At 63.5% G+C, this 54,846-nt stretch carries 56 protein-coding genes and 1 other RNA gene (1 of these 57 cut by a window edge); 31 read left to right on the top strand and 26 right to left on the bottom strand.

From position 1 onward, the window contains the following. Positions 1-7: 7 nt before the first annotated feature. Both PAF18_RS08860 and recN read left to right on the top strand, forming a co-directional pair. Positions 8-853 (top strand): outer membrane protein assembly factor BamD, encoded by an 846-nt coding sequence (locus tag PAF18_RS08860; RefSeq protein ID WP_271115393.1) that lies wholly within the window; start codon positions 8-10, stop codon positions 851-853. A 34-nt stretch (positions 854-887) separates the two neighbouring features. Next, complete coding sequence (gene recN / locus PAF18_RS08855) at positions 888-2,528, top strand: DNA repair protein RecN (RefSeq protein ID WP_271115392.1); 1,641 nt, start codon at positions 888-890, stop codon at positions 2,526-2,528. 7 nt (positions 2,529-2,535) lie between these two features. On the opposite strand, the gene PAF18_RS08850 is transcribed toward recN, so the two are convergent. From PAF18_RS08850 to PAF18_RS08825, 6 genes are all read right to left on the bottom strand, one after another. Next, positions 2,536-2,778: a hypothetical protein gene (locus PAF18_RS08850; protein ID WP_271115391.1), complete on the bottom strand. Its 243-nt coding sequence runs from the start codon at positions 2,776-2,778 to the stop codon at positions 2,536-2,538. A gap of 139 nt (positions 2,779-2,917) precedes the next feature. Beyond that, positions 2,918-3,793 carry a 3-hydroxyisobutyrate dehydrogenase gene (gene mmsB / locus PAF18_RS08845; protein WP_271115390.1) on the bottom strand — a complete coding sequence of 292 codons (876 nt, stop codon included), beginning with the start codon at positions 3,791-3,793 and terminating at the stop codon, positions 2,918-2,920. Positions 3,794-3,829: 36 nt separating this feature from the next. After that, on the bottom strand, positions 3,830-4,828 hold the full coding sequence (locus PAF18_RS08840) for an enoyl-CoA hydratase/isomerase family protein (protein WP_271115389.1): 999 nt from the start codon (positions 4,826-4,828) through the stop codon (positions 3,830-3,832). Continuing rightward, entirely contained in the window at positions 4,828-5,973 is a 1,146-nt protein-coding gene (locus tag PAF18_RS08835) for an acyl-CoA dehydrogenase family protein (protein WP_271115388.1), read from the bottom strand. The genes PAF18_RS08840 and PAF18_RS08835 overlap by 1 nt, the downstream gene beginning before the upstream one ends. Before the next feature lie 75 nt (positions 5,974-6,048). Then, the gene (locus PAF18_RS08830; RefSeq protein ID WP_271115387.1) at positions 6,049-7,179 is read right to left on the bottom strand and encodes a carboxylate-amine ligase; all 1,131 of its coding nucleotides are present in this window, start codon (positions 7,177-7,179) and stop codon (positions 6,049-6,051) included. A gap of 137 nt (positions 7,180-7,316) precedes the next feature. After that, complete coding sequence (locus PAF18_RS08825; RefSeq protein ID WP_271115386.1) at positions 7,317-8,816, bottom strand: CoA-acylating methylmalonate-semialdehyde dehydrogenase; 1,500 nt, start codon at positions 8,814-8,816, stop codon at positions 7,317-7,319. A gap of 98 nt (positions 8,817-8,914) precedes the next feature. Between PAF18_RS08825 and PAF18_RS08820 the strand changes: the two genes are divergently transcribed. From PAF18_RS08820 to coaD, 3 genes are read left to right on the top strand one after another with little or no spacing between them, the layout of a single operon-like run. Continuing rightward, positions 8,915-9,832: a LysR family transcriptional regulator gene (locus PAF18_RS08820; RefSeq protein WP_271115385.1), complete on the top strand. Its 918-nt coding sequence runs from the start codon at positions 8,915-8,917 to the stop codon at positions 9,830-9,832. 51 nt (positions 9,833-9,883) lie between these two features. Continuing rightward, a complete protein-coding gene (locus tag PAF18_RS08815; RefSeq protein ID WP_271115384.1) occupies positions 9,884-10,327 on the top strand; it encodes a CBS domain-containing protein in 444 nt (147 codons plus the stop codon). Between the two features lie 45 nt (positions 10,328-10,372). Beyond that, positions 10,373-10,873, top strand: a complete 501-nt coding sequence (gene coaD, locus PAF18_RS08810; protein WP_271115383.1) for a pantetheine-phosphate adenylyltransferase — start codon at positions 10,373-10,375, stop codon at positions 10,871-10,873. 82 nt (positions 10,874-10,955) lie between these two features. On the opposite strand, the gene PAF18_RS08805 is transcribed toward coaD, so the two are convergent. Beyond that, positions 10,956-11,483 (bottom strand): bactofilin family protein, encoded by a 528-nt coding sequence (locus PAF18_RS08805; protein WP_271115382.1) that lies wholly within the window; start codon positions 11,481-11,483, stop codon positions 10,956-10,958. Continuing rightward, positions 11,473-12,723, bottom strand: coding sequence for a DUF5930 domain-containing protein (locus PAF18_RS08800; RefSeq protein WP_271115381.1), 1,251 nt, complete (start codon positions 12,721-12,723; stop codon positions 11,473-11,475). The genes PAF18_RS08805 and PAF18_RS08800 overlap by 11 nt, the downstream gene beginning before the upstream one ends. A 282-nt stretch (positions 12,724-13,005) precedes the next feature. On the opposite strand from PAF18_RS08800, the gene PAF18_RS08795 reads away from it, so the two are divergent. Both PAF18_RS08795 and gap read left to right on the top strand, forming a co-directional pair. Beyond that, positions 13,006-13,149 (top strand): hypothetical protein, encoded by a 144-nt coding sequence (locus PAF18_RS08795; RefSeq protein WP_271115380.1) that lies wholly within the window; start codon positions 13,006-13,008, stop codon positions 13,147-13,149. 74 nt (positions 13,150-13,223) lie between these two features. Beyond that, a complete protein-coding gene (gene gap / locus PAF18_RS08790) occupies positions 13,224-14,225 on the top strand; it encodes a type I glyceraldehyde-3-phosphate dehydrogenase (protein WP_271115379.1) in 1,002 nt (333 codons plus the stop codon). Between the two features lie 132 nt (positions 14,226-14,357). Here gap and PAF18_RS08785 read toward each other — a convergent pair whose 3' ends face one another. After that, entirely contained in the window at positions 14,358-14,675 is a 318-nt protein-coding gene (locus PAF18_RS08785; protein ID WP_271115378.1) for an antibiotic ABC transporter, read from the bottom strand. A 122-nt stretch (positions 14,676-14,797) separates the two neighbouring features. Between PAF18_RS08785 and pyrC the strand changes: the two genes are divergently transcribed. The 3 genes from pyrC to PAF18_RS08770 all read left to right on the top strand — a co-directional run bounded on the left by pyrC (position 14,798) and on the right by PAF18_RS08770 (position 18,193). Then, positions 14,798-15,847: a dihydroorotase gene (gene pyrC, locus PAF18_RS08780; protein WP_271115377.1), complete on the top strand. Its 1,050-nt coding sequence runs from the start codon at positions 14,798-14,800 to the stop codon at positions 15,845-15,847. Next, the gene (locus PAF18_RS08775) at positions 15,844-16,515 is read left to right on the top strand and encodes an orotate phosphoribosyltransferase (RefSeq protein ID WP_271115376.1); all 672 of its coding nucleotides are present in this window, start codon (positions 15,844-15,846) and stop codon (positions 16,513-16,515) included. The genes pyrC and PAF18_RS08775 overlap by 4 nt, the downstream gene beginning before the upstream one ends. A 190-nt stretch (positions 16,516-16,705) precedes the next feature. After that, the gene (locus PAF18_RS08770) at positions 16,706-18,193 is read left to right on the top strand and encodes a replicative DNA helicase (RefSeq protein ID WP_271115375.1); all 1,488 of its coding nucleotides are present in this window, start codon (positions 16,706-16,708) and stop codon (positions 18,191-18,193) included. A 94-nt stretch (positions 18,194-18,287) separates the two neighbouring features. Here the strand turns inward: PAF18_RS08770 and PAF18_RS08765 are convergent, their stop codons facing one another. From PAF18_RS08765 to PAF18_RS08750, 4 genes are read right to left on the bottom strand one after another with little or no spacing between them, the layout of a single operon-like run. After that, positions 18,288-19,334 carry a flagellar motor switch protein FliG gene (locus PAF18_RS08765; protein WP_271115374.1) on the bottom strand — a complete coding sequence of 349 codons (1,047 nt, stop codon included), beginning with the start codon at positions 19,332-19,334 and terminating at the stop codon, positions 18,288-18,290. A 57-nt stretch (positions 19,335-19,391) separates the two neighbouring features. Beyond that, positions 19,392-20,702, bottom strand: a complete 1,311-nt coding sequence (gene purB / locus PAF18_RS08760) for an adenylosuccinate lyase (RefSeq protein ID WP_271115373.1) — start codon at positions 20,700-20,702, stop codon at positions 19,392-19,394. A 27-nt stretch (positions 20,703-20,729) separates the two neighbouring features. After that, a complete protein-coding gene (locus tag PAF18_RS08755) occupies positions 20,730-20,948 on the bottom strand; it encodes a ribbon-helix-helix domain-containing protein (protein WP_271118089.1) in 219 nt (72 codons plus the stop codon). Between the two features lie 10 nt (positions 20,949-20,958). Beyond that, positions 20,959-21,135 carry a DUF4169 family protein gene (locus PAF18_RS08750; protein WP_271115372.1) on the bottom strand — a complete coding sequence of 59 codons (177 nt, stop codon included), beginning with the start codon at positions 21,133-21,135 and terminating at the stop codon, positions 20,959-20,961. 264 nt (positions 21,136-21,399) lie between these two features. Here PAF18_RS08750 and PAF18_RS08745 point away from each other — a divergent pair, with 264 nt between their 5' ends. Further along, the gene (locus PAF18_RS08745) at positions 21,400-21,945 is read left to right on the top strand and encodes a hypothetical protein (RefSeq protein ID WP_271115371.1); all 546 of its coding nucleotides are present in this window, start codon (positions 21,400-21,402) and stop codon (positions 21,943-21,945) included. Positions 21,946-22,254: 309 nt separating this feature from the next. Here the strand turns inward: PAF18_RS08745 and fumC are convergent, their stop codons facing one another. The 3 genes from fumC to ssrA all read right to left on the bottom strand — a co-directional run bounded on the left by fumC (position 22,255) and on the right by ssrA (position 24,794). Next, positions 22,255-23,649: a class II fumarate hydratase gene (gene fumC / locus PAF18_RS08740; protein WP_271115370.1), complete on the bottom strand. Its 1,395-nt coding sequence runs from the start codon at positions 23,647-23,649 to the stop codon at positions 22,255-22,257. Positions 23,650-23,730: 81 nt separating this feature from the next. Next, entirely contained in the window at positions 23,731-24,195 is a 465-nt protein-coding gene (locus PAF18_RS08735) for an SspB family protein (protein WP_271115369.1), read from the bottom strand. Positions 24,196-24,437: 242 nt separating this feature from the next. Next, positions 24,438-24,794: a transfer-messenger RNA gene (gene ssrA, locus PAF18_RS08730) on the bottom strand. Between the two features lie 102 nt (positions 24,795-24,896). Between ssrA and PAF18_RS08725 the strand changes: the two genes are divergently transcribed. Beyond that, entirely contained in the window at positions 24,897-25,517 is a 621-nt protein-coding gene (locus PAF18_RS08725) for a nucleoside deaminase (protein ID WP_271115368.1), read from the top strand. Positions 25,518-25,573: 56 nt separating this feature from the next. Here PAF18_RS08725 and PAF18_RS08720 read toward each other — a convergent pair whose 3' ends face one another. From PAF18_RS08720 to ppk2, 5 genes are all read right to left on the bottom strand, one after another. Further along, complete coding sequence (locus PAF18_RS08720; protein ID WP_434802210.1) at positions 25,574-26,101, bottom strand: cell wall hydrolase; 528 nt, start codon at positions 26,099-26,101, stop codon at positions 25,574-25,576. Positions 26,102-26,261: 160 nt separating this feature from the next. Next, the gene (locus PAF18_RS08715; RefSeq protein WP_271115367.1) at positions 26,262-27,302 is read right to left on the bottom strand and encodes an ABC transporter substrate-binding protein; all 1,041 of its coding nucleotides are present in this window, start codon (positions 27,300-27,302) and stop codon (positions 26,262-26,264) included. A gap of 123 nt (positions 27,303-27,425) precedes the next feature. After that, the gene (locus tag PAF18_RS08710; RefSeq protein WP_271118087.1) at positions 27,426-28,169 is read right to left on the bottom strand and encodes an SDR family NAD(P)-dependent oxidoreductase; all 744 of its coding nucleotides are present in this window, start codon (positions 28,167-28,169) and stop codon (positions 27,426-27,428) included. Positions 28,170-28,276: 107 nt separating this feature from the next. After that, entirely contained in the window at positions 28,277-29,218 is a 942-nt protein-coding gene (locus PAF18_RS08705) for a TPM domain-containing protein (protein ID WP_271115366.1), read from the bottom strand. Continuing rightward, positions 29,215-30,108 (bottom strand): polyphosphate kinase 2, encoded by an 894-nt coding sequence (gene ppk2 / locus PAF18_RS08700; protein WP_271115365.1) that lies wholly within the window; start codon positions 30,106-30,108, stop codon positions 29,215-29,217. Before ppk2 ends, PAF18_RS08705 begins: the two co-directional genes overlap by 4 nt. Positions 30,109-30,325: 217 nt before the next feature. Here ppk2 and lepB point away from each other — a divergent pair, with 217 nt between their 5' ends. Continuing rightward, a complete protein-coding gene (gene lepB, locus PAF18_RS08695) occupies positions 30,326-30,964 on the top strand; it encodes a signal peptidase I (RefSeq protein WP_271115364.1) in 639 nt (212 codons plus the stop codon). Between the two features lie 28 nt (positions 30,965-30,992). On the opposite strand, the gene PAF18_RS08690 is transcribed toward lepB, so the two are convergent. The 3 genes from PAF18_RS08690 to PAF18_RS08680 all read right to left on the bottom strand — a co-directional run bounded on the left by PAF18_RS08690 (position 30,993) and on the right by PAF18_RS08680 (position 34,052). Further along, a complete protein-coding gene (locus PAF18_RS08690; RefSeq protein WP_271115363.1) occupies positions 30,993-31,928 on the bottom strand; it encodes a homoserine O-succinyltransferase in 936 nt (311 codons plus the stop codon). A gap of 1 nt (position 31,929) precedes the next feature. Continuing rightward, a complete protein-coding gene (locus tag PAF18_RS08685; protein WP_271115362.1) occupies positions 31,930-32,808 on the bottom strand; it encodes an ATPase in 879 nt (292 codons plus the stop codon). A gap of 107 nt (positions 32,809-32,915) precedes the next feature. Continuing rightward, entirely contained in the window at positions 32,916-34,052 is a 1,137-nt protein-coding gene (locus PAF18_RS08680) for an OmpP1/FadL family transporter (protein ID WP_271115361.1), read from the bottom strand. Positions 34,053-34,399: 347 nt separating this feature from the next. Here PAF18_RS08680 and guaB point away from each other — a divergent pair, with 347 nt between their 5' ends. From guaB to paaZ, 10 genes are all read left to right on the top strand, one after another. After that, the gene (gene guaB, locus PAF18_RS08675; protein ID WP_271115360.1) at positions 34,400-35,848 is read left to right on the top strand and encodes an IMP dehydrogenase; all 1,449 of its coding nucleotides are present in this window, start codon (positions 34,400-34,402) and stop codon (positions 35,846-35,848) included. Positions 35,849-36,139: 291 nt separating this feature from the next. Continuing rightward, a complete protein-coding gene (gene pcaF / locus PAF18_RS08670; protein WP_271115359.1) occupies positions 36,140-37,345 on the top strand; it encodes a 3-oxoadipyl-CoA thiolase in 1,206 nt (401 codons plus the stop codon). Between the two features lie 12 nt (positions 37,346-37,357). Further along, positions 37,358-38,344 carry a 1,2-phenylacetyl-CoA epoxidase subunit PaaA gene (gene paaA, locus PAF18_RS08665; RefSeq protein ID WP_271115358.1) on the top strand — a complete coding sequence of 329 codons (987 nt, stop codon included), beginning with the start codon at positions 37,358-37,360 and terminating at the stop codon, positions 38,342-38,344. A gap of 4 nt (positions 38,345-38,348) precedes the next feature. Further along, entirely contained in the window at positions 38,349-38,696 is a 348-nt protein-coding gene (locus tag PAF18_RS08660; protein WP_271115357.1) for a VOC family protein, read from the top strand. Between the two features lie 40 nt (positions 38,697-38,736). Next, positions 38,737-39,021, top strand: coding sequence for a 1,2-phenylacetyl-CoA epoxidase subunit PaaB (paaB, locus tag PAF18_RS08655; protein ID WP_271115356.1), 285 nt, complete (start codon positions 38,737-38,739; stop codon positions 39,019-39,021). Beyond that, a complete protein-coding gene (gene paaC / locus PAF18_RS08650) occupies positions 39,021-39,866 on the top strand; it encodes a 1,2-phenylacetyl-CoA epoxidase subunit PaaC (RefSeq protein WP_271115355.1) in 846 nt (281 codons plus the stop codon). Before paaB ends, paaC begins: the two co-directional genes overlap by 1 nt. A gap of 1 nt (position 39,867) precedes the next feature. Continuing rightward, complete coding sequence (gene paaD / locus PAF18_RS08645) at positions 39,868-40,374, top strand: 1,2-phenylacetyl-CoA epoxidase subunit PaaD (RefSeq protein WP_271115354.1); 507 nt, start codon at positions 39,868-39,870, stop codon at positions 40,372-40,374. A gap of 10 nt (positions 40,375-40,384) precedes the next feature. Next, on the top strand, positions 40,385-41,461 hold the full coding sequence (paaE, locus tag PAF18_RS08640) for a 1,2-phenylacetyl-CoA epoxidase subunit PaaE (protein ID WP_271115353.1): 1,077 nt from the start codon (positions 40,385-40,387) through the stop codon (positions 41,459-41,461). Positions 41,462-41,470: 9 nt separating this feature from the next. Then, positions 41,471-42,223, top strand: a complete 753-nt coding sequence (locus PAF18_RS08635) for a Phenylacetic acid catabolic protein (protein WP_271115352.1) — start codon at positions 41,471-41,473, stop codon at positions 42,221-42,223. Between the two features lie 11 nt (positions 42,224-42,234). Then, entirely contained in the window at positions 42,235-44,292 is a 2,058-nt protein-coding gene (paaZ, locus tag PAF18_RS08630; protein WP_271115351.1) for a phenylacetic acid degradation bifunctional protein PaaZ, read from the top strand. Positions 44,293-44,362: 70 nt separating this feature from the next. Here the strand turns inward: paaZ and PAF18_RS08625 are convergent, their stop codons facing one another. Beyond that, complete coding sequence (locus tag PAF18_RS08625) at positions 44,363-45,115, bottom strand: Bax inhibitor-1/YccA family protein (protein ID WP_271115350.1); 753 nt, start codon at positions 45,113-45,115, stop codon at positions 44,363-44,365. 531 nt (positions 45,116-45,646) lie between these two features. Between PAF18_RS08625 and PAF18_RS08620 the strand changes: the two genes are divergently transcribed. The 4 genes from PAF18_RS08620 (at position 45,647) to PAF18_RS08605 (ending at position 49,308) form a co-directional block, all read left to right on the top strand. Further along, on the top strand, positions 45,647-46,006 hold the full coding sequence (locus PAF18_RS08620) for a helix-turn-helix domain-containing protein (protein WP_271115349.1): 360 nt from the start codon (positions 45,647-45,649) through the stop codon (positions 46,004-46,006). A gap of 63 nt (positions 46,007-46,069) precedes the next feature. Then, positions 46,070-46,852, top strand: a complete 783-nt coding sequence (locus PAF18_RS08615; protein ID WP_271115348.1) for an inositol monophosphatase family protein — start codon at positions 46,070-46,072, stop codon at positions 46,850-46,852. A 95-nt stretch (positions 46,853-46,947) separates the two neighbouring features. Then, the gene (gene mgtE, locus PAF18_RS08610; protein ID WP_434802209.1) at positions 46,948-48,384 is read left to right on the top strand and encodes a magnesium transporter; all 1,437 of its coding nucleotides are present in this window, start codon (positions 46,948-46,950) and stop codon (positions 48,382-48,384) included. 447 nt (positions 48,385-48,831) lie between these two features. Beyond that, a complete protein-coding gene (locus PAF18_RS08605; RefSeq protein ID WP_271115347.1) occupies positions 48,832-49,308 on the top strand; it encodes a PepSY domain-containing protein in 477 nt (158 codons plus the stop codon). Between the two features lie 55 nt (positions 49,309-49,363). Here the strand turns inward: PAF18_RS08605 and PAF18_RS08600 are convergent, their stop codons facing one another. Then, positions 49,364-51,643: an NADP-dependent malic enzyme gene (locus tag PAF18_RS08600; RefSeq protein ID WP_271118085.1), complete on the bottom strand. Its 2,280-nt coding sequence runs from the start codon at positions 51,641-51,643 to the stop codon at positions 49,364-49,366. Between the two features lie 233 nt (positions 51,644-51,876). Between PAF18_RS08600 and PAF18_RS08595 the strand changes: the two genes are divergently transcribed. The 4 genes in view from PAF18_RS08595 to PAF18_RS08580 are tightly spaced (at most 32 nt apart) and all read left to right on the top strand, a layout consistent with a single transcriptional unit that may run on beyond the window. Next, complete coding sequence (locus PAF18_RS08595) at positions 51,877-52,272, top strand: cytidine deaminase (protein ID WP_271115346.1); 396 nt, start codon at positions 51,877-51,879, stop codon at positions 52,270-52,272. After that, positions 52,272-53,609, top strand: a complete 1,338-nt coding sequence (locus PAF18_RS08590; RefSeq protein WP_271115345.1) for a thymidine phosphorylase — start codon at positions 52,272-52,274, stop codon at positions 53,607-53,609. The genes PAF18_RS08595 and PAF18_RS08590 overlap by 1 nt, the downstream gene beginning before the upstream one ends. Before the next feature lie 18 nt (positions 53,610-53,627). Continuing rightward, positions 53,628-54,806 carry a phosphopentomutase gene (locus PAF18_RS08585; protein ID WP_271115344.1) on the top strand — a complete coding sequence of 393 codons (1,179 nt, stop codon included), beginning with the start codon at positions 53,628-53,630 and terminating at the stop codon, positions 54,804-54,806. Between the two features lie 32 nt (positions 54,807-54,838). Then, a protein-coding gene (locus PAF18_RS08580) for an adenosine deaminase (RefSeq protein ID WP_271115343.1) crosses the window boundary here: on the top strand, positions 54,839-54,846 show its start. It continues 973 nt past the right edge of the window; only the first 8 of its 981 coding nucleotides appear in the window; the start codon lies at positions 54,839-54,841; the stop codon falls past the right edge of the window.

The raw sequence follows: 54,846 nt of genomic DNA, 5'->3' as shown, positions 1-54,846 counted from the left end.
GGTTCCAATGGTCCGCTTCGTTTCGTCCAAAACCCTTTTGGCAATGGCTCTGGCGGGCTCGGTACTGGCAAGCTGCGGTGGAAGCGGCTCAAGCGAGCGTATCCCAGTCGACAGTTTCACCGCCGAAGAAATCTATCGCCGCGGCGAATACGAGCTGGAAAACAATCGCGACCCCGATGCAGCGGTCTATTATTTCTCGGAGATCGAGCGGCTTTACCCCTATTCCCAATGGGCCAAGCGCGCGCTGATCATGCAGGCCTATGGCTATCACCGCGACAAGCAATATGAAGAGGCGCGCGGCGCAGCGCAGCGTTTCATCGACACCTATCCCGGCGACGATGACGCGGCCTACGCGAAATATCTGCTGGCGCTGTCCTATTACGACCAGATCGACGAGATCGGGCGCGACCAGGGCCTGACCTTCCAGGCGCTTCAGGCGTTGCGCGAGGTGATCGAGGAATATCCCGACACCGAATATGCGCGCAGCTCGATCCTGAAATTCGACCTCGCCTTTGACCATCTCGCCGGCAAAGAGATGGAGATCGGGCGATATTACCTCAAGCGCGGCCATTATGCGGCCTCGATCAACCGCTTCCGCGTCGTGGTCGAGGATTTCCAGACCACCACCCACACGCCCGAGGCGCTGATGCGGTTGGTGGAGGCCTATCTGGCGCTTGGCCTCACCGATGAGGCGCAGACGGCGGGCGCGATCCTGGGATATAACTTCCAGTCCTCGCCCTTCTATCAGGATGCCTATGCTCAGCTTCGCGGACGCGGCCTGACCGCGACGGCGCAGGGCAATAGCTGGCTGACCAATGTCTATCGGCAGGTCATCCAGGGCAAATGGCTGTAATGGTGCGCTAAAGCGCACCCTCCGGGGTGGGGCGATGCTGCGCGAACTTCATATCCGCGACATGCTTTTGATCGACCGGCTCGAACTGGATTTCGGGCCGGGTCTGAACGTCCTGACCGGCGAGACCGGTGCAGGCAAGTCGATCCTGCTCGATTGCCTCGGCTTCGTGCTCGGCTGGCGCGGCCGGGCCGAGCTGGTTCGCAGCGGTGCCGAACAGGGCGAGGTGACGGCGGTGTTCGATCTGCCCGAAGGGCATCCGGGCCGCGCCGTGCTGGAAGAGGCCGGGATAGAGGTCGGGGAAGAGCTTATCCTGCGCCGCGTCAACAGCCGCGAAGGCCGCAAGACCGCGTGGATCAACGACCGGCGCGCTTCGGGCGAGGTGCTGCGCGCGCTCTCTGAAACCCTGGTCGAACTGCACGGACAGCATGATGATCGCGGTTTGCTGAACCCGCGCGGGCATCGGCATTTGCTGGACGCCTTCGCCGCGCTTGATCTGTCACCCATTCGCGCCGCATGGGCAGCGCGGCGCGATGCGGCACGCGCGCTTGCGCAAGCCGAGGCGCGGCTGGAAGAGGCGCGCAAGGAGGAGGATTTCCTGCGCCATGCGGTTGCCGAGCTGGATGATTTCGCGCCTGAACCCGGAGAGGATGAGACACTGGATGCCGCCCGCCGCATGATGCAGGGCGCCGAGCGCATTCGCGACGACGTGACCCGCGCGGCGCAGGCGCTCGGGCCGGACGGGGCAGAGGGTGCGATCCTCGACGCCAATCGCTGGCTGGAAGGCGCCGCTGACAAGGCCGGGGGGCGACTGGACGAGGCGATCAACGCGCTGTCCCGCGCCCTGATCGAACTGGGCGAGGCGACCACCGGAGTCGACGATGCGCTGCGCGAAATGCGCTTCGATCCGCATGAGTTGGAAGCGACCGAAGAGCGGCTCTTTGCGCTCCGCGCTCTCGCCCGAAAGCATGACACCGCGCCGGACGATCTGGCAGGGCTGGCCGAGACGCTGCGCAGCCGGCTTGAGGTGCTGGACGCGGGCGAAGAAGATCTGTCCCGGTTGCGCAACGAGCTCAGCGCCGCCGATGCCGGCTATGACAAGGCCGCAGAGGCGCTCCGCGCGGAACGCGCGGCGGCGGCGGGGCGGCTCGACGCCGCCATGACCGCCGAGCTTGCGCCGCTGAAGATGGAACGTGCCGTGTTCGAAACCCGGCTGAGCGAGGCCGAGCCCGGACCGGAGGGCCGCGACGCGGTGGCGTTTACCGTCGCGACCAACCCCGGCGCACCGGCCGGTCCGCTGGACAAGATCGCCTCGGGCGGTGAGTTGTCGCGCTTCCTGTTGGCGCTGAAAGTCAGCCTTGCGCGCGGCAATGACGCGCTGACCCTGATCTTTGACGAGATCGACCGAGGGGTTGGCGGTGCGACGGCGGATGCGGTGGGGCGCAGGCTCGCCCGGCTGTCGGAAACCGCTCAGGTGCTGGTCGTCACCCACTCACCCCAGGTCGCAGCACTTGGCAGCACGCATTTCCGCGTCGCCAAACAGGTCGAGGGCGATATGACCACGAGCAATGTCGTGTCGCTGAGCGCGGATGAACGGGTAGACGAAATTGCCCGGATGCTGTCCGGAGAGCAGGTCACCAAGGCGGCGCGCGATGCGGCGCGGTCGCTGATCGGCTGAGTGCCGATCAGTCGAGAATGCCCCTCACTTCGCGGATGATCGACTGAACCTCGTGGCTGCCGTCATCGATGCGGATCAGGAGATTATCGACCACCGCATAGTCGCTGCCCGGCAACTCGGGTCCGAGACCATAGCGGCCCGGCGACGTCACGATATGCAGCCGATCGCCGCTGATCACATCGCCAACTTCGACGATGTCGCGCGGCTTGCCATCCTCGTTCCGCCCGGCATAGGCGAGCGCTGATGTCATCATCGCCGCGCCTGCGACAAGCACTGAGATCTTTCTTCTGAAGGTCACGATCTGCTCGGATTCTTGGTCTTGATTTTGGGAAACGTCAGATCGTCCGATTAGGTTCCCGCAGAAACCATCGAAACATGTCGCAATTTTGTCAGCCGCCATGACCTCTGGTTTCGAACCGTGGAAGCATTGCCGAGAAATCCTTTCCCGCCCCGTCTTCCTGCGTCACGAAGCGGTCGTAAAGCTGCAAGGCAAGCGCACCAATCGGCGTATCCGCATCGGCGCTCTCTGCGGCCTGTTGCGCGAGGCGCAGATCCTTCAGCATGAGGTCGGCGGCAAAACCGGGCTTGTAGCCGTTATCGGCGGGCGATTGCGGACCGATACCGGGGGCCGGGCAATAGGCGTTCATCGACCAGCTATAGCCCGAGGAGGTCGAGACCACGTCGAACATTTTCTGGCGGTCGAGCCCGAGCTTGTCGGCCAGCGCAAAGGCCTCGCAGGTGACGATCATCGTCGCGCCGAGGATCATGTTGTTGCAGATCTTCGCCGCCTGACCGGCACCGGATTCGCCGCAATGCACGGCCTTCTGTCCCATGATCTCGAAAAGCGGCTCCACGGTCGCGAACGCTTCGGCATCGCCGCCGACCATGAAGGTCAGCGTTCCGCCCGAAGCGCCGGTAATCCCGCCCGAGACCGGCGCGTCAAGCGCGCCAAGCCCGGCCTCTCGGGCCTGTTCGGCGACGGCGCGGGCGCTGTCCACATCCACCGTCGAGCAATCGCAGAACACCGCGCCCTGCCGCATGGCCGGGATGATCTTGCCCGCCACCTCGCGCAGGATCTGACCATTGGGCAGCATGGTGATGACGACATCGGCATCCCGCGCCGCCTCTTCTGCGCTGCCAGCTTGGGTCAACGGTGCCTGCGGTTCGGCCTGCACATCGAAGCCCGTCACCTCGTGCCCGGCCTCGGCCAGGTTGATCGCCATCGGCATCCCCATATTGCCGAGTCCGATAAATCCGATCTTCATCTTCGTCTCCTCCCCTGTCCTGGCGCGCTTTGGCACTCAGTCGAAATGCAGCTCATCCGGTCCGAGCGGGGCCAGCATCCGGTCCACCGCCTGTGGCGAGGCCTCGGCCGTCCAGTTCGGATTGCGGTCCTTGTCGATGATCTGGGCGCGCACACCCTCGATGAAATCGCCATATTCGGTCGCGCGGTGGGTAAAGCGATATTCGCGGGCAAGGCTGTCCTTCACATCACCGTCCTCACGCGCCGCGCGCACCAGCCTGAGCCCGGCTTCCATGGAGAGAGGAGAGTTGCGGCGGATCGGCTTGAGCGCCGCGTCATTGCCCTGCGCCTCAAGAGACGAGATGATCTCGGCCAGGCTATCGCCCTCGAAGGCCGTGAGATCCGCCTCGGCCAGCCGCGATGCGGGCGCGGGCTGGCCTTTCAGCGTCGAGACATCGCCGGTCTCGGCAAGCCGGTCGATCAGGTTCGGCCACTCGGGTTCGGGGATAAAGAAATCCGCGAAACCGGCATGCAGCGCGTCGCCTGCATCCATCCGGTCAGCGGTCATCATCAGATATTCGCCAATCCGTCCCGGCGCGTGACCCAGAAGAAACGAACCGCCCACATCCGGGATCAGCCCGATCCCCGATTCCGGCATGGCGATGCGGGTCGTGTCACCGACGACGCGGTGGCTGGCATGGCCGCCAACCCCGACGCCCCCGCCCATTACGAAGCCTTGCATAAAGGCGACGATGGGTTTCGGGTAGGCGTCTATCGCCGCATTCATCCGATACTCGTCGAAGAAGAACTGCTGTCCCTCGGCATGATCGCCCGCCAGCCCGGCGCGATAGACCGCGCCGATATCGCCGCCCGCGCAGAATGCCTTACCACCCTCGGCGTCGATGATGACCAGCGCTACCTCGGGGTCGTCGCGCCACTCGTCCAGCGCGGCATGAATCTCTTTCACCATCTCGTGGCTCAGAGCGTTCAGCGCCTTTGGCCGGTTAAAGGTCATCCGTCCCGCACGGCGGTCCCTGCGGATCTCCATCTCTGCCATCAGCGTGCCTCTGCCAGCAATGCGCGGCTGACGATCAGCCGCATGATTTCGTTGGTGCCTTCAAGGATCTGATGCACGCGCAGGTCGCGCACGATCTTTTCGATCCCGTAATCGGCAAGATAGCCATAGCCACCATGCAGTTGCAGGCACTGATTGGCCACCTCAAAGGCGCGGTCGGTGACATGCAGCTTGGCCATGGCGCAGAATTTCGTCGCATCGGACGCGCCCTGATCCAGTTTCCACGCAGCCTGGCGCAGGAAGATGCGCGACGATTGCAGCGCGGTTTCCATCTCGGCCAGCCGAAATTGCAGCGCCTGGAACTGATCGAGCGTTTTGCCGAAAGCCTTGCGTTCGGCCATATAGGCCACCGTCCGGTCGAGCGCCGCCTGCGCGCCACCAAGCGCCGCCGCCGAGATGTTCAGCCGCCCGCCATCAAGCCCTGCCATCGCATAGGAAAAGCCGCGCCCATCCTCGCCGATCTGGTTATCGAGCGGCACCAGACAATCATCGAACTGCACCACTGCGGTCGGCTGCGCCTTCCAGCCCATCTTGCGTTCGGGCGCGCCGAAGCTGAGCCCGTCGCTGCCATCTTCGACCACCACGGTCGAGATGCCCTTCGGCCCATCTTCCCCGGTGCGGATCATGGTCAGATAGCAATCCGAATAGCCGCCGCCCGAGATGAACGCCTTGGCCCCGTTCAGGCGGAAACCTTCATTCGTCCGCTCGGCCCGGCTACGCAACGCGGCGGCGTCCGAGCCGGAGCCGGGCTCGGTCAGGCAATAAGACCAGATCTTGTTCATGGCGCAGAGATCGGGCAGGAACCGCGCCTTCACTTCGTCAGAGCCGAATTTGTCGATCATCCCGCCGCACATGTTGTGGATCGACAGGAAGCTGGCGACCGAGGGGCAGGCCATGGACAGCGCCTCGAAGATCAGCGTTCCGTCAAGCCGCGACAGGGCCGAGCCGCCATGTTCCTCGGAAACAAAGATCCCGCCAAGCCCGAGTTCGGCCAGCTTGGGCCAGAGATCGCGCGGGATGGTTCCCTCTTCTTCCCAGGCTTCTACGTAGGGGGCGATATGCTCGGCGCCGAATTCGCGCGCCATGTCGAAAATCGCCTGCTGCTCCTCGCTTGGCGCGAAATCCATGTCCGGTCCTCCCTCCGCGGAAATGAACAGTCGTTTATTTGGAGAATCTTACGACAGTATTGCAAGCCCGCCCGGCTACAGCCCTTCGCGGAATTCCTCGATCAGTGAGCTGACAACCGCGCGCAGCGCCTCGTCATCGCTGGCACCTTCCGCCTTGCGGTCCTGAAAACAACGCCGCTGCCGCTCGGCCGAGGTGCCGCCGCTGACGATCCTGTTCAGCGATTGCAGTGCCGCGCCGCTGCCAAGCGCTTCGACATCCGGGGCGATCAGGCCCTGCCACTCCTCGGCCAGCTTTTCGAATGGAACGATTTCATGCGCGCCGAAATCGATCATCCCCTCAGTGATGCCATAGCGGATGGCGCGCCAGCGATTCTCGCCCAGCAGAAAATTGTCATATTGCCGCCAGCGGGCATTGCTGCGCGACAATCTCCACAGCATCCGCATCGTCGCCTGGATCAGCGCGGCGACGGCGATCGTGTCGTCGAGCCTTGGGCAGGCGTCGCAGATCCGGGTTTCCAGCGTCGGGAATTTCGACGAAGGGCGCAGATCCCACCAGACCTTGCTGGCATCCTCGATGATGCCGAGCTCGGTCAGCACCGCGACCGAGCGTTCATATTCGTCCCAGCTGGTGATCTTGGAGGGCAGCCCGGTGCGCGGCATCCCGTCGAACACCGTCATCCGGTACGAGGCCAGCCCGCTATCCTGACCTTGCCAGAACGGGCTGGATGTCGAAAGCGCCAGCAGATGCGGCAGGAAATAGCTGAGCTGGTTCATCAGGTCGATGCGCATGGACCGGCTTTCCAGCCCGACATGGACATGCATCCCGCAGATCAGCATCCGCTGCGCCGTGGCGGCCAGATCGCGGGCGAGTTCGTTATAGCGCGCCTTGTCGGTCTGTTCCTGATCGCGCCAGTCGGCATAGGGATGGCACGAGGCCGAGATCGGGGCCAGCCCATATTCCCCGGCGATGCGGGAAATGGTGCGGCGCAGATGGGCAAGCTGGTTTCGTGCCTCGGTGATGTCGGCGGCGACGGGCGTGCCGACCTCGATCTGGCAACGCAGGAATTCAGGGCTGACCTGATCGGCCAGCTCGGCCTTGCAGGCATCCATCAGCGCGTCGGGCGCCTCGGCCAGATCGCCGGTCTCGGCATTGACCAGCAGATATTCCTCTTCGATGCCCAGCGTGAAATCCGGTGCTGCGGTCATGGCGGTCCCCTCCCTCGTTAATCAGCGTCACAAGTCACTCAGCGTCACAATAGGCCGATCAAGACGCATCGGGCGGGGCGGCGCAAGCAAAAGGGGCCCGCTCGGGGCCCCTTGCCGGATCGCAATGGCGTCCGGGATCAGTCCATCGCCTTGAAGTTGAACTCGCCGCCTTCCTTGATGCCCGAAGGCCAGCGGGCGGTGACGGTCTTGGTGCGGGTATAGAAGCGGAAGGCGTCCGGGCCATGCTGGTTCAGATCGCCGAAACCGGATTTCTTCCAGCCACCGAAAGTGTGATAGGCCAGCGGCACCGGGATCGGGACATTGATGCCGACCATGCCGATATTGATCCGGTTGGCGAAGTCGCGCGCGGTGTCGCCGTCGCGGGTATAGATCGCCGTGCCGTTGCCATATTCATGGTCGAGCGCGAGCTGGATCGCTTCCTCATACGAACCGGCGCGGACCGTGGACAGCACCGGGCCGAAGATCTCGGTCTTGTAGATGTCCATGTCCGGCGTCACGCGGTCGAAGAGATGAGGGCCGACAAAGAACCCGTCCTCGTAGCCTTGCAAGCTGAAATCCCGGCCATCGACGACCAGTTCCGCGCCCTGATCGATGCCTGTCTGCACGAGGCGGTGGATATTCTCCTTCGCGGCCTTGGTCACGACCGGCCCGAAATCCACGTCGTCGCCCGCGGTGTAGGGGCCGACCTTGAGCTTTTCAATCCGCGGCACCAGCTTTTCGACAAGCGCGTCGGCGGTCTTTTCGCCCACCGGCACCGCGACCGAGATCGCCATGCAGCGTTCGCCCGCGGCCCCGTATCCGGCACCCACAAGCGCATCCGCAGCCTGATCCAGATCGGCATCGGGCATGATGATCATGTGGTTCTTCGCGCCGCCGAAACACTGGGCGCGCTTGCCGGTCCGGGCGGCCTCTTCATAGATATACTGCGCAATAGGGGTCGAGCCGACAAAGCCGATGGCCTGAATCGTCTCGCTTTGCAGCAGCGCATCCACGGCGCCCTTGTCGCCATTGATGACCTGCAACACCCCGTCGGGCAGCCCGGCTTCCTTGAACAACGCGGCCAGCATCAGCGGAACCGAGGGGTCCCGCTCGGACGGCTTCAGGATCATCGCATTGCCTGAGGCAAGAGCCGGCCCCATTTTCCACAGCGGGATCATCGCGGGGAAGTTGAACGGCGTGATGCCCGCCACGACGCCCAGAGGCTGACGCATGGAATACATGTCGATGCCCGGCCCGGCGCCATCGGTGAATTCGCCTTTCAGCAGATGCGGCGCGCCGATGGCGAATTCGATCACCTCCAGCCCACGCTGCACATCGCCCTTGGCGTCGGGGAAGGTCTTGCCATGCTCGCTCGACAGAACCTCGGCCAGCTTATCCATGTCGCGGTTCAGCAGGCGCACCATTTCCATCATCACCCGAGCGCGTCGCTGCGGATTGGTCGCGCCCCACGCGATCTGGGCCTCGGCGGCGCTGTCGATGGCGGCCTTCATTTCGGCGTCGGACGCAAGCGCGACCTTGGCCTGAACCTCGCCGGTGGCGGGATTGAACACATCTGCAAAACGCCCGGAGCCGCCCGCGACTTCACTGCCGTCGATCCAGTGACCAATCTCTTTCATGATGTCCTCCTGTCCAAGTTGCAGCTAAGGTAACTTGCAAAAATGCAGCGAGAAAGCGCAAATCAGGCAAAAGGGTTTTGCGAAAATGCAGGTGTAGCTTGGACTGGGACGATCTGCGCGTGTTTCTCGCCGTCGCGCGGGATGAGGGCCTGTCGCGGGCGGGCAAACGTCTCGGGATGGACCCGTCGACCGTCAGCCGCCGCGTCGCGCGGCTCGAAGCGGCACTTGGCCACCCGCTCTTTCTGAAGTCGCCGCAGGGCTATGCCGTGACCGCGGAAGGTGCGCGGCTGATCCCCCATGCCGAAGCGGCTGAGCGGGCGCTTGGCGGAGCCGCGGAGTCGCTCGGCCAGCAAGGGGAGCTGACCGGGCAATTGCGGATCGGCGCGCCGGATGGCTGCGCGAATTATTTGCTGCCCCAAGTCGCCGCGGAAATCTGCGACGCCCATCCCGGGCTCGAGATCCAGATCGTCGCGCTGCCCCGCGTTTTCAACCTGACCAAGCGCGAGGCCGATTTCGCGATCTCGGTAAGCCGGCCCGAAACCGGGCGACTGGTGGTGCAGCGGCTCTGCGATTATCACCTGCACCTGGCGGCGCATTGCGACTATCTGGCGGCCAGCACAGCGATCGATTCGCTGGCCGATCTGCGCGATCACAGGCTGATCGGCTATATTCCCGATATGATCTTCGACCGCGAGCTGGATTATCTCGGCCCGCTTCTCGAGCGGGCCGGGGCCGAGCCCGCACGGCTGACATCGAATTCGGTCTCGGTGCAGATGCAGGCGATCCGGGGCGGGGCAGGGGTGGGGATCGTGCATGATTTCGCCATTCCCTTCACCCCGGGCGTCACGCGGGTCCTGCCCGACAGCTTTGCGCTGACCCGCAGTTTCTGGATGATCCGCCATGCCGATGACCGCCGTTCCGAACGGCTGAACCGGCTGGCGAACGAGTTGGCACAGGGATTGCGGCGCGAGGTGGCGCGGCTGGAATCTGCCGTCGAAACAGCGGGTAGGGCTTGACCTCTCCGCCGGTTGCGACAGACTGAACAAAGACAACCATCGGAGGGCAACATGCTGGTCAGGCAAATACTTTCACTGAAAGCCGCGAATGTCTCGGAGATCGTGACCATTGCCCCGACCGCCAGCATCGCCGAGGCCGCGAAGCTTCTGGCCGAGAAGCGCATCGGCGCGGTCGTTGTCAGCGAGGACGGCAAGAAACCCGACGGCATCCTGTCCGAGCGCGACATCGTGCGCGGATTGGGCAAGCAGGGCGACGAGGTGCTGAGCGGCCCGGTCAGCGGCATGATGACGCGCAAGGTCTCGACCTGCACCACAGGCGAAGACGCCATGGCGGTGCTGGAACGCATGACCGAAGGACGTTTTCGCCATCTCCCCGTGATCGACGATGACGGCAACATGCTCGGCATCGTCTCAATCGGCGACGCCGTATCGGCCCGGCTCAAGGAACTCAGCGACGAGAAAGACGCGCTCACCGGAATGATCATGGGCTCCTGAAAACGGCCTCTGGCAGTTCACTCAGGCGTTGCGAAAGGACAGGCCATGCGGACAGGGCTTTACCCGGGGACGTTCGATCCGATCACCCTGGGCCATATCGACATCATCGAGCGGGCCATGGCGCTTGTCGACCGGCTGGTGATCGGCGTGGCCATCAATCGCGACAAAGGACCGCTTTTCGATCTCGAAGACCGCGTCGCCATGGTGGAACGCGAATGCGCCGCGATCACCCGCGTCACCGGCGGTGAGATTACCGTGCATCCGTTCGAGAACCTGCTGATCGACTGCGCGCGCGACGTCGGCGCGTCGGTGATCGTGCGCGGGCTGCGCGCCGTGGCGGATTTCGAGTATGAATTCCAGATGGTCGGCATGAACCGGGTGCTGGATGACGAGATCGAGACGGTGTTTCTCATGGCCGATGCACAGCGGCAGTCCATCGCCTCGAAGCTGGTCAAGGAAATTGCCCGGCTTGGCGGCGATGTGTCGAATTTCGTCACCCCGTCCGTGAACGCGGCACTTCAGGAAAAATTCGGCGCGCCGAACTGAGCCGCTGCTGCGGCGACCTTGGAACCGAATGAAAAAAGGGGCCTCCGCGGCCCCTTTTCGATTTCTGCTTTTGCAGACGTGCTCAGGCGCCGGTTTTGGCGAAATCCGTCGACGGCGCGGCAAGTTTCTTGGTGCCGCCCTGCGCCAACGGATCGTCCTGACGCTGCACCGAGCCTTCGAAATGCGCGCCCGATTCGATGGCGATGGTCTTGTGGATGATGTCGCCTTCGACGCGCGCGGTCGAAGACAGCCGCACCTTCACACCGCGCAGGCGGCCGATGACGCGGCCGTTCACGATGACCTCGTCGGCCAAGACCTCGCCGCGCACCGTTGCGCTGTCGCCGATGGTCAGCTGGCGGGCGCGGATGTCGCCCTCGATCGTGCCCTCGATCTGGACATCTCCGTCGGTCTGGAGATCGCCCTTGATGGTGAGGTCCGAAGACAGCACCGACGGCGCCGAGCGGCGCTGTTGAGGCTGCTGCTGCGGGGCCGCGCTTTGCGGCTGCCGGGCTTTGTCCTTCGGGGTCTCGGGCACGGCGACGGTTTCCGATTCGGCCGCCGGCGCGGGATTGCGATTCTGCGTTTCGGTCACGCGAGACTTAGAAAACATTCTGTGCCGCCTTGATGAAGCTCATGGGATCGACAGCCGATCCGTTCACCCGGACTTCATAGTGAAGATGCGGGCCGGTCGACCGTCCGGTATTGCCCATATCACCGATCTGCGCGCCGCGCGACACTTTCTGACCGACCTTCACGCGGATCTTAGAAAGATGCGCATAGCGGGTCTCGGTGCCGAGCGCGTGCTCGATCTTGATGAGGTTGCCATAGCCGCCGGCGCGGCCGGCAAAGGTCACGACGCCATCGCCGGGCGCCAGCACCGGCGTGCCGGGCGGGCCGGCAAGGTCAATGCCCTTATGGGCGCGGCCCCACCGCGCGCCGAAGCCCGAGGTGAAGCGGAATGCGGATTTCACCGGCATGTCGAGCGGCAGCTTGGCGCTTGCGATACGATAGCGGTTCACCTGATCCAGGCTGACGATGATCTCGCCAGCGCGGGCCTCGGTCTCGCTGATCGCGGCGTTGCCACTGGTCGAGACGGTCGCCTGGGTCAGCGGACCGCCCTGGCCGGAATAGCCCTGGTCGATATCGGCCAGCAGTTTTTCCGTGTCGAGACCGATATTCGCGAACATCTCCTGAAACGGCACGACCGAGGCCGATACGGCATCTTCGATCTGATCGAAGATCTCGTTGTTGCGGGCGACAAGCTGTTCCTGCTCGGCCTTGGCGGCGGCGGCTTCTGCCTTGGCGAGGCGTGCGGCCTCTGCGGCTTCATCACGGGCCTCGGCGGTGCTGCGCAGCTTGTCGTTCAGCGCATTCAGCGCCAGATCCAGCTCTTCGCCGTCGGGGCCGTCGAGGGCGGGCATCGACGCCATCGCGGTCCCCAGCTTTTGCTGCACCGCGTCAAGACCGGCCTCAAGTTCGCGCTTCTGCTGCTGCGAGCTGAGCAATTCCGACTGGTATTTCTGCACCTGGTCCAGTGCGACCGCAAAGCGAAGCTGGGCATCGCGCGCCTCTGCCGCGCGAGCATCGCGTTCTTCGGCCAGCGCTGCCAGACGAGTCTCATAGGCCGATTGCGCGCCCGCCGCCTGGCTGTCGGAACCGCCGCCGATCCGGTCATAGGCCAGAAGAGCACCCGAAATGATCGCCCATCCCACGAGCAGCGCGCTTCCCCCCAGAAGCGCAAGCTGCGCGGAGGGCCGCAGATGGATGACTCGGGTCGATTTTTCGGTCTTCAGGAAAAGGCGCTTCTCTGGCAGGACGCGCTCGAGCGCTGAATTCGGGCGGTTGGACAAGGCAGCTATCCCCGGGTATCTTGTTGATTTTGCACCCTGAAGGGATGCGTCGTTCGGGTTCCGGCCAAACGGACGGAACATGCTTAGTGTCGTAAACAGGACACAGCATGAAGTTTCAACTGGGTTGGGGTGTGACTTCACGGAACTGGCAAGAAACTGCCTCAAATGGCGAAAAACCGCCGATTCCAGGACTGTCCCGGCATTAACCGCAGCGCGTTCCGTCTCTTGCCCGTGCGGGTCGCGGGAACTAATCACGACAGCAGGGCGACGGAAAGGGTCGGCGTGACGACGCGCATCGCAGTCATCATCTTTGTTCTCATCCTCGCGCTTTTCGCGGCGGATGCGCTGTGGCTGCACTGGAACCTGCCGGTGTTCCTGGGCAAGCGCTTCCTGGCGCTTGTGGAATATCTCAGCTTCTGGCGCTAAACCGCGCCGCAGGGTTTGCAACGGCAGAAAAAACCAGCATAAGCATTTGCGAAATCAGTCTTCGGAGGTTCATCATGGCTGTGAAAGTGGCAATCAACGGTTTCGGTCGGATCGGGCGCAACGTCCTGCGCGCCATCGTCGAATCCGGGCGTGACGATATCGAGGTTGTCGCGATCAACGATCTGGGGCCGGTTGAAACCAATGCCCATCTGATCCGCTTCGACAGCGTTCACGGCAAGTTCCCCGGCGAGGTGAAGGTCGACGGCGACACGATCGATGTGGGCCGCGGTCCGATCCGCGTCACCGCGATCCGCAACCCGGCCGATCTGCCGTGGAGCGATGTTGACGTGGTGATGGAATGCACCGGCATCTTCGCCGACAAGGAAAAGGCCAAGGTCCACCTCGAAAACGGCTCGAGCCGGGTCCTCGTTTCGGCCCCCGCCAAGGGCGCTGACGCGACCATCGTCTATGGCGTCAACCAGGATGTGCTGACCAAGGACGACCTGATCGTCTCGAATGCCAGCTGCACCACCAACTGCCTGTCGCCTGTGGCCAAGGTGCTGAACGATGCCATCGGGATCGAGCGTGGCTTCATGACCACCATCCACAGCTACACCGGCGACCAGCCGACGCTGGACACGATGCACAAGGATCTCTACCGCGCCCGCGCGGCGGCGATGTCGATGATCCCGACCTCCACCGGCGCCGCGAAAGCGGTTGGGCTGGTTCTGCCCGAGCTGAACGGCAAGCTGGACGGTGTTGCGATCCGCGTGCCGACCCCGAATGTCTCGGTCGTCGACCTGACCTTCGAATCGAGCAGCGACACCACGGTCGAGGAAATCAACGAGGCGATCCGCAAGGCCGCTGATGGCGAGCTGAAAGGTATTCTCGGCTATACCGACCAGCCGAATGTCTCGATCGACTTCAACCACGACCCGCGCTCGTCGATCTTCGCGCTTGACCAGACCAAGGTCATGGATGGCCGGATGTGCCGGATCCTGACCTGGTACGACAATGAATGGGGTTTCTCGAACCGGATGAGCGACACCGCCGTTGCGATGGGCAAGCTGATCTGAACCCGCGGCGCTTCGGCGCCAGCAGCTCCGGCGAAACGAAAACGGCCCCTCGCGGGGCCGTTTTTCGCTCTGCCGTTCACCGTTCCGATCTGCCGCCCTGCGGCGCTCGGCCGCTGCTAGAAGGGGCGTGGATCAACGGGAGCGGGTCGCCGCCTTGGTAAGACGTTTAGCATTGGCCTTTGTGCGCCGGCTATAGGGCCGAAGCCCCGCAGCCACCACCTTGTCGGCGGTCGCACCACGTGTCGCCGCCTTGAACATTGCCGTGCCCGATTCCTGCGCGGCTTCGAGCTTTTCCTGGATCATCCGATGCGGCTCGTTTCGCTGCTGCGGCATGAAGCCCATCAGCCCGGCCATGCGCATCCCGATCACCATCTGCGATTCGAAGGCAATCTGCGCCACCTGCGTCCAGAGCCGGGTTGCCTCGGCCATTCCCTGGGGAAGAAATCCCATCAAAATCCACCTTTCATGTGTTCACCAATGCTGCACCTGCGAAAAGAAAAGTGCAACCCACCGCGCTTGCAACCCTGCATCCCGGCTTTTCTCGGGTCGCGCGTCAGTATAATTGGAAGAACATGAACAAATTTTTGACGATCCGCCGCCCCGATGACTGGCATCTGCATCTTCGCGACGATGAGATGCTGAACGCCGTCACGCCGCATTCCGCCGATTTCGGCCGTGCCATCATCATGCCCAACCTCGTGCCGCCGGTGGTGACCGGCGGGCAGGCGCGGGACTATCGCGCCCGCATCCGCGCTGCATTGCCCGAAGGCGCCGCGCTGAAGCCTTTGATGACGCTGTATCTGACCGAGACCACGGACCCCGCCGATGTGGTCGCCGCCCATGCGGAAGGGCTGATCGCGGCGGTGAAGCTCTACCCGGCAGGAGCGACGACGAATTCCGCCAGCGGCGTCACCGATTTCGACAAGGTCCGCCCGGTGCTCGAAGCGATGGCCGAGGCGGGCGTGCCGCTCTGCGTGCATGGCGAGGTCACCGATCCGGCGGTGGATATTTTCGACCGTGAAGCGGTGTTCATCGAGCGGGTGCTGGATCCGGTGCGCCGCGCCACGCCGGGGCTGCGGGTGGTGATGGAGCATATCACCACCGCGGACGGCATCGCCTATGTCCGCGAGAACGCCGCGGATGCTGCGATGGGCGGAACGATCACCACGCATCATCTGGTCATCAACCGCAACGCGATCCTCGCCGGTGGAATCCGGCCGCATTACTATTGCCTGCCCGTCGCCAAGCGCGAAACCCATCGCCTCGCTTTGCGCGAAGCGGCGATGTCGGGGCAGGGGCCCTTTTTCCTCGGCACCGATTCCGCGCCGCATCCTGACCGGGCCAAGCTGCAGCCATGCGGCTGCGCAGGCTGTTTCACGGCGCCGAACACCATGTCGATCCTGGCGCAGGTCTTCGAAGAGGACGGCAAGCTCGAAACGCTCGAGGCCTTCGCTTCGCTGAACGGCCCTGCCTTCTATCGACTGCCCCCGAACGAGGATCGCGTGACGCTGCGCCGACAGGACGAGCCGATCCGCTATCCCGAAACCATCACCGCGGGCGAGGAAACCGTCACCGTCTTCGACCCCGGTTTCGACCTTCACTGGCAGATGGAGCCTGCATGACACTCTCTTTCCCGACGCCCGAAGAGATCGCCCGGCTATCTGCCCGCGCCCTGCTGGAAATCAAGGCGGTGGATTTCAACGCCGCAGAGCCCTTCACCTATGCTTCGGGGCTGAAAGGGCCGACCTATGTGGATTGCCGGCGGATCATCTCCTATCCCCGCGTGCGTCAGGTGCTGATGGATTTTCTTGGCGCGACGGTGATGCGTGATGCGGGTTTCGAGGAATTCACCAATGTCGCGGGCGGCGAGACGGCGGGGATTCCCTTCGCGGCGATGGTGGCCGAACGGCTCGGCCTGCCGATGAGCTATGTGCGCAAGAAGCCCAAGGGCTACGGTCGCAACGCCCGCATCGAGGGCCGCATGGATGAGCGGGACAAGGTGTTGCTCGTGGAGGATCTGACCACCGATGGCGGGTCGAAGCTGAGCTTCGTCGACGCCATCCGCGACACCGGCGCGAGCTGTGCGCATACGGCGGTGATCTTCTATTACGGGATTTTCCCCGACACGACGCAGCGCCTGGCCGATCACGGGGTGAGGCTGCATCATCTCTGCACCTGGTGGGATGTGCTGGCCGAGGCTAAGGCACAGAGCGCTTTCGACGCGGCGACGCTGACTGAGGTCGAAAGCTTCCTTACCGATCCGCGCGACTGGCAGGAGCGGAACAGCTAAGGAACTGAACACCGTTCCCGGATCGCCCTGCAATCGGCCCCTGGATGAAGGGCGGCGGATTGTATTGGCTTATCCACAACCCGTCCCCAGAGTTGCCCACCAGATTTTCATGTCTGCCCGTTCAGATTTGGCATATATTGTGGCATAGAGGCAGCTTCACAAATCATACAAGAATCGAGACGGACAGGGCATGAACGAGATCAGGGCGTTGCAGCAGGTCGCTCCCGCAGGCGAATCGGAAGAGCAGTCCGTCCCGTTCTCGATTGAGGCTGAACAGCAGCTTCTCGGTGCGCTTCTGACCAATAACGACGTGTTCGACCGGATCAGCCAGTTGCTGAAGCCCGAACATTTCTATGAGCCCGTCCATAGCCGCATCTATGAAATCGCTTCGGAGCGGATCCGCAAGAACGCGCTTGCCAGCCCGGTCACGCTGAAAGCCTTTCTGGAAGGCGATGCGGGGCTGAAGGATCTCGGCGGGCCGGCCTATCTGGCACGGCTCGCAGCGGCGGCGATCTCGGCTTATGCGGCGCGGGATTACGCGCAGATGATCCGCGAATTCGCGCTGCGCCGCGACCTGATCAATCTGGGGCAGGATATTTCCGCGCGCGCCGCCTCGGTCCGGGTCGAGGACGATGCCGAGGAACAGATCAAGGCGGCGGAGCAGACGCTTTATAAGCTCGGCGAGCAGGGCGTGGCCGAGCGCGGATTTCAGTCCTTCCTCAAGGCGGTGACCGGCGCGGTCGATGCGGCGGCGGCGGCCTATCAGCGCGACGGGCAGCTTTCCGGCATTCCGACCGGTCTGATCGATCTCGACCGCAAGATGGGCGGGCTGAACAAATCCGACCTGATCATCTTGGCCGGGCGGCCCTCGATGGGGAAAACGTCGCTGGCGACGAATGTCGCCTTCAATGTTGCCAAAGCCTATAGCTCTGGCGAGCTGGCCGACGGCACGAAAGGCGCGCTCGAAGGTGGTGTGGTCGGGTTCTTTTCGCTTGAGATGTCGGCCGAGCAGCTCGCCGCCCGGATCCTGTCCGAAGCCTCGGAGGTGCCGAGCCATCAGATCCGCTCTGGCGATATGACGGAAGAGGAATTCCGCCGCTTTGTGCAGGCGGCGAATGATCTTCAGGCTTGCCCGCTTTATATCGACGACACCCCGGCCCTGCCGATCAACCAGCTCGCCGCGCGGGCGCGCAAGCTCAAGCGGACGCAGGGGCTGGATCTGCTGATCGTCGACTATCTTCAGCTGTTGAAACCGGCGAGTGCCAAGGACAGCCGCGTCAACGAGGTCTCGGAGATTACCCAGGGGCTGAAGGCGATCGCCAAGGAGCTGAACATTCCCGTCATCGCGCTGTCGCAGCTGTCGCGTCAGGTCGAGAGCCGCGAGGACAAGCGCCCCCAACTGTCCGATCTGCGCGAGTCCGGCTCGATCGAGCAGGATGCGGATATCGTGATGTTCGTGTTCCGCGAGGAATATTACAAGGAGCGTGAAAAACCCGCCGATCACGAGCTGGAAAAGCTTGCGAAATGGCAGGAGGTGATGAACGCGGTGCATGGAAAAGCCGAGGTTATCATCGGCAAGCAGCGTCACGGCCCGATTGGCACGGTCGAGCTGGCCTTCGAGGGCCGCTTTACCCGCTTCGGCAATCTGGAAAAATCCCGCCAGTCCGAATGGGACTGAATCACGACTGACATCAAGCGAGCCCGTATTGGATCGAGCCAACCCGGAGACCGCGTATTGATGGCGTGGCCCTCGTCCCCTTGCACCAGCCTGCTTAGGAAGCTGCGGTATTCATCGACACCGCGCCGTCATGCTCCTCCGCCTCTCCGGCGATGAGGAACAGGTCGCCTGCCTCCTCCATCCTGCGGATCGAGGCCACCACATCGGCCCGCGCCGCCTCGGAATCATCCTCGGTCAGCCGGCCCAGATTCTCGATCTCGTCACGCAGCGATTCGGCCATCCGGGCAGAGATATTCGCAAGAAGGAACTCGGCCGCGGGCAGGTTGGCATCCTTGGCGCCGGCAATCGCACGCTGAAGCGAAAGCGGTTCGACCTCGCGCAGGATCCGGGTGACGTCGCGCGGGTCGATACGCTCGGGGATATTGGCCCAGGTGAAGATGGATTTGCGGACCTCCCGGGCAAAGTCGGCGTCTTCCTCATCCAGCCCTGTCAGCACCTCGTCCCGGGTGCCCGCCGGGACGAAATTCAGGATCGCCCCGACCTTCTCAACCGGCCCGCCGTCGAGGGCAGGTCGCGCAAGTGCTTCGGCCGCCTGAAGCAGCGCCACGCCGATCCGGCGCAGCGCAGGGGCCTCGATCCCGCCCGTCATCGACATGGCATAGGCGATCTGGCGCGCGCGCTCTGCTGGCATCAGCGCAAAACCCTCCGCCGCTTTTGACACGGGCAGCTTGGAGAACAGTACCGCCGCAATCTCGACCGCCTCGCCAAGCGCCAGCTCGGCCAGCTGCGCGGTGGGCATCGCCGCGATCCGGTCCCAGGGGTCGGCATGGCCCGCCATCGCCGCCCGCCGCCGCAGCCTGTCGGTGATGTCCTGCGACAGCGTCCCGTGCAGCATGTCGAGCGTCCCGTCGAGCCCATCCGGAAAGGTCAGCCCGACCGATTCCAGCGAGTCGCAGAATTCCTGCACCACCTGATCGCGGGTCTGGCGATCAACCATGCCCATCAGCGCCATTTCCTGGGCAAGCGCGGCCTGCGCCTCGGGTGAGAGCCTTTCAAGCGAGAGTTGTTCGCCATCGCCCACGATCAGCCGCACGATCACCGCGGCTTTCTGCCTTGGGGTGAGCCCGGTCTGCAAATTCATTCATGTTCCCCGCCTGATTCGCAGGGCTCAATCTGGCAGAGAAAGCTTAAGTCCCGGTTATGCCGCCTTACCGAAGACGCGCCCGAAGATCGTGTCGACATGTTTGGTGTGATAGCCGAGGTCGAATTTTTCTTCGATCTCGGCCGCCGACAGCGCCGCCGTGACCTCGGGATCGGCAAGCAGTTCTTCCTTGAAATCCTTGCCGTCTTCCCAGACCTTCATGGCGTTGCGCTGCACCAGCCGATAGGCATCCTCGCGCGAGACACCGGCCTGGGTCAGTGCCAGCAACACACGCTGCGACATGACCAGACCCTTAAACTTGTTCATATTGCGCAGCATGTTTTCGGGATAGATCACCAGCTTGTCGATCACGCCCGCCAGTCTGTTCAGCGCGAAATCCAGCGTGATCGTCGCATCCGGCGCGATGCCGCGTTCGACAGACGAATGGCTGATATCGCGTTCGTGCCACAGGGCCACATTCTCCATCGCCGGGATGACCGCCATGCGCACCAGCCGCGCGAGGCCTGTCAGGTTTTCGGTCAGCACCGGGTTGCGCTTATGCGGCATCGCGCTTGATCCCTTCTGGCCGGGAGAGAAGAACTCCTCGGCCTCCAGCACTTCGGTGCGCTGCATGTGGCGGATCTCGATGGCGATGTTCTCGATGCTGGAGGCGATGACGCCCAGTGTCGCGAAGAACATGGCGTGACGGTCGCGGGGGATGACCTGGGTGCTGATCGGCTCGGGGCGGAGGCCCATTTTCGCGCAGACATGTTCCTCAACCGCCGGGTCGATATTGGCGAAGGTGCCGACAGCGCCGGAAATCGCCCCGGTCGCCACCTCTTCTCGTGCCGTCTCAAGCCGGCGCCTGTTGCGGTCCATCTCGGCATAGAAGCGGGCGAAGGTCAGGCCCATGGTCGTCGGTTCGGCATGGATGCCGTGGCTGCGACCGATGCGCACCGTGTCCTTATGTTCCATCGCGCGGCGTTTCAGCGCATCCAGCAGCTTGTCCATATCGGCGAGCAGAATATCGGCGGCGCGGACAAGCTGGACGTTCAGCGTGGTGTCCAGCACATCGGAGGATGTCATGCCCTGATGCACGAACCGCGCCTGTTCCGATCCGATATGCTCGGCCAGGTGGGTCAGGAAGGCGATCACGTCATGCTTGGTGACGGACTCGATCTCGTCGATGCGGGCGACGTCGAATTCGACATCCTTGGCCTTCCAGACCGCTTCGGCGTTTTCGCGCGGGATCACGCCCAGTTCGGCCTGCGCGTCGCAGGCATGCGCCTCGATCTCGTACCAGATGCGGAACTTGGTTTCCGGCGACCAGATGGCGGTCATTTCGGGGCGGGCGTAACGCGGGATCATCGGGGTCTCCTGTCTTTGGCCCGTGCTTTACCCCTTGCGCATCAATTCTGCCAGTACGAACAAGCGGCAGGCCGTGGCGAGACCGATTTCCGGCGGTCTTTCATGGTCGATCTCCGCGATGAGCGCGGCCCGCGTGGTGCCCGCCGCTTTCGCTATCCGGTCGAGCCCGCGCCAGAACGCATCCTCCAGACTGACCGAGGTGCGATGCCCGTCGATGGTCAACGACCGCTTCGCCGGGGCGTCCATCGGCGGCAGTTCAATCGTCACGCTTGGCCCCGTCGAGATGCTTTGCAGCGCGATCCCTGTCAGCCTTCTCCGCCGCTTTCTGCGCCTTGGTGCGGCCATGCTTGGCCGCGTTGGCGTCGGCCTGTTTGCGGGCGTCCTCGCGGGATTTCTGTTTGCGGAAGCGGTTGAGGTTGGTGATCTGGGTCATTGATACGATTGCCAAGGCGTCGCGGGATTATTCCTATGCTGATAGCCGGTTTATACCTCTGACGCGATCCGTGATGGAACTTTCGAACACAGAATTTCTAAGGGATGCCGAAGGTCATTCGCTGTCGGGTTAACTAATTCTAAAAGCTTCTCGTTCAGATTGCGGCCACGACCGAGCCTCGCATCCCTGAAAATGCGACACAGGCTTGGTCGTCCGGACCCGACTTCGGCAAACCAGATATCAGATCCCGAGAGGAATTTATACATGATCAAATTCACTGGCTTGTTGCTGGCCGCTTTCGCATCAATGCAGGCGTCTGTCGCAACTGCGCAGGATATGGCCGCACCCCAGCTTGATCGCACGACGATTTACATCGGGGGCGGAAATGCGCGTTCGGACGGCGATTACGAAAGCGATAAAACACCGCTATCTTTCGGGATCATGCACCAACTTTCGGGTCGGAACCTGATCCTCGGCGCCGATCTGGGGCGTGAGGGGACTTTGTTGGACTCAACCTGGGGACAGGATGAGGCGGTAGAGCCTGCGACGTCTTTCAACCTGTTGATCGGCGCCAATCTTGCGCAAACAGACCGGGTCCGCACCGATGCAGCGCTTTTGATTGGGTTCCGCGAAGACACTAAGGATTGCGCGGATTCATATATCGGGTATCGATGCTACGCCAATACTGCGCCTGAGACCAGCTTTGAGGGGAATATCGGCTTTGTCGCCAACGCTTCTTTCAGAAAGATGTCGCTGGGTATTCGGGCCACTGGGGAAAGCACCCAATTGCTGACCGGATTCAGGTTCTGACCTTATTGCCGGAAGATGTGGGCAACGCCACTTCGGGGGCCAACTGACTGGCAAAGCACACGAACCCCGCCCGCACATAAGGCGCATCGCGCCGCCGGGCACCGGCCGATTGCGTCATCTGTGGGCAGTTCGGTGCGGGTCCGCGCTGAACCAGGGTTCGGAGGGGTGGCGCCCTAAACTGTTCAGATGCAGCGTGGGCAGCGGTCACCCGTGGCCGTTTTCTGCCCTCTGTCAGGCGTGGAGATTTTGAAGTGTAAGAAAAAGGCACGCCGGATGGGCGTGCCTTTTTTGGTTTCGGTGGCAGCTTGATCAGTCCGAGGGGCCGATCATCTTTTCGGGACGCACGATCTTGTCGAACTCCTCCTCGGTTACGAAGCCGAGCCCCACCGCCTCTTCGCGCAAGGTCGTGCCGTTCTTATGCGCCGTCTTGGCGACCTTGGTGGCGTTGTCATAGCCGATGGTCGGCGCCAAAGCCGTCACCAGCATCAGCGATTCCTGCATCAGCTTCTCGATCCGCTCGACATTGGCCTGTGTCCCCGCGACCATGTTGTCGCTAAAGCTCGACGCCGCGTCGCCCAGAAGCTGCATGGATTGCAGCACGTTATAGGACATCATCGGGTTATAGACATTCAATTCGAAATGCCCCTGCGAGCCGGCGATGCCGACCGCCGCGTCATTGCCCATGACATGCGCACAGACCATGGTCAGCGCCTCGGCCTGGGTCGGATTCACCTTGCCCGGCATGATGGACGAGCCCGGCTCATTCTCGGGCAGGATCAGCTCGCCCAGACCCGAGCGGGGGCCGGAACCCAGCAGACGCAGATCGTTTGCGATCTTGAACAGGCTGGCCGCGACGGTCTTCAGCGCGCCCGAGAAGAACACCATCGCATCATGCGCGGCCAGAGCCTCGAACTTGTTCGGCGCGGTGACGAAGGGCAGATCGGTGATCTCGGCGATCTTGGCGGCAATCTCGGTGTCCCAGCCTTTCGAAGTGTTCAGCCCGGTGCCGACGGCGGTGCCGCCCTGCGCCAGCTCATAGATCTGGGGCAGGCACATCTTGACTCGCTCGATCCCCATCCGGACCTGATGCGCATAGCCGCCGAATTCCTGGCCGAGCGTCAGCGGCGTCGCGTCCTGCGTATGGGTGCGGCCGATCTTGATGATGTCCCTGAACTCTTCGGATTTCGCTTCGAGCGCGGCAGCCAGCTTTTCCAGCCCCGGCAGCAGCACATCGCGCGCCTGCATCCCGATGGCGACATGCATCGCGGTCGGGAAGGTATCGTTCGAGGACTGGCCCATATTGCAATGATCGTTGGGGTGAACCGGATCCTTGGACCCCATCTCGCCGCCAAGGATCTCGATCGCGCGGTTCGAGACGACCTCATTGGCGTTCATGTTCGACTGCGTGCCCGAGCCGGTCTGCCAGACTACCAGAGGGAAGTTATCGTCGAACTTGCCCTCGAAGACTTCGGTTGCGGCCTGCACCATGGCGCGGCCCCGTTCTTCATCCAGCTTGCCGCTTGCCATATTGACCTCGGCCGCAGCCCGCTTGATCGCGCCGAGCGCGCGGATGATCGGGACCGGCTGACGCTCCCACCCGATGGGGAAGTTCTGGATCGAACGCTGTGTCTGCGCGCCCCAGTATTTGTCGGCAGGCACTTCGAGCGGGCCGAAGCTGTCGGTTTCGGTGCGGGTCTTGGTCATGGCTATCGCTCCCTCACGAATTTGTGGGGGTTGTAGCGGGCAGGGGGCTGATGCGCAATTCGTATGCGGCGGTATGCCGGGTTATTTCCGCCACTTGTCGAGGCTGACCACCTCGCCGGAGCCTTTGGGTTCCTCTGGCTCGGGCGTGTCGGCAAGCTCGGCCAGTTCCGGCTCGTCCTCGTCGTCGTCATGGTCCTGCGTCTCGAAACGCAGCCCGAACTCGACCGAGGGATCGACGAAGGTGCGCACCGAATCGAAGGGCACGATCAGCCGCTCGGGCGAGTTGCCGAAATTCAGCGTGATCTCGAACCCGTCCTGTTTCACGACCAGATCGTCATACCAATGCTGGATCACGATTGTCATGTCCGAGGGGTAACGTTCGCGCAGCCAGTCGGCGATCTCGACGCCTTCTTCGCGGGTGTCGAACGTGATGAAAAAATGATGCTCGCCGGGCAGGCCGTCTGCGGCCACGTTTTGCAGCACCTCTGCGATCAGGCCCTGCATGGCGCGGTGCATCATTCCGCCATAGTCGATTGCGCGAGTCATGCTTGCGTTTCCCTCGTCTTCATTGAGGGTCAGCATAGGGGAATGGCGCATAATGAAAAGGGGGCGTTGAGACGGATCACCGTGCCTGTGGCGACAGGCGCCGGCGGTCGCGTTGTCAATTTGGAGCTGGCGCGGGGCGCGCGTTGCGTCCAGATCAGGGCGGAAATTCTGCCAGGAAAAGCCGCCAGTCGCCGGCACGATGGGCTTCGCCATGACCGGAAAACGGCGCAGAAGGGGGAAAAGGTGCAGGATTCTGTTGCAAGGCTCCTGCGGGCCCCGCCTTACGCTGCTAGGCGCAAGGAGTTAGGTTTCGGTTACCCGAGCTGCTTACGCAGCCAGAGCCACCGGAGCACGGTTGTCGTTGGCAACTGTACAATTTGCACCGATATCGGTGGTAGCTCACCGGGACAAAGCAAACCCCTTTAGACGTTCGTCGATCCTGTTTCGGCCCCAGATCCCCCCAACGAAGGCGAATGATGGTGGAGCCGCCGGGTACCGCCCCCGGGTCCGATCCGCTTATTACGAGCGCGTTTATGTCCATAGTCCGGGCGAACCCGAACAGGGGAAATATAGGGGCGGGACAGCTGGCCCGCAAGGGTGCGCAAAGCATACACAGCGTTCACAGCGGCAGAAGATGTGACGTGCAGCGCGTGACGTTCGTCTATAATCCATGTCACGAGAGCATCGCGCAGGAGAATGACATGACCAAACGGATCGGCATCGACGACACGCAACTGGCCGAGGCGCTTCTGAGCGCGATCGAGGATCACATCCTGCCGCTGACCCGCAAGGGCGTCGCGGCGGGAAACAAAATCTTCGGTGCGGCGGTGCTGCGAAAATCCGATGGGAGCGTGGTTCTGGCCGAGACCAATAACGAGACCGAGAACCCGATATGGCACGGCGAGACACATCTCATCAAACGCTACCACGAAAAACGCGCGGGCGGGTCTGATGAGCTGCCGCCCCCGGGAGAGCTGATCTTCCTGACGACGCATGAGCCCTGCACCATGTGTCTCTCGGCGATCACCTGGGCAGGGTTCGACAATTTCTTCGACTTTTTCACCCATGAGGACAGCCGTGACAGCTTTGCCATTCCGCATGATCTGAAGATCCTCAAAGAGGTCTTCACGCTCGATCCGGGTGGCTATCAGCGGCGCAACGATTACTGGAACGCGCGTTCGGTGGCGGACGTCATTTCAAGCGCGGACGAGGATCGGCAAGCCGAGCTGATCGCGCGGGCCGAGGCGATCCGGGCGGAATATGACAGGCTGTCGGCGGCATATCAGGACAGCAAGGCGGGCAGTTCCATCCCGCTGCGCTGAGCCGACTGACAGGGGGCGGCTGCGATGCCGCCCCGCATCCGGACAGGCGGCCCGGATCAGTAATTGATGATATGGCTGTCGATCGGGCGCGGCGGGACCGGGCGCGTCACAAGATGCTTCTTGCGCTTTTCGTAGAAGGCGTTGCCGCCAGCGACCAGCACGTAATGCATGTTGTTATACGAGAAACGATAGCCGTAAGTGTGGAAGAACCGCGCCTTTTCCAGCTCGCGAATCCGTTCGCCGCGCAGCACGGCGACGGCCGCCTCGCGGACATCGGGCATCGCGTCAGAGTTCATCTTGCGCGTCATCACCCCGGGCGCGAACTGGTTCTTCTGGCTGACCACACCGCAGACCGTATCGGGGAAATCATCCGAGCGGACACGGTTCATCACCACGTTGCCGACCGCGATCATGCCGGGTCGGCTGGCGCGATTGGCTTCGAAGAAGATCGCCCGCTCCATGCAGTTCAGCTCGCCGCCTCCGGCGCGGCGAAAGGGTGAGGAGTCGCGCGAACATCCCGCAATGACGGTGAGAGTAAGCGCCAACAGCGCGACGGCGCGCGCGCGAGAATTGGTGATGGTCATATGCCTGCTTTTTATCTGCTCTTTTTTGCGATCTTGCGCGGCCCGGCCCGGTTTTTCAACGATAAATGCGGCGCGAAAGCGTGAGCAGCCAGTCGGGCCGGCATGAAAAAAGGGCCGCGGCGCGGCCCTTTTCCGTGTCGAGTTAACGCGTGGGAAAAGATCAGAATCCGGCCTTGATCTTTTCGAACTCGGCCAACTGGCGCTCGCGCTGCTGCGGATCATTCGGCACCTGCGCCAGAAGCGGCGCGTCGATGGGGCCGAGACCGTCCTGCACGGCGGGCTCATCCGCGATGGTCTCCATACCGGCCTTGGTCGAGTGGCCGTAGCCGATCGTGTCCAGCAGACCCTTGGCCGATTCCGGCGCCAGCCAGGCATTGAGGAAGTCATAGACCTTATCCTCGTTGCCGGGGCCGTCCTTGATGTTGACGAAACCGCAGATAAAGCTGGAGGAGCCTTCCTCTGCCTCGCGCTGGAAGCCGACCGGATAGTCATCCTCTTGCAGATAGACCACGCCGTCATTCCACGACCATGCCACATCGACCTGACCCGAGGCCATGAGCTGCGCCTGTTCGGAAGGGTCCGACCAGTAGGCGGCGACATTCTGATGCGCCTCGCGCAGCCAGTCGGCGGCGGCCTGGAACTGTTCGTCGGTCACATCCGTCCAGTCTGTGACGCCGGTCGCCAGATAGGCGAGCGCCCAGACATCGTCGGCGCTGTCGGGCAGCGACGTGCGGCCCGCATAATCGGGGTTGGTGAAGACATCGAGGCTCTGGACATCTTCTTCGGGAACATCCTCGGTGTTATAGGCGATGGCGGTTGCGCCCCAATCGGCTGGAATGAACCAGACGCCCTCATCGTCCTGAATGGTCTCGCTGTCCATCAGCGCCGGGTCGAGATCGTCGAAATTCTCGATCTTCGAGGTGTCCCAAGGTTCGATCAGACCGGCATCGCGGTATTTCGAGACCATCTGGCTGCAGGGATGAACGATATCGGCCTGAAAGCCCGAGGCGATCTTCTGGAACGCTTCGTCATCGTCGCCATAGAAGGCGAAGGTCGGGCTGTCGCCGTGCTTGTCGATATAGCCCTGGAAGATCACCGGCTCTTCAAAGCCGGCCCAGTCGAACACGGTGAGTTCGGCATCGGCGGCGAAGGCGGGGCTGGCGAGGGCGGCAAGGATGGCTGTGCTGCGCATCAAGGTCATGTCGGGATGGCCTTTCCTGAATGATTAACACCTCGACGCTAGCGAGCGTCCTGCAAAGGCGCAAGCGGCATGGCAGCCACGGCCGGTCAAGATTCGGGCAGAGGATGGTCGGGCGATCGGGGCTCAGCGCATCCGAAGCGCGCCGTCGAGGCGGATCACCTCGCCGTTGAGGTAGCCGTTTTCGATCACCGCGCCGACCATGCGGGCGAACTCTGCCGGATCGCCGAGCCGCTTAGGGAAGGTGACTTCGGTGGCGAGGCCGTCCTGCACCTCCTGCGGGAGGCCGCGCATCATCGGGGTGGCGAAAATGCCGGGCGCGATGGCCATGACACGGATCCCGCTGCGTGCAAGGTCTCGGGCGATGGGCAGCGTCATGCCGGCGATACCGGCCTTCGAGGCGGCATAGGCAGCCTGTCCGGCCTGCCCGTCATAGGCCGCGACCGAGGCAGTATTGACGATGACGCCTTTTTCCTCGCCCTCGTTGCGGGCCATTTCGGCGGCGGCGAGGCGCAGGACGTTGAAGCTGCCGATAAGGTTGATCTCGATGGTGCGGCGGAAATTGTCGAGCCGGTGCGGACCGTCCCGCCCGACCGTCTTTTCGCCGGTGGCGATGCCCGCGCAATTCACGCAGACCGAGATGCCGCCCATCTCGGTGACCGCGGCTTCGATGGCGCGGGTGACGCTGGCCTCGTCGGTGACGTCGGTTTCGATGAAGGCCGCGCCGATGCTGCGGGCGAAGTCGCGCCCGGTCGGATCGCGGTCCAGAACCGCCACCGCCCCGCCCGCCTCGCGGAGGAGCCGCGCCGTGGCGGCCCCAAGCCCCGAGGCGCCGCCGGTGACGATGCTGCGTGTATCGGCGAGCTGCATGATCTGTTCCACCCTCATGTTCCTGAGGAAGGATTATGGGCGGCTTCGCGGCGGGCGCAAGAAATTCCCACGATTTCAAACCAGGTGGAGCGGAAATCGCCCGAACCCTACCACCTGCCCGATGCGCCGCCGCCGCCGCTCCTGCCGCCGCTGAAGCCGCCGCTGCGCCCGCCGCCGCCGCGACTTCTGCCGCTGCCGCCGGAGGATGAGGTCCAGGATGGGTTGCGGCTTTGTCGCAGCACGCGGCCGCTGCGGTCCAGCACCACCGCGTCGCGGCGCTGCGTGGCCTTGGTTTCCGACCATTCGCAATTGGGGCAGAATTTCCGCGTCTCGTCGGTCTGCACGCGCCATGTCCCGTCGCCGAGATCCTCGTGGCGCGGAGACTGCTCGATGATAAGCCCGCGCTCGCGGCATTTCGGACAGCGATTGGCATTGAGCCAGCGGCGCAGCGTGACGACCGTCGGGATGTTGAAGAAGAAGGCAAAGACGCCGAACAAGATCGTCTGGAAATGCCGTTCCAACAGCGCGCCAAGGTCGAAAGCCGGGGTCTCGCCCCCGGCATGGGGCCGGGCGATGCGGTCGGTCACCTGGATCAGGCCGCGGCGGAGCCCGGTCGAGTACTCCTCTTCGCGAAACCGGGGCAGCATCTCGTCGTCCATGATCTCCTGCGCGACGCGATCAAAGCTTGCCGGATAGCCCGCACCCAGTTCGATCCGCGCTTCGCGGTCGTCGCGCAGGAACAGGATCATGAAGCCGTCATTGCGCTCGGGGTTGCCGATGCCCCAATCGTTGAACAGCCGTGTCGCGAAGCTTTCCAGCCCGTCCGTGCCGCCATAGCGCGCCCGGTCGGTCAGCGTCACCACCGTGCCCTCGACCCCGGTATCCTCGTTCAGCGCGATCAGCGCCTGGTCGATGATGCGGGTGTCGTCATTGGACAGAATCCCGGCGAAATCGTTGACCGAGTTGTAATCCCAGTCGGGCAGCTCCTGCGCCGCTGCGGGCAGGGCCATCGCCAGCCACAGGATCAGCGCGCGCAGCATCGGGATCATCTTTCGATCATGTCGGGGCCGCCGGCGATGCTGGCGTCGATTTCGCCGATATCCTTCTGGCTCTTGCCGGCATAATCCACCGCGTTGAGAATGGTCTGGATCGCCGCGATCCGGGCCCGGCGCTTGTCGTCCGAGCGGATCACGACCCAGGGCGCGACCGTTGTATCAGAGCGTTTCAGCGTGTCGCGGATCGCCTGGGTATATTCATCCCATTTCGCCAGCCCCTCGACATCGATCGAAGACAGTTTCCACTGTTTCAGCGGGTCCTTCTCGCGGTCGAGGAAACGCTGCAACTGTTCGGCCCTACCCACGGTCAGCCAGAGCTTCACCAGGATCGTGCCGTCATCGACCAGCATCTCCTCGAATTTCGGAAGCTGATCGAAGAAATGCTTCCGCTGCCGCTCGGTCGAAAAACCGAACACTCTTTCGACCACGCCGCGATTATACCAGCTGCGGTCGAACAGCGCGATTTCGCCATCGGCAGGCAGTTCGTCCGTGTAGCGCTGGAAATACCATTGCCGGGATTCGCGGTCGGTCGGCTTGGGCAGAGCCACGATATAGGCGTTGCGCGGGTTCAGGTTCTCCCGCACGCGTTCAATGGTGCTGCCCTTTCCGGCGGCGTCGCGCCCCTCGAACACCACCACCAGCCGTTTGCCGGTGATGACGATGTCATGCATCATCTTGACCAGCTCGACCTGCAATTCTTCCATCCGGTCCTTGTAGTCGTCCTTGTCCATCTTTTCGCGGTAGGGATAGGACGGGTCCAGCATCTCGCCCTTCTTCGCGTCCTTGATGGCCTTGCGGATCTCTTGCGGAGCGTCATCTTCCAGATATTTCGTGATCTCGCCGACATAGGGCAGGGGATGGGGCGAGTTGTCCGACTTGGCCATGGGCGTCTCCGTTGCGCTGGGCGCAGTATGGCGGTTGCGCCCGGCAGTGGAAAGGGGGCGGCGGGCCGACAAGGCCGGCCGCCCCCTAGGCGAAACGAAGTGTCGCTTTCGAAGGGCGAACATCTTGCGAAACCAGCTTGCCCGCCGCAGGAGCCCGTGCAGTATGGTCAGGCGGCGCCCGTCGTGGCGTCGGTTGCGCAGTTGGGGAGTGTTTCGGATGAGGTTCGCGCTTGTGCTGATCTTTGCCCTTGTCGCGGGGGCTGCGGTCGCGGGGCCGATTTGTTTCTGCCCGCTCTGCGCGACGCTGGTCAGCAAGAGCTACACCCCCGTCGGCACATCCATGGCGCCCAATCTGCAGCCGGATCAATGCGTTTATGCGCGCCTCGACAGCGACGCCCCCGCGCCGGGCGATGTGGTCGCCTTCAGGGCAGCGACCGGACAGGACATGATTTTTCGCGTCATCGCCACGCCGGGACAGCATGTCGTCGTCGAGAACGGGATTCCGGTGATCGACGGAGTGGCGGCGACCCGCGAAACGCTGCCGCCCTTCATCGCACCGGTGGATGAGTATGGCAGCAAATCCAATCGCAGCAATTGCGCAGATGCCACCTGCACCCTGCCGCGCGAGCTGGAGACCCTGCCGAACGGCATCAGCTATCAGGTTCTGAATCTCGCGCCCGATACGCAGGGGGACGCTTATTACGAGGGGACGGTCCCGCAGGGGTCCCTGTTTCTGATGGGGGATAACCGCGATAACGCCGCCGATAGCCGCTTTGAGCGATACGGTTACGGGCCGGGTTTCGTGCCGATCTCGGACGTGATTGGGGTGATCTACCACCCCGAAATGCAGGAATAGCCGGGCGGCGAAACTCGCCCGGCGGGGCTCAGCCTTCCTGCGGCCGCCCGATTTTCGACATGTCGTATTCGGTGGACTGATAGATCTCGTTGATCCAGTTGCCATAGAGCAGATGCGCATGGCTGCGCCAGCGGTTCGATGGCGGACGCGCGGGATCGTCATCGGGATAATAGTTCACCGGCACGGCGATCGGTTTGCCGACCGAGACGTCGCGGTCATATTCGTCCTTGAGCGTATCCGAGTCGTATTCGAAGTGATTGAACACATACAGGGCGCGATGGCCCGGATCCTCGATCAGGCAGGGGCCGACCTCGTCCGAGGCGAGCAGCGTCGTCAGGGCCGGCCGGGCATCCACATCCGCGGCGCGGACCTCGGTCCAGCGGCTCACCGGGATCAGCAGATCGTCCGAGAAGCCGCGCAGATAGGGTGAGGCGGGCGCGCGGTTATCGTGGCGAAAACAGCCGAACGCCTTGGCCTCCAGCAGATATTTCGGCAGGCCGTGGAAGTGATAGGCCATCGCCATGCCGCCCCAGCAGACGCCGAAGGTGGAATGGACATGGCTTTGGGTCCAGTCGAACACCCTTCGCAGCTCGTCCCAATAGGTGACCTGCTCGAAGGGAAGATGTTCGATGGGGGCGCCGGTGATGACCAGCCCGTCGAATTTCTCGCCCGTGGCCTCGACCTCGCGGAAGGGGCGGTAGAAGCTTTCCATGTGGTCGGCGGCGGTGTTGCGGCTTTCGTGATCCGACATGCGGATCAGCTGAAAGTCGATTTGCAGGGGCGTCGCACCGATGAGCCGGGCGAACTGGTTCTCGGTCTGTATCTTCTTCGGCATCAGGTTCAGCAGCCCGATGCGCAGCGGGCGGATATCCTGCGTCGCGGCCCGGCCCGGCGACATGACCATGACGCCCTCGCCCGACAGGATGTCGAAGGCAGGCAGGTCGTTGGGCAGGGTGATCGGCATCTTACTGGTCCTTGTCGGAGGCGGATTTGCGGTCGATGGCGCGGGCGATGAGCGCATCGAAATCATCCGGAGAGGCGACCGCAGAAACCTCTTCCGCGGTGATCGTCACGCCGCGCTCGGCCATGGCGGCATAGCGCGGCTGACGGTTCTCAAGCGCGCTTGCATAGGCCCAGCGGATGAAATCGTCGGGATTGACCTCGTCCTCGCGCAGACCCTTCTGCATCCGGTAATTGACCCAGGCCCGGTCGAGGAAGTCGGGCAGGTAGTACATCGGTTTCGGCGCACGGTCGAAGCGGCGCACCAGCTCGGCGGTGTGGGCGTCGCTGCCCCTGATCCAGACAAGCAGCATCCGCTTTTCCAGCGCCGCGAGAACCGGATCGTCGGGATCATCCGGATCGACCACCTCGCAGATCGAGCCGGAAGTGTCGCAGACGAAGTTTTCCAGCCGGTAGATCTCGGCGGCACGGTCGATGAAATGCGCGGTGTCCATCAGCGCCGCGATCTCGGCCGCGCGATGCTGGTTCTGGCGGCGCATATATTCGTCGAATGGCAGACCGCCCTTGGTGACGCTGCCCGGCTTGCCGAGATAGGTCGACAGCGGCGCGAGATTGTCGAAGGTGATGTTCGAGGCGATGTAAACGCTGTCCGACATCAGCAACTCGCGCAGAAGCGGCACCTTCATCGCCTCGCGCTTGAAATTATCGGCGATGAGTTCGCCCATGTAGCGGGTGCCGATGCGGTAATCGATGCTGTAATGGAACCAGTCGCCCGAGGCGCGCAGCATGTTCGACAGATGCGTCTTTCCCAGCCCGGACATGCCGAACAGCAGCACCCGCTTGCGGGGGCTTTGCGTCCAGTCTTGTCCCGAGGCATAGATCATGGGGGCTCCTTCACGGGGCGCAATCTAGGCAGCGGGGATGAAAAGGAAAAGCCCCGCGCGAGGCGGGGCTTTCCGATGCGTTGCGCGAATGGCGCGGGGTGCGGCGATCAGAACTGATAGCCGATCCGCAGGCCGAGGCTGACGGCGTCGGCGTCCGACATTTCGGCGCGGGCGGTGTCCGGGGTGCCGGTTTCCGGCTTGGCATCGCCCAGCTTGGTGTAATTGATGCCGCCGGTGAAGCGCCAGTTATCCATCGAGTAGATCCCGGCGACAGTGATCGCCTTGCGGCCATTGGTCGGCGCCAGCGGCGACACAAGATCGTCATCGCCCTCGGGTTCAAAGGTGAATGCGACCGAACCCGACCAGTTCTCGGTGAAGCGGCGGCCCACACCGAGCGTGTAGGTGGTGGTGTCTTCCAGTTCGACCAGCCCGCCGCCCGTGGTATTCACGAAGAAATCCGGATCGACGCGGAAATCCGACCAGCTCACATGGCGGATCTGACCGAAGACCAGCGTGTCCTCGGCAACGCCGGTCTGGAAATCCAGCGCGATGGCCTCGGGCGTTTTCACCTTCGTTGTGCCCTGCGCGACGGTGATCGCGCCGAGACGCTCCTCGGTGTCGAACTCATGCTCGATCTCGGAATAATAGGTCAGCGCGACACGGGCGGCGATGTCCGGACGCTCCCACGAGGCACCGGCGAGCCAGCCCACCGCGGTGTCGTCGGCCAGCTTGGCGCGATAGCCCGAGACCGGGCCATAGGCCAGACCCTGCAGCGTCACGTCCCCCGACGCCTTGGTGGCGCGCAGGCCGCCGTGAACGGCCCAGCTGTCGTTGAACTTATAGCGCAGCACGCCAGAGATATGCGCGCTCTCGACATTCGCCTTGGTGCCGCCCAACGCCGCCGAGCCTTCGGTCAGCGAGGTCGGATTCACATTCGGCCAGACGATGTCGGCGCCGTAGGGATGCTCGACGATCAGAGCGCCCGAGATCTGGTCGGTGAACTGGTGCTTGTAGCCAAAGCCAACCACGTTGAAATCGTCGGTGACGTTGCCTGTATCGCGGCCGCCGAACAGTGCCACGTCGTTGCCCTCGACCTCGGGACGGGTCACCTGAGCGTTGAACTCGAAGTAATTTCCCTCCTCGAACAGGATGCCGATGGATTGGTTCGACCGCTCGATCCCGCCTGCGAAGACAGGTGCTGCCGTCAGCATGAGCGCCGCAGCGCCGACAAGACTCTTTTGCATTTCTGATTCCCTCCCAAAACCGGCCCAGCGACCGTTCTTTTCTGAACCTGAGAGTACTCCGGGTCACGTTTGCGTCAATTGCGACGGCTGTATGACGTGGCGTCCGGCCATGTCTGGCTGCAAAAACCGTGTCGCGGCTGCAACGCTTCGGGCGCACGCAACCCTGCTGCGCGGTTTGCCGGGGCCAAGCTCAACCCTGGGTGGTGACGCGCACGGCGCGGCCGAGGGCTTGCGAGAAGGCGGTGCAACGGATCTTCGGCGCGCTTGGCAGGGGTCAAAGGGGTGGACAAAGCGGCGCCGAGGTGAAAAGGGGAACTGCCAAACGAACCCCCAAGAGGATGGCTGCGATGCAGATTCGTGAGGCGCTCACCTTTGACGACGTACTTCTGGTTCCCGCGGCATCCCGCGTGATGCCTTCGACGGCGGATGTGACGACCCGCGTGACGCGGCAGATCCGCATGAACATCCCGCTACTCAGCTCGGCCATGGATACGGTGACGGAAAGCCGCATGGCCATCGCCATGGCGCAATCGGGCGGGATGGGGATCGTGCATCGCAATCTGACGGTGGATCAGCAGGCCGACGAGATCCGCCGTGTGAAACGTTTCGAATCCGGCATCGTCTATAAGCCGATCACGCTGCGTCCCGATCAGACACTGGCCGACGCCAAGGCGCTGCAAGAGCGCTACAATGTCACCGGCTTCCCGGTGATCGACGATACGGGGCGTGTTCTGGGCATAGTCACCAATCGCGACATGCGCTTCGCGAGCGAGGACAACACGCCCGTCAAGGCGATGATGACGGCGGAGAACCTCGCCATACTGCGCGAGCCCGCCGACCGCGCAGAGGCCATCGCGATGATGAAGGAGCGGCGGATCGAAAAGCTGCTGGTCACCGATGAAAAGGGGCATCTGACCGGGCTGCTGACCCTGAAGGATACCGAAAAGGCGGTATTGAACCCGCTGGCCTGCAAGGATGATCTGGGGCGGCTGCGCGTCGGCGCGGCCTCGACGGTGGGCGAGGAGGGCTTTGCCCGCAGCAAGGCGCTGATCGACGCCGGCGTGGATATGGTGGTGATCGACACGGCGCATGGCCATTCCGAAGGCGTCGCCGTTGCGGTCGAGAAGCTGCGCGGCTTTTCCTCGGATATCCAGATCGTCGCGGGCAATATCGCGACCGCCGACGCGGCCCGTGCGCTGATCGAGGCCGGGGCGGATGCGGTCAAGGTCGGGATCGGGCCTGGCTCGATCTGCACCACGCGCGTGGTTGCCGGGGTCGGCGTGCCGCAGCTGACCGCGATCATGGATGTCGCCGCAGCGGCCGGAGACGTGCCGGTCATCGCCGATGGCGGGATCAAGTTCTCGGGCGATTTCGCCAAGGCAATCGCGGCGGGGGCAAGCTGCGCCATGGTCGGCAGCGCCATCGCCGGGACCGATGAAAGCCCGGGCGAGGTCATCCTGTATCAGGGGCGCAGCTTCAAGAGCTATCGCGGCATGGGCTCGATGGGCGCGATGGCGCGCGGCTCGGCGGATCGCTATTTCCAGAAAGATGCGGCCACCGACAAGCTGGTCCCCGAGGGGATCGAGGGGCAGGTGCCCTATAAAGGTCCGGTCAGCGCGGTGATTCACCAGATGGTGGGCGGGCTGCGCGCGGCAATGGGCTATACCGGCAGCGCCACGGTCGATGAAATGCGCGGCGGCTGCCAGTTCGTGCGCATTACCGGGGCGGGGCTGAAAGAGAGCCACGTCCATGACGTGCAGATCACCCGCGAAAGCCCGAATTACCGGATGGGCTGATCCCGCGGAAAGCGCCTTTTCTGTGCGTCTTGCAAGGCCCTGCCAAGGCAGGGCTTTTTGCTGCGCAACCGGGACAGCAGCGATGCGTGCGCTCATCTCTGGTGGAAGGTTGCAGTGGGATACGGGGAGGCGCTCCGCGCTGCGACGGCAAGAGATAGCAGCTTTTCCTTGCCGCCCGCGCCCTGTCGGGCGAAGATTTTTCTTGCCCGGCACGGGAATCGCCGTATAAATAACCGAACGGTCGGTCAAAGATTATTTCATCCCGCGCCACCGTGATCAGAGGGGGAAGACATGGCTGAAGCATTTATCTGCGACGCGATCCGCACACCGATTGGCCGCTATGGCGGCGCGCTCAGCTCGGTCAGGGCCGATGATCTGGCAGCGATCCCGCTGGCCGCATTGATGGAACGGAACCCGGATGTGGACTGGGCCTCGGTCGACGACCTGATCTATGGCTGTGCCAACCAGGCCGGAGAGGATAACCGCAATGTCGCTCGCATGGCGGCGCTGCTGGCAGGGTTGCCGGTGGATCTGCCCGGGACGACGGTGAACCGGCTTTGCGGTTCGGGCATGGATGCGGTCGGCATGGCCGCCCGCGCGATCAAGGCCGGGGATTGCGACATGGTGATTGCCGGCGGGGTCGAAAGCATGTCGCGTGCGCCCTTCGTCATGCCCAAGGCGGAAACCGCCTTTGCCCGTGCCAATGCGGTCTATGACACCACCATTGGCTGGCGCTTCGTCAACAAGAAGCTGAAAGAGGAATACGGCATCGATTCCATGCCGCAGACCGCCGATAACGTGGCCGAGGATTTCAACGTCAGCCGCGAGGATCAGGACGCCTTTGCCGCGCGCAGCCAGGCGCGTTGGGCCGAAGCGCATGAGGCGGGCCGTTTCGCCGATGAGATCACGCCGGTTTCGGTCCCGCAGCGCAAGGGCGACCCGGTGGTGGTCGATACGGATGAACATCCGCGCCCCGGAACCGATGCCGGAAAGCTCGCCAAGCTGAAAGGCGTCAACGGCCCCGAGAAAAGCGTCACGGCGGGCAACGCTTCGGGCGTGAATGACGGTGCCTGCGCGCTGCTGATCGCCAGCAAGGAGGCCGCCGAGGCCAACGGTCTGACCCCCAAGGCCCGCGTCGTTGCCATGGCAGCGGTCGGGGTCGAGCCGCGCATCATGGGGATCGGCCCCGCGCCTGCGGCGAAGAAAGTGCTGGACCGCGCCGGGCTGAGCATCGGCGACATGGATGCGATCGAGCTGAACGAGGCTTTCGCCAGCCAGTCCCTTGCCACGCTGCGCGACCTTGGACTTCCCGATGACGCTCCCCATGTTAACCCGAATGGAGGTGCCATCGCGATCGGCCATCCTCTGGGCATGTCCGGGGCGCGGCTGGTGACCACCGCGATGTATCAGCTTCACCGCACCGGCGGGCGCTATGCGCTTTGCGCCATGTGCGTCGGCGTCGGGCAGGGCATCGCCATCATTATCGAACGCGTCTGAGGAGGAACTGCCATGTATGCACAGCTCGTCAAATCCGAAGGCAAATCGCGCGAGGAGATGTCGCCCGAAGAAATCGCCTTTCAGGAGCGCATCGACCGCAACGAGAAGATCGAACCGAAAGAGTGGATGCCGGACGGCTATCGCAAGACGCTGATCCGCCAGATCGGTCAGCACGCCCATTCCGAAATCGTCGGCCAGCTGCCCGAGGGCAACTGGATCACCCGCGCCCCCACGCTGGAACGCAAGCAGATCCTGCTGGCCAAGGTGCAGGACGAGGCCGGGCACGGGCTGTATCTGTATTGCGCCGCCGAGACGCTGGGCGTGAGCCGCGATGAACTGCTGGAGCGGCTGCATTCAGGCGACATGAAATACAGCAGCATCTTTAACTATCCGACGCTGACATGGGCCGATATGGGCGCGGTCGGCTGGCTGGTCGATGGTGCGGCGATCATGAACCAGGTGCCGTTGCAGCGGACCAGCTATGGCCCCTATAGCCGCGCGATGATCCGCATCTGCAAGGAAGAAAGCTTCCACCAGCGTCAGGGCTACGCGATCATGATGAAGATGGCCAATGGCACGCCTGCGCAGAAGAAGATGGCGCAGGATGCGCTGAACCGGCTGTGGTATCCCTCGCTGATGATGTTCGGGCCGTCCGACAAGGACAGCGTCCATTCCGCGCAGAGCATGGCGTGGAAGATCAAGATGAACACCAATGACGAGCTGCGCCAGAAATTCGTCGACCAGACCGTGCCGCAGGCCGAGTATCTGGGGCTGACGGTGCCGGACCCGGACCTGAAATGGAACGAGGAGAAGGGCGGCTATGACTTCACCGAGCCGGATTGGGACGAGTTCTTCCAGGTGCTGAAGGGCAACGGTCCGTGCAACAAGGAACGGCTCGGCGCGCGCGTGAAGGCCTGGGAGGACGGCGCCTGGTATCGCGAGGCGATGAACGCCCATGCGAAGAAGAAGGCCACCCGGCGCCCGGTCGCGGCGGAGTAAGGGAATGCCCCGGCTGAACCATGTCGCGCTGACGGTGTCGGATCGCGAAGCCTCGGCCCGGTTTTACGGGGAATATTTCGGCCTGATCCGGCGCGTGCATGATGATGAGCACTTGCTGATCCTGGCCGATGACAGCGGCGGTCTGCTGGCGCTGAGCGTGGGTGAGGTGCCGCCCGAATTGCCGCGCACCAATCATTTCGGCAGCCTTGTCGGCTCTGCTGCCGAAATCGACGCCATGCGCGACCGCTTTCGCGCCGATGGCGTGACCGAAACGGAATACAGCGCCGATGGTCCGGCGCGTGTGCAGGTGCTGGACCCGGACGGTTACCGGGTCGAACTCTACGCCTACTGATAGTTACCCGGCGGCGCTTGCCGCAGGAAGGGAGGAAGAAATGTCCAGCGAATGGCCCTTATGGGAAGTCTTTATCCGTGGCCAGCATGGTCTTAACCATCGCCATGTCGGCAGCCTTCATGCGCCCGATGCCGAGGTCGCGATCAAACATGCGCGCGATGTCTATACGCGCCGCAATGAGGGCGTCTCGATCTGGGTGGTGAAATCGGTCGATATTGCGGCCTCCAGCCCGTCCGACAAGGGACCGCTGTTCGAGCCGTCGAATGACAAGGTTTACCGTCATCCGACCTTCTACGATATTCCCGACGAGATAGGGCATATGTGATGCCGTCGCTTCCCGATATCATGACCCCGAATGCCGAGGAACTGGACAGGCAGGATGGTGGCAAGGGCGGCCACGCGCCGGCCCCCGACGCCGATCAGGACGCGTTTTTCGAGTTCCTGCTGCGCATGGGCGACAACGCGCTGATCCTCGGACATCGCAATTCCGAATGGTGCGGGCATGGTCCGCAGCTCGAAGAGGATATCGCCGTCTCGAATATTGCGCTCGATCTGATCGGGCAGACGGCGATGTGGCTGGAACTCGCTGCCGAGGTCGAGGGGCAGGGACGCTCTGCCGATGATCTCGCATATCTCCGCGATGTCTGGGATTTCCGCAATGTGAAGCTGGTCGAGCGGCCTAACGGCGATTTCGGCAACACGCTGATGCGGCAATTCCTGTTCGACGCCTTTCATTTCCACCAGCTAACTGCGCTGACCGGGTCGAGCGATGCCCGCGTGGCCGAGATCGCGGCGAAATCGCTCAAAGAGGTGAGCTATCATCTGGAACGCTCGGCCGGGCAGGTCATCGCGCTTGGCGACGGCACCGATGAAAGCCGCCGGCGGATGCAGGCTTCGTTGGACGACCAGTGGAGCTATGCGCTGGAATTGTTCGAAAGCGACGATACCGACCGCAAGATGGCCGAGGCCGGGATCGCCCCCGATCCCGCCGATCTGCGCGGCACATGGGACGAGACCGTCCACGCCGTGATGGAAGAGGCCACGCTGGAGATCCCGGATACGGATTTCGCGCATAAGGGCGGCAAGCAGGGCACCCATACCGAGCATCTGGGCTATATCCTGGCCGAGATGCAATTCCTGCAACGCGCCTATCCCGGCGCGGAGTGGTAGGATGCGGCCCGCCGTCTCGACCATATGGGACTGGCTGGCCGAGGTCCCGGATCCCGAGATTCCGGTGATCTCGCTGACCGATCTGGGGATCATCCGCGATGTGGACTGGCGGGACGAGACCCTTGTGGTCACGGTGACGCCGACCTATTCGGGCTGCCCGGCGACGGCGGTGATCAATCTGGATATCGAGAACCATCTGCGCAGCAAGGGTATCGACGATATCCGGCTGGAGCGGCGGCTCTCGCCGCCCTGGACCACGGACTGGATCAGCGAGGAGGGGCGCGAGAAGCTGCGTGACTATGGCATCGCCCCGCCGATCGAGGGCACCGCGCCCGACGGTCATGTCATGGCCCGGATCGGCGCGCTTGGCGGCAATCTGACCGTGCCATGCCCACGCTGCACATCCACCGATACGCGGCGGGTCAGCCAGTTCGGCTCGACTCCCTGCAAGGCGAGCTGGGTCTGCAATGCCTGTCTCGAACCTTTCGATTATTTCAAGTGCCATTAGAGGAACCGCCATGGCTCGATTCCTTCCGCTCCAGGTCACCGATGTGCGCCGCGACACGCGCGATGCGGTGGTGGTGACGCTGCAACCGAGGCCGGAGGACGCCGAGGCGTTCGACTTCACTCAGGGGCAGTATCTGACCTTCCGCCGCGATTTCGACGGAGAGGAGCTGCGCCGGTCCTATTCGATCTGTGCCGGGCGCGACGACGGCGCGCTGCGCGTGGGGATCAAGCGGGTCGATGGCGGCGCGTTCTCGACCTGGGCGAATGAGGAGCTCAGCGCCGGGATGCAGGTCGAGGCGATGGCGCCGATGGGACGGTTTCACACCGATCTCGATGGCGCGGCCTCGAAGCACTATGTCGGGATTGCTGCGGGGTCCGGGATCACCCCGGTGCTGTCGATCATCAAGACCACGCTGGCCCGCGAGCCGAAAAGCCGGTTCACGCTGATCTATGCGAACCGCTCGGTCAACTCGATCATGTTCCGCGAGGAGCTGGAGGATCTGAAAAACCTCTATCTGGGGCGCTTCTCGGTCATTCATATCCTGAAATCCGAGGGACAGGAGATCGACCTGTTCACCGGCCGGATCGACGCCGAGAAGATGCAGGCGCTGTTCGACAACTGGATCGACCCGGCAAGCATCGACACGGCATTTATCTGTGGCCCGGAAGGGCTGATGCTGACCGTCGCAGATAGCCTGCGGAAGGCCGGGCTGGATGACGGGCAGATCAAGTTCGAGCTGTTCGCCTCGTCGCAGCCGGGGCGGGCGAAGAAGAAGGCCGTCAGCAAGGATGCCGCGCAGGCGGGCGACGCGACCGAGGCCGTGGTGACGCTGGATGGCGCGACCCGCAGCTTCAAGATGCCGAAACAGGGCGAGAACCTGCTGGATGCGGCCTTGGCCAATGATCTCGACGCGCCCTATGCCTGCAAGGCCGGGGTCTGTTCGACCTGCCGCGCCAAGATCCTTGAAGGCGAGGCCGAGATGGCGATCAACCATGCGCTCGAGGATTACGAGGTCGCGCAGGGCTATGTGCTGACCTGCCAATGCTATCCGCTGACCGACCGTATCGTCGTCAGCTATGACGAATAGGGGGCGGCGATGAGCGAGATGAAGATCGAGGATTACCTGTCGCAGGGCGGCAAGCTGACCTCTCCGGGCAATGTCCCGCCGCGCTATCGCGGAGAGCTGATGCGGCTGATGGCGAGTTTCGTGGACAGCGAACTGGCGGGTGCAGCCGGGTTTGCCGACACGATCAACGACGCGCCCGGCATCCGGAACCGGATCGCGGCGGCAAAGATCACCCAGGAAAAGCTGGACCATGCCGGTCGCGTGCTCGACGTGATGGGCGAGTTCGGCGCAGATACCGCGCGCTATGACAACCGCCATGACTGGGCTGCGCGGATGGATCGCGATGCCGATCTGGCCGCCGCGCGGCATGGCGACGACATGCGGCTGTCGGTGTTCCACTATCCGATTCAGGGCTATGTCGATGCGGTGGTGCTGAACGTGCTGATGGGTCTGGCGACTGTCGTGCAGATGGAGGAGATGAAGCGGGTCAGCTATGCGCCGCTTGCCGATGCCTGTCGCGACATCGCCCCGCGCGAGACCGCGCATGTGGATCTCGGGCTGAAAGGGTTGCGCCAGATCGTCGAGAGCGATGAGGGGCGTGCCAAGGCCGAGGCATCGGTTGCCTATTGGATGCCCAGGGTCGAGGCGAGTTTCGGGCAGGCTGGCTCGGCGCGTTTCGAGAAACAGGCGCGGCTGGGACTGCGCCATACCGAAAACGAGAAACTCCGCGAGGACTGGGCGGGCCGCGTCAAGGACGCGCTGTCGCCGCTGGGTCTGGGCTGAAAGGACACGCCATGAACATGCAAACCACGCCGCGCGTGCTGCAATCCTATATCTGCGGCCAGTGGCAGGCCGGATCGAAGGACGGAAAGCCGCTGCTGAATGCCGCGACCGGCGAGACGGTGGCGCTGATCGACGCCACCGGGCTCGATTACGCGGCGGCATTGCAATACGGGCGCGAGCGGGGCGGCCCGGCGCTGCGCGCGATGACGCTGCATCAGCGGGCGCTGATGCTGAAAGAGATCGGCCTGAAACTCATGGAGATGAAGGAAGATTTCTATGTCGAGAATTTCTGGACCGGCGCGACCCGCGCCGATGGCTGGGTCGATATCGAGGGGGGCATCGGCACGCTGCTGACGCTGGCCTCGAAGGCGCGGCGCGAACTGCCGAATGCCCGCGTGATCCATGACGGCCCGGTCGAGCCGCTCTCGAAGGATTCCAGCTTTTCGGGCCAGCATATCCTCTCGCCGCTGCAAGGCGTGGCGGTGCATATCAACGCCTTCAACTTCCCGATCTGGGGGATGCTGGAAAAGATAGCGCCGACGCTGATCGCGGGGATGCCGACGCTGGTCAAACCCGCCAGCCAGACCGCCTATCTGACCGAGCTGATGGTGCGTCGCATCATCGACATGGGCATTCTGCCGGATGGTGCCTTGCAGCTGGTCAGCGGCTCGGCGGGCGACATGCTGGATCATGTGACCTGCCAGGATGTGGTGACGTTTACCGGCTCGGCGGATACCGGGCGGATGCTGAAGACCTCTCCCGCGATCATTGAAAACTCGGTCCGCTTCACCATGGAGGCGGACAGTCTGAACGCGTCGGTGCTGGGACCGGATGCAGGGCCGGGGACCGAGGAATTCGATCTGTTCATCCGCGAGGTGCTGCGCGAGATGACCAGCAAGGCGGGGCAGAAATGTACCGCGATCCGCCGGGCGATCGTGCCGCAGAGCCATGTCGATGCGGTGATCGAGGCGCTGAAGGGCAAGCTGGCAAAGACCGTGAGCGGCGATCCCGCGGTGGAGGGGACGCGCATGGGGCCGCTCGCCAGCCTCGATCAGCGCGACGAGGTGCGCGCCCGGATCTCGGATCTGAAGCGCGATGCCGAGATCGTGCTGGGTGACCCGGATGATGTCGCGGTCGCTTCGGGCGATGCCGAGAAGGGGGCCTTCATCAACCCGGTCGTTCTGCTGGCGAAGAATGCCGGCGCGGATTGCGCCGCCCATGATGTCGAGGCTTTCGGGCCGGTGGTCACGCTCATGCCTTATGAGGGCGTGGATCAGGCCGTGGCGCTGACCCATCGCGGCAAGGGGTCTCTGGTCGCCTCGGTCTTTACCGACAGCAAGGATGTCGCCGAAGAGATGGTGCTGGGCATGGCCCCCTATCACGGGCGCGTCCTGATCGGGAACCGGCGCTCGGCGAAATCCTCGACCGGGCATGGCAGCCCGCTGGCCCCGCTGGTTCATGGCGGGCCGGGCCGCGCGGGTGGCGGCGAGGAACTGGGCGGGATGCGTGCGGTCAAGCATTACATGCAGCGCACGGCAGTGCAGGGCGCGCCGCATCTGCTGAGCGCCGTCACCGGTATCTGGTCCGACGGGGCGGATACCCGCGCCGACAGGCATCCGTTCCGCAAATCCGTGGCGGAGCTGCGGATCGGCGATCAGATCGTCACAGAGGCCCGCAAGGTGACCGAGGACGACGTGGAACATTTCGCCAAATTCACCGGCGATACGTTCTACGCCCATATGAACTCTGACGCCGCCAGGGCGAACCCGTTCTTCGATGACCGCGTGGCGCATGGCTATCTGATTGCCTCCTTTGCGGCGGGGCTGTTCGTGGACCCCGATCCCGGCCCGGTTCTGGCGAATTACGGCGTCGACAATCTGCGCTTCATGACCCCGGTCTATTTCGGCGACACGCTGCGGGTGCGGCTGACCTGCAAGGAGATCAATCCGCGCGAGAATGCCGAGCACGCCGAGGTTCGCTGGGATTGCCGGGTCACCAATCAGAATGACGAGGTGGTGGCGCAATATGACGTGCTGACCATGGTCGCGAAGGAATGGCGCGGAGCCTGAGCGACGCGCTCACCCGAAGATGAAAAAAGGCCCCGCCGAAGCGGGGCCTTTCTTTTGGATCAGCAGACGATCAGTCGTTGCTGGCACCCATGAACTGGAGCAGGAACATGAACATGTTCAGGAAGTCCAGATACAGGCTCAGCGCGCCGAGAATGGCTGCCTTGCCCAGGAACTCACGATCGGAGTCGCGCAGCTGCAGATAGGTGTTCTTGATGCGCTGCGTGTCATAGGCGGTCAGCCCGGCGAAGATCAGGATGCCGATAACCGAGATGGCGAACTGCATCGCGCTCGACTGCAGGAAGATGTTGATGATCGACGCAATGATGAGGCCGATCAGACCCATGAACAGGAAGGTCCCCATCCCCGACAGGTCACGCTTGGTCGTATAGCCGTAAAGCGACAGACCGGCAAAGGCCGCAGCCGTCGCAAAGAAGGTCGAGGCAATCGAAACGCCGGTATAGGCCATGAAGATCCAGCTCAGCGACATGCCCATCAGTGCGGCAAAGCCGTAGAAGACGAGCGTGGCGGTCTGGGTGGACAGGCGATAGACCACGGCGCCGAAACCGAACACCACCAGAAGCGGCGCGAACATCAGCACCCATTTCAACGGCGAAGTATAGACGGCAACGCCGATCGGGGTGAGCTGGCCATTCTGCACGGCGAGCATGTTCAGCCCAAGCGCGAAGAACGCCGTCACGGCCATGCCGGTGGCCATGATGCCGTAGACCTTGCTCATATACTCGCGAAGGCCGACATCAATATCGGCGCGGGTCGCGGCACCCGTCCGGGCCTGGGCCTGACGCAGGGTGTCGTATTCAGCCATCAGTTTCTCCATAACTGGTGTGAACGGTGCGAGCTGCACCTGTTGCGGTCAATATCGGCACAGTATGGCATGAATTCAAGCGAGGCGAAGCAAAAATTGCCTTGTTTCGACAGGGCCGAGTTGCATCGGCACCTCCTCGCCGGGCGGGCGGAAAATCTGCCCTGCGCGTGCCGGTTTTGCCGCCAAAAGATGCCCCGCTATGGCGCGCTGTTGAGGGCGGCCGCCAGGCCCGACAGAAAACCCCGGAACCTTTCGTTTTGGCAACCGTTGGATGAGTGAACGATGATCGCTCAGCAGCTTATGCTACGCATGCACTGCACAGAATTTGAGCAGAATAGATCATTGATTCGACCGAATCTGCCTAAATATTACCCCGCGCTCGGCTAATTTCCGCTGCACATTGACAGTTATGTCATTTTCTGCGTGCCGAGAACTGTCCTTTTGGTCAACTAGAGCGTGTCAATCCTCATTCGGAGTCGCCAGTCCGGCACCCGGTGGTGTATGACTCTCGAAGTTTTGGTGAGGTGTAGTATGAAGCACGAAGTTGATGTGCATGTTGGCACGCGTATCCGTCATCGCCGCTGGCTGATCGGGATGACACAGCAGCAGCTGGCGGATCAGGTCGGTATCAAATTCCAGCAAATCCAGAAATATGAGACCGGGGCGAATCGGGTGTCGGCGTCGCGTCTGTGGGATATCGCCAAGGCACTGGATGTGCCGATCAGTTTCTTCTTTGAAGGGCTGACCGACGGCCGCGCGAATGCCGAGGTCGAGGATGACGTTCTCGCGAACAAGGAAGCACTTCAGCTGATCCGCGCCTATTATGCAATGCCGGAAGCGCAGCGCCGGCAGATCTTCGAGCTGGCGCGGGTTCTGTCTCACGCGGCATAGATTCTGACGGCTGTTCGCCCTCTCGTATCCGCGCTATGACGCGCCCGATACGAGGGGGCGAACATGCATCACCAGGACATCTTCGACACGGCCGCCGCAATGGCGGATGCGGCGCGCGGTATCGCGCTGCCGCTTTTCCGCAGTGCTGGCCTGGTGCCGGATAACAAACAGGCCAGCGGGTTCGACCCGGTGACCGCGGCGGATCGCGATTGCGAACGCGCCATGCGCCAGATCCTTGCCGCGCGACGTCCCGGTGACGCGATCATTGGCGAGGAGTTCGGGGCCTCGCCCGGCGATAGCGGGCTGAGCTGGGTTCTGGACCCGATCGACGGCACCCGCGCCTTCATCTCGGGCGCCCCGAGCTGGGGGGTGCTGATCGGTCTGACCGATGAGACCGGGCCGATCTATGGCATTGTCGACCAACCCTTTACCGGCGAGCGCTTCGAGGGCGGGCTCGGCCGTTCGCAGATGACCGACCGGCGGGGAACGCGACCGCTTGCGGTGCGGCGGGGCGTCGAGCTGGCGCAGGCAACGCTGCTGAGCACCTTTCCCGAAATCGGCACCGAGGATGACCGCACCGCCTTTCAGCGGGTGGCCGGGCATGTGCGGCTGACCCGCTATGGGCTGGATTGCTACGGCTATGCGCTGCTGGCCATGGGCATGGTGGATCTTGTGATCGAGGCCGGGCTGCACGCCTATGACGTGGTTGCGCCGATTGCCGTGGTCCAGGCGGCGGGCGGCGTCGTCACCGATTGGGAGGGCGGGCCGGCGCATCACGGCGGACGTGTCCTCGCCGCCGCGACGCCCGAGCTGCACAGCGCGGCGATGGCGCTGCTGCGCGGGTAAGCGCGTTGCCGCCGCCCGGCGGCTTGATTAAGATCAGACACAGGCCGATCCCGCCCGAGCCATGTATTTTCGTCAGTCAATTTTGAGGGGGGTCCATGCAGGACGAAGCGCAGCGTCCCGAGACGCCTGAGGAACAGCCCGATCCGACCGAAACCGTCGAGATGCCCGAGCGCGACGGCGAGGAGGATGATTTCACGCCCCCGCGCGCGCTGATCGATCAGATCCGCGACGCCATCGACGACGAGGATCAAGCGCGGCTCGACATGTTGCTGGAGCCGATGCACGCCGCCGACGTCGCGGATGTGATCGAGAACCTGTCCAACGCAAGGCGGCGTATTTTCCTGTCACTGTGGTCAGGCGAGATCGACGGCGACATTCTGTCGGAAATCGACGAATCGATCCGGGACGAGATCGTCGAGCAGCTGCCGAACTCGGTGCTCGCCGATGCGGTCCGCGAGATGGACAGCGACGACATCGTCGAGCTGATCGAAGAGCTGGACGAGGACGAGCAGCAGAAGGTTCTGGAGGCGCTCGACGAATCCGACCGTATCGCCGTCGAGCAATCGCTGACCTATCCCGAATATTCCGCCGGCCGGATGATGCAGTCCGAGGTGGTGACCGCGCCGGAACACTGGACGGTGGGCGACACGATCGATTATCTGCGCGAGGAAGAGGATCTGCCCGACCAGTTCTATCACGTGGTGCTGGTCGATCCGCGCCGCCATCCGGTCGGCTATGTCGCCCTTGGCCGGCTGCTCGCAACGCGCCGCGCCACGCCGCTGCGCGACATCACCGAGGATAGTTTCCGACCCATCAGCGTCTATGCCGAAGAGGCCGACGTCGCCTATGCGTTCAACCAGTATCACCTCATCTCCGAGCCGGTGGTGGACGAGGATGACCGGCTGGTCGGCGTCATCACCATTGACGACGCGATGGAGGTGCTGGACGAGGAACATGAAGAGGACATTCTGCGCCTGGCCGGTGTCGGCGACGAATCCTCGATCTCGGATACTGTGATGGAGACGCTTTGGCAGCGCATCCCTTGGCTGGGGGTGAACCTGGCAACGGCGATCCTGGCCTCTTTCGTGATCGCGCTGTTCGAGACTACGATTTCCGAGCTGGTGGCGCTGGCGGTTCTGATGCCGATTGTCGCCTCGATGGGCGGCAATGCCGGGACGCAGACGCTGACCGTGGCGGTGCGGGCGCTGGCGACGAAGAGCCTCACCGGTTCGAATGTGTGGCGCGTGGTCTGGCGCGAGGCGGTGGTCGGGTTGCTGAACGGCCTGTGCTTCGCGGTGGTCATGGGAATCGTGGCGTGGATCTGGTTCGACGGCGTCTCGCTGGCCGGGGTGATCGCGATTGCTATGGTGGTGAACCTTCTGGTTGCCGCACTGGCCGGGATCCTCGTGCCGTTGACACTTGAAAAGGTCGGCGCGGACCCGGCGCTTGCCTCTGGCACCTTTGTCACAACCGTGACGGATGTGGTTGGTTTCTTTGCGTTTCTCGGGCTGGCCCAGTCGGTGCTTCTTTAAAGCCGCGCAGGACCAGCGTTTTCCAAGGCAGGTTTTTGCCCGGATTTGTCAAAGAATCGTTGATTTGAGAGATCTTCTCCCGCAAGTTGATGCACGTTAAGCCGGAAACACAATATCTGGTGGTGACCTATAGATGCTGGGGAACGGCCCGGCTGTCGGCAGGGTTCGGGACAGGCACATCCCGTCCGCGATGCGGGCGGGATGACGCATTCTCGTTATCGACATCTCGATTTATCTTTCTTGACTGAGAGAATTGTCCGTCGGCTCATTTGGCGCAGCAAATCGAGCGTGATCAGCAGTCTCGGGTAAATCCGAACCGACACGTCGGCAACTGCGTCATAGGGCTGACATGCCCGCGTCACTGCGCCGTGATTGCGCTGTCACGACCACCGCGCAGCCTGAGCCTGCGCGTCAAGCCCGGCGCGCGGAACAGGAAGGATCGACGAGATGAAATTCGCTGCCGCTTTTGCGTCCGCTGCTCTTCTGGCCGCACCCGCCTTTGCTCAGGACGAAGAAACCATGTCGCTGGAGGAGGTCGCCGCCGCCGCGATGGAAGCCGCTCAGGCTGCCATGCCCGATGCCAGCTTCGAATCGGCCTCGCTCGATGACGACGAGGGGACCGATACCTACGAGATCGCCGGCGTCACGTCCGATGGCACCGCCATCGAGGTGGATGTGCTCGAAGACGGCACGGTCGAGGAAATCGAGGAAGAGGTCGCTCTGGAAGACCTGCCGGACGCCGTGACCGCCGCCTGGGAAGAAAACATGGCCGGCGTCACCCCGTCCATGATCGAGAAATCGACACGCGATGACGGCGCGACCGTCATCTATGAGTTCGAGGGCGAACAGGACGGCCAGGAATTCGATGCCGAGGTTAACGAGGACGGCAGCAACTGGACCATGACCGAAGACATGGCCGGCTGATCGGTCGAAGCCTGATCGATCCGGGCGGGGTTCCTTCCCCGCCCGCGCGCCGTGCCTATTCGTAATGCGCGACCGGTGTGCCCGCGATGGCTGACATGTTCAGCAGTCCCCGCGCGGTGATCGATGAGGTCACGATATGGGCGCGGTTGCCCATTCCCATCAGGATCGGCCCGACCTCCAGCCCGTCCGCCTTGGTCTTGAGGATATTGCGCACGCCGGAAGCGGTATCGGTGCCCGAGAAGATCAGCACATTCGCCGCCCCTTCAAGCCGCGAGGCCGGGAAGATGCGCTGCCGGATCTCGGGGTCGAGTGCCGCGTCGATATGCATCTCGCCGTCGAAATTGAAATCGACCTCGCGCTCTTGCAGGATCTCCAGCGCGCGGCGCATGCGGCGGCCGGAATCGCTGTCGAGATTGCCGAATTGCGAGTGGCTGCACAGCGCGATATGCGGCTCGAGCCCGAAGCGGCGCACATGGCGGGCAGCGCCGATGGCGGATTGGGCGATCTCTTCCGGGGAGGGGTAGTTGTTCACCTGCGTGTCGGCGATGAAAAGCGGCCCGTCCTCGAGAATGATCATCGACAGCGCGCCATGCGGTTCCAGCCCGCCGCGCCCGAGGATCTGGCTGATATAGTTCAGATGCCAGCTATATTGCCCGAAAGTGCCGCAGAGCAGGCTGTCCGCCTCGCCCCGATGCACCATCACCGCGCCGATCGCGGTGGTGTTGGTGCGCATGATCGCGCGGGCCAGATCCGGCGTCACGCCGCGCCGCGCCATCAGGTCGTGATAGGTTTCCCAGTATTCGCGATAGCGCGGATCGTTTTCCGGGTTCACGATCTGGAAATCCTTTTCGGGACGGATCGGCAGCCCGGCGCGCTCGGCACGTTTCTCGACCACCTCGGGACGCCCGATCAGGATCGGCACATCGGTGGTTTCCTCGATCATCGCGTTGGCGGCGCGCAGCACGCGCTCATCCTCGCCCTCGGCGAAGACGATGCGGCGGGACGAGGTGGCCGCGGCCTCGAAGACCGGGCGCATGATCAGCGCCGAGCGGAAGACCGAACTGTCGAGCCGCCGCTTATAGGCGTTCAGATCCTCGATCGGGCGCTGTGCAACGCCCGAGTCCATCGCCGCTTTCGCAACGGCGGTCGAGACCACACCGATCAGCCGCGGATCGAAGGGCTTCGGGATCAGATATTCCGGCCCGAAGGTCAGCGTCTCGCCGCGATAGGCGGCGGCGGCCTCGGCGGCTGTGGTGGCACGGGCAAGTGCTGCGATGCCCTCGATACAGGCGATCTGCATCTCATCATTGATCTGGGTTGCGCCCACGTCGAGCGCGCCCCGGAAAATGAAGGGGAAACACAGCACGTTGTTGACCTGGTTCGGGAAGTCGCTGCGGCCCGTGGCGATTACCGCATCGGGCGCGACCTCCTTCGCCAGATCGGGCATGATCTCGGGCGTGGGGTTGGCAAGCGCGAAGATCACCGGACGGTCGGTCATCTTCGCAACCATTTCGGGCTTCAGCACGCCCGGCCCGGACAGGCCCAGGAACATGTCCGCCCCCTCGATCACCTGGTCCAGATTGCGCAGATCCGAGGGCTGCGCGAATTCCGCCTTTTGCGGGTTCATGTCGGTCGTCCGGCCCTCATAGACCAGCCCCTCGATATCGCAGAGCCAGACATTCTCGCGCCTGACCCCCAGCTTCAGCAGCATGTTCAGACAGGCAATCCCCGCCGCGCCGCCGCCGGTCGAGACGATCTTGATGTCCTCGAACTTTTTGCCGACGACGCGAAGCGCATTCGTGGCCGCCGCGCAGACGACGATGGCCGTGCCGTGCTGATCGTCGTGGAAGACCGGGATATTCATCTTCTCGCGGCAGAGCTTTTCGACGATGAAGCAATCCGGCGCCTTGATGTCCTCGAGATTGATCGCCCCGAAACTGGGCTCCAGGCTCTGAACGATGGCGGCGAGTTTCTCCGGGTCGGTCTGGTCGATTTCGAGATCGAAGCAGTCGATATTGGCGAATTTCTTGAATAGAACCGCCTTGCCTTCCATCACCGGTTTCGAGGCCAGCGGGCCGATATTGCCCAGACCCAGAACCGCCGAGCCGTTCGACACCACCGCCACCAGATTGCCCCGCGCGGTATAGCGCGCCGCGTCGGACGGGTTGGCCTTGATCTCGACACAGGCCTCGGCGACGCCCGGACTATAGGCCCGCGACAGGTCACGCCCGTTGGCGAGCGGCTTGGTCGCGCGGATCTCCAGCTTACCGGGGCGCGGAAATTCGTGATACTCCAATGCGGAATTTCGTGCCGTGTCCTGCCGCTGCTCGTCCATCTCCGTCCCCTTGTCTCGCTTGGTCGGCGAGGCGCGCGCGCCCGCCGACGCGGTGTTGTTCAGCGTTAAACCAGTTTGACGACCCATCACAAGCATTCCAGCCACGGCGCGGGCGAAACAGTTTCAGGCTTTTGCGAAAGCCGGGGCGCACCGCGTCATGTGGCGGCCGCCCGAGCCGCTTGCATCCGCATATCGCTGCGCGCACACTCCGGCGACCAGATCCGGAGAGAAGAATGTCCCTGCTCGACGCCGCCCGCGAGGTTCGCGATGCCGCTTATGCGCCCTATTCCCGTTTCAAGGTCGGCGCTGCCGTGCGCGGGACCTCTGGCCGGATCTATCGCGGCTGCAATGTCGAGAATGTCGCCTATCCGGAAGGCACCTGCGCCGAGGCCGGCGCAATCGCGGCGATGGTGGCCGCAGGCGAGACCGAGCTGACCGAGGTCGCCGTAATCGCGGCTTCTCCCAGCCCGGTGCCGCCCTGCGGGGGCTGCCGGCAGAAGCTCGCCGAATTCGGGCGCGGAGACACGCCGGTGACGCTGGCGACCACCGATGGCGCGACGCTGCACACCACCATCGGCGAATTGCTGCCCGGCCGTTTCGATGCGGGCCATATGGACGGCGCCGAGTGATGGCTGCGGCGGATCGCGGCACAGATCCGCGCCCGGTCATCGCTGCGCTGCGCGACGGGCAGGGGCTGGATGCAAAAGGCGCCGAGCTGATCGCCTCCGGGCTGGCCGATGGCGGCCTGTCGGACGCGCAGGCGGGCGCCTTCGCCATGGCGGTGCTGACCCGCGGGCTTTCGGTCGCGGGCCGCACCGCGCTGACCCGCGCCATGCGCGATTCCGGCGATGTGATGCGTTGGGACCTGCCCGGTCCGGTGGTCGACAAACACTCGACCGGCGGGGTGGGCGATGTTGTCTCGCTGGTGCTGGCACCGCTGCTGGCGGCCTGCGGAGTGTTCGTGCCGATGATCTCGGGGCGGGGGCTCGGGCATACCGGCGGAACGCTCGACAAGCTAGAGGCGATCCCGGGCTATCGCTGCGATCTCTCCGAGGCCGAGTTCCGCAAGGTGGTGGGGAATGTCGGATGCGCCATCGTCTCGGCCTCGGCCGATCTCGCCCCGGCCGATCGGCGGCTTTATGCGATCCGCGACGAGGCGGCTTGCGTCGAATCCATCGATCTCATCACTGCCTCAATCCTGTCGAAAAAACTGGCTGCGGGGCTGGATGCGCTTGTGCTGGATGTGAAATCCGGCTCGGGCGCGTTTCTGGGCGGGGCGGATCAGGCGGAAAGCCTCGCCCAGTCATTGGTTTCCACTGCGAATGCGGCGGGGTGCCGAAGCTCGGCGCTGATTACCGATATGGATCAGCCGCTGGCTCGCGCGGCAGGTAATGCGGTCGAGGTTCACGCGGCAATCGCTTGTCTGCGCGGCGGGTCTTCGGCGCTGCGAGACCTGGTTCTGGCGCTTGCGGCAGAGGCGCTGCGGCTGGCAGGGCAGGACGACACGTCACAGCGCACCACCCGCGCCCTCGATGACGGCACCGCGGCAGAGATTTTCGGGCGCATGGTGGCGGCGCAAGGCGGCCCCGCGGGTCTGCTCGACGCGCCTGACAGCTATCTGCAATCCGCCCCGGTGATCCGGCCCATTCCCGCGCCGGAAGGTTTTGTTTCGCGCATCGACACCACTGCGCTCGGACAGGCAGTGATCGGGCTTGGCGGAGGGCGGCTGCGCGCGGGGCAGGGGATCGACCATCGGGTCGGGTTCTCGGATCTGCGGCGGATCGGCGAGCCGACCGAGGGGCAGCTCGGCCTTGTCCATGCCGCTTCGGACGAAGCTGCGGAAGGCGCCATCGCCTCGGTGCAGGCGGCCTACGCGCTTTCTGACGCCGCGTCGCCGGCAGGGTCGCTGATCCGGGCCCATGTTGCACCCGAGGCCGCGGCAGCGCAGATAGATCATCGGCGATAGACGGAGTGAGGCCAGAACATGACCCGAGCCTTTCTGGTGGTGATGGACAGCGTCGGCATTGGCGGCGCGCCGGACGCGGCGCGGTTCTTCAATGACGGCGTGCCCGATACCGGGGCGAACACCGTGCTGCATATTGCCGAGGCGCAGCCACTGCGCCTGCTGCATCTGGACCGGCTCGGGCTTGGGGCGGCGCTGCGGCTGGCCTCGGGACAGGAGGCGCCGGGGCTTGGTGCAGAGCCGGTCGGAATCTGGGGGGCGGCGACCGAGATTTCGCCGGGCAAGGACACGCCCTCGGGTCACTGGGAACTGGCCGGCGTGCCGGTGCCCTGGGACTGGCATTATTTTCCCGACACCCAACCGGCTTTCCCGCCAGAGATCGCCGCGCGGGTCTGCGAGCTGGCCGGAACCGATGGGATTCTGGGCAACAAGCACGCCTCGGGGACGGTGATTTTGGACGCGCTCGGCGCCGAGCATCTGCGGACCGGCTGGCCGATCTGCTATACCTCGGCCGACAGCGTGTTCCAGATTGCAGCCCATGAAGAGGCTTTCGGGCTGGACCGGCTGCTGCAGCTTTGCGCGGATCTTGCGCCGATGCTGCACGAGATGCGGGTGGGCCGGGTCATTGCGCGGCCCTTTATCGGCGCCGATGGTGATTTCCGCCGCACCGCGAATCGGCGCGACTATGCCATCGCCCCGCCCTCGGACACGATCCTCGATATCGCGCATGGCGCGGGCCGGCCCACCCATGCCATCGGCAAGATCGGAGATATCTTCAGCCATCGCGGCATCGGCAGGCTGCATAAGGGCCGATCCGACGCCGATCTGGCCGATCATCTGCTGAACCTGCTGGACGAGGCAGAGCCCGGCAGCCTGACCTTCGCCAATTTCGTCGAATTCGACAGCCTTTATGGACATCGCCGCGACATATCCGGCTATGCCACCCATCTGGAATGGTTTGACGGCATCGTCGGCGCCGCGCTCGACCGGTTGCAGCCGGGCGATCTGATCCTGTTCACCGCTGATCACGGCAATGACCCGTCCTGGACCGGCACCGATCACACGCGCGAGCGCGTGCCGGTGCTGGGTGCAGGTCCGGCGCCGCGCGGCATCGGACAGGTCGGATTTTCCGATATCGGCGCCAGCGTCATGGCGCATCTGGGGCTGCCGCCGACCGGACATGGCACAAGTTTCCTCTGACCGACGCATCTGATTCGCAGGACCATCATCCGATGAAAGA

Origin of the sequence: Paracoccus sediminicola (genome assembly GCF_027912835.1) — a bacterium.
GTDB classification, from domain to species: Bacteria; Pseudomonadota; Alphaproteobacteria; order Rhodobacterales; family Rhodobacteraceae; genus Paracoccus; species Paracoccus sediminicola.
Note: the sequence above shows the minus strand (reverse complement) of the source record. Positions and strands in the feature narration are given on the sequence as shown.

Excerpts from the sequence above, each read along its gene's own strand:
- PAF18_RS08860 (WP_271115393.1), top strand. The coding sequence starts at position 8 with ATGGTCCGCTTCGTTTCGTCCAAAACCCTTTTGGCAATGGCTCTGGCG.
- recN (WP_271115392.1), top strand. The coding sequence starts at position 888 with ATGCTGCGCGAACTTCATATCCGCGACATGCTTTTGATCGACCGGCTC.
- PAF18_RS08850 (WP_271115391.1), bottom strand. The coding sequence starts at position 2,778 with ATGACATCAGCGCTCGCCTATGCCGGGCGGAACGAGGATGGCAAGCCG.
- mmsB (WP_271115390.1), bottom strand. The coding sequence starts at position 3,793 with ATGAAGATCGGATTTATCGGACTCGGCAATATGGGGATGCCGATGGCG.
- PAF18_RS08840 (WP_271115389.1), bottom strand. The coding sequence starts at position 4,828 with ATGGCAGAGATGGAGATCCGCAGGGACCGCCGTGCGGGACGGATGACC.
- PAF18_RS08835 (WP_271115388.1), bottom strand. The coding sequence starts at position 5,973 with ATGGATTTCGCGCCAAGCGAGGAGCAGCAGGCGATTTTCGACATGGCG.
- PAF18_RS08830 (WP_271115387.1), bottom strand. The coding sequence starts at position 7,179 with ATGACCGCAGCACCGGATTTCACGCTGGGCATCGAAGAGGAATATCTG.
- PAF18_RS08825 (WP_271115386.1), bottom strand. The coding sequence starts at position 8,816 with ATGAAAGAGATTGGTCACTGGATCGACGGCAGTGAAGTCGCGGGCGGC.
- PAF18_RS08815 (WP_271115384.1), top strand. The coding sequence starts at position 9,884 with ATGCTGGTCAGGCAAATACTTTCACTGAAAGCCGCGAATGTCTCGGAG.
- coaD (WP_271115383.1), top strand. The coding sequence starts at position 10,373 with ATGCGGACAGGGCTTTACCCGGGGACGTTCGATCCGATCACCCTGGGC.
- PAF18_RS08805 (WP_271115382.1), bottom strand. The coding sequence starts at position 11,483 with ATGTTTTCTAAGTCTCGCGTGACCGAAACGCAGAATCGCAATCCCGCG.
- gap (WP_271115379.1), top strand. The coding sequence starts at position 13,224 with ATGGCTGTGAAAGTGGCAATCAACGGTTTCGGTCGGATCGGGCGCAAC.
- PAF18_RS08785 (WP_271115378.1), bottom strand. The coding sequence starts at position 14,675 with ATGGGATTTCTTCCCCAGGGAATGGCCGAGGCAACCCGGCTCTGGACG.
- pyrC (WP_271115377.1), top strand. The coding sequence starts at position 14,798 with ATGAACAAATTTTTGACGATCCGCCGCCCCGATGACTGGCATCTGCAT.
- PAF18_RS08775 (WP_271115376.1), top strand. The coding sequence starts at position 15,844 with ATGACACTCTCTTTCCCGACGCCCGAAGAGATCGCCCGGCTATCTGCC.
- PAF18_RS08770 (WP_271115375.1), top strand. The coding sequence starts at position 16,706 with ATGAACGAGATCAGGGCGTTGCAGCAGGTCGCTCCCGCAGGCGAATCG.
- PAF18_RS08765 (WP_271115374.1), bottom strand. The coding sequence starts at position 19,334 with ATGAATTTGCAGACCGGGCTCACCCCAAGGCAGAAAGCCGCGGTGATC.
- purB (WP_271115373.1), bottom strand. The coding sequence starts at position 20,702 with ATGATCCCGCGTTACGCCCGCCCCGAAATGACCGCCATCTGGTCGCCG.
- PAF18_RS08755 (WP_271118089.1), bottom strand. The coding sequence starts at position 20,948 with ATGGACGCCCCGGCGAAGCGGTCGTTGACCATCGACGGGCATCGCACC.
- PAF18_RS08750 (WP_271115372.1), bottom strand. The coding sequence starts at position 21,135 with ATGACCCAGATCACCAACCTCAACCGCTTCCGCAAACAGAAATCCCGC.
- PAF18_RS08745 (WP_271115371.1), top strand. The coding sequence starts at position 21,400 with ATGATCAAATTCACTGGCTTGTTGCTGGCCGCTTTCGCATCAATGCAG.
- fumC (WP_271115370.1), bottom strand. The coding sequence starts at position 23,649 with ATGACCAAGACCCGCACCGAAACCGACAGCTTCGGCCCGCTCGAAGTG.
- PAF18_RS08735 (WP_271115369.1), bottom strand. The coding sequence starts at position 24,195 with ATGACTCGCGCAATCGACTATGGCGGAATGATGCACCGCGCCATGCAG.
- PAF18_RS08725 (WP_271115368.1), top strand. The coding sequence starts at position 24,897 with ATGACCAAACGGATCGGCATCGACGACACGCAACTGGCCGAGGCGCTT.
- PAF18_RS08720 (WP_434802210.1), bottom strand. The coding sequence starts at position 26,101 with ATGACCATCACCAATTCTCGCGCGCGCGCCGTCGCGCTGTTGGCGCTT.
- PAF18_RS08715 (WP_271115367.1), bottom strand. The coding sequence starts at position 27,302 with ATGACCTTGATGCGCAGCACAGCCATCCTTGCCGCCCTCGCCAGCCCC.
- PAF18_RS08710 (WP_271118087.1), bottom strand. The coding sequence starts at position 28,169 with ATGCAGCTCGCCGATACACGCAGCATCGTCACCGGCGGCGCCTCGGGG.
- PAF18_RS08705 (WP_271115366.1), bottom strand. The coding sequence starts at position 29,218 with ATGATCCCGATGCTGCGCGCGCTGATCCTGTGGCTGGCGATGGCCCTG.
- ppk2 (WP_271115365.1), bottom strand. The coding sequence starts at position 30,108 with ATGGCCAAGTCGGACAACTCGCCCCATCCCCTGCCCTATGTCGGCGAG.
- lepB (WP_271115364.1), top strand. The coding sequence starts at position 30,326 with ATGAGGTTCGCGCTTGTGCTGATCTTTGCCCTTGTCGCGGGGGCTGCG.
- PAF18_RS08690 (WP_271115363.1), bottom strand. The coding sequence starts at position 31,928 with ATGCCGATCACCCTGCCCAACGACCTGCCTGCCTTCGACATCCTGTCG.
- PAF18_RS08685 (WP_271115362.1), bottom strand. The coding sequence starts at position 32,808 with ATGATCTATGCCTCGGGACAAGACTGGACGCAAAGCCCCCGCAAGCGG.
- PAF18_RS08680 (WP_271115361.1), bottom strand. The coding sequence starts at position 34,052 with ATGCAAAAGAGTCTTGTCGGCGCTGCGGCGCTCATGCTGACGGCAGCA.
- guaB (WP_271115360.1), top strand. The coding sequence starts at position 34,400 with ATGCAGATTCGTGAGGCGCTCACCTTTGACGACGTACTTCTGGTTCCC.
- pcaF (WP_271115359.1), top strand. The coding sequence starts at position 36,140 with ATGGCTGAAGCATTTATCTGCGACGCGATCCGCACACCGATTGGCCGC.
- paaA (WP_271115358.1), top strand. The coding sequence starts at position 37,358 with ATGTATGCACAGCTCGTCAAATCCGAAGGCAAATCGCGCGAGGAGATG.
- PAF18_RS08660 (WP_271115357.1), top strand. The coding sequence starts at position 38,349 with ATGCCCCGGCTGAACCATGTCGCGCTGACGGTGTCGGATCGCGAAGCC.
- paaB (WP_271115356.1), top strand. The coding sequence starts at position 38,737 with ATGTCCAGCGAATGGCCCTTATGGGAAGTCTTTATCCGTGGCCAGCAT.
- paaC (WP_271115355.1), top strand. The coding sequence starts at position 39,021 with ATGCCGTCGCTTCCCGATATCATGACCCCGAATGCCGAGGAACTGGAC.
- paaD (WP_271115354.1), top strand. The coding sequence starts at position 39,868 with ATGCGGCCCGCCGTCTCGACCATATGGGACTGGCTGGCCGAGGTCCCG.
- paaE (WP_271115353.1), top strand. The coding sequence starts at position 40,385 with ATGGCTCGATTCCTTCCGCTCCAGGTCACCGATGTGCGCCGCGACACG.
- PAF18_RS08635 (WP_271115352.1), top strand. The coding sequence starts at position 41,471 with ATGAGCGAGATGAAGATCGAGGATTACCTGTCGCAGGGCGGCAAGCTG.
- paaZ (WP_271115351.1), top strand. The coding sequence starts at position 42,235 with ATGAACATGCAAACCACGCCGCGCGTGCTGCAATCCTATATCTGCGGC.
- PAF18_RS08625 (WP_271115350.1), bottom strand. The coding sequence starts at position 45,115 with ATGGCTGAATACGACACCCTGCGTCAGGCCCAGGCCCGGACGGGTGCC.
- PAF18_RS08620 (WP_271115349.1), top strand. The coding sequence starts at position 45,647 with ATGAAGCACGAAGTTGATGTGCATGTTGGCACGCGTATCCGTCATCGC.
- PAF18_RS08615 (WP_271115348.1), top strand. The coding sequence starts at position 46,070 with ATGCATCACCAGGACATCTTCGACACGGCCGCCGCAATGGCGGATGCG.
- mgtE (WP_434802209.1), top strand. The coding sequence starts at position 46,948 with ATGCAGGACGAAGCGCAGCGTCCCGAGACGCCTGAGGAACAGCCCGAT.
- PAF18_RS08605 (WP_271115347.1), top strand. The coding sequence starts at position 48,832 with ATGAAATTCGCTGCCGCTTTTGCGTCCGCTGCTCTTCTGGCCGCACCC.
- PAF18_RS08600 (WP_271118085.1), bottom strand. The coding sequence starts at position 51,643 with ATGGACGAGCAGCGGCAGGACACGGCACGAAATTCCGCATTGGAGTAT.
- PAF18_RS08595 (WP_271115346.1), top strand. The coding sequence starts at position 51,877 with ATGTCCCTGCTCGACGCCGCCCGCGAGGTTCGCGATGCCGCTTATGCG.
- PAF18_RS08590 (WP_271115345.1), top strand. The coding sequence starts at position 52,272 with ATGGCTGCGGCGGATCGCGGCACAGATCCGCGCCCGGTCATCGCTGCG.
- PAF18_RS08585 (WP_271115344.1), top strand. The coding sequence starts at position 53,628 with ATGACCCGAGCCTTTCTGGTGGTGATGGACAGCGTCGGCATTGGCGGC.